This is a genomic window from Nostoc sp. (assembly GCF_036918245.1).
In the GTDB taxonomy this organism is placed as follows: domain Bacteria; phylum Cyanobacteriota; class Cyanobacteriia; order Cyanobacteriales; family Nostocaceae; genus Nostoc.
Window position 1 is genome coordinate 115,343 of sequence record NZ_JBALEF010000070.1, and the last position, 57,671, is coordinate 173,013.

Here is a 57,671-nt window from a genome sequence, read left to right on the forward strand (position 1 = left end):
CTAGGTCAGTATCCTCTGCAAAAAATAGTTTTTCCTGTGGCTCTGAATCTGTGATTTCTCTTAAAGTCTCTTGGGCTGAAAGACCCGTATTTGGTGTTACAACCGCAGAATCCACCGTTGCAGAGACAGGCGGGGACTGTGCGATGTTCAACGGTGATGGAGAGGCTGTGGAAGCAGATAAGTCATTTGTGGGAACATCGAGGCTGGGATTATTAACATCACCAGCATCAAACAAACTGGCGTAAAGTTGGTCTACTTCATCACCAATTGCCGCAGAAACATCTTGCGGTAATTCGGTCGGGGTTTGAGAATATTCAGATGAGTCTACACCAAGCTGCAACAGCACTGCATCTAGATCCTCTGTGAGGGTAGTCTCCTGTTGCTCAATTGTGAGTGGAGATGAAGTTTCTGGCTGTATAAGCTCCAAGGATTGGGGCGCAACTCCAGCAGCAATCTCGGCTGATTCAGTCAATGATGGTAATGTCTCAGATTCTCCTCCTAGCAAAGATGACTGCGAACTAGGGGATTCTTGTTGCAAATGTTGGGTCAAACTGTTGACAAAGCTGGCCATCAGCTGTTCGCCTTGCATCCCCTTGCTATGCATTCTTGCCAGTGCTTGCGACAGGGATTCGTAATAAGTATTAATGTTGCGCTGTAGTGCTTCAAAGACTACATTCACCGTCCCATCTAGTGATAATAGACGTTGATCCAACTCCCTAGCTAGCTGGGTTAAGCGCTCTACACTGTCAGGGGATTCTAACAAAGATTGAGTTGCAGAGGTTGCGTAATTAATTCCTCCTGAAGAACTGGCGGAATTTTCCCCAGTCTGTCCAATCAGTGGCGTTAAAGTTGGCACAAGGCGACTCATGAGTACCTGTAAAAACTCGGTAATCATTTGCTCCTGGTTTGTCAACTGCTGCGCTAAGGAGTAGTTTTGCAAACGCTTTTGTTCTAGTTGCCGAATTTCTTGTATGAGAGTAGCTCGCTCTTGCAAGAGCAATTCTAATTCCGATCGCAACGGCTGAATCAATCTCGAAAATTCATTTTTTAACTGTCCTGCGCCAACAGCACTCTCTTGCTGACTGGGTTCGATCTGTGGTAGTGGATACTGGTTATAATCGCGATCAATAAATTTTGTTAACAAAGGCGTTGGCGGAGCCATCGCCAAGGGCGAACGCGGTTCTTCAGAAGACTGATTTGGGATGCCGCTCTCTAATGCTTCTTTTTCTTGTAACCTTACCAAGAAGTCGCGAATTCGCTCTAAAACTTCTTTAGGCTCTTGCGCCTGACCAGACAGAAATCTAGACAGGCGCTTGCCACCGCTGGCAAGTAAGTTGTCAATGTCTGCGATCAGCTTTTGAATTTCATCTGTACTAAAAGTCACTTTTATCACCTTGCCTAGTAATGGATGTCAACTAATGTGACAATTGATTTACAATCACCGTATCCCTATGGGGATCTTGCTACGCGCAGCGTCGACCATAGGAGAAGTTTTGAGTGGCAAAAGCCGCTACTTGGAATTGTGACTGTCATTATGTTATGGATTACTGGGAGTCGTGGCAATCTTCAATCATCGAAGAGAACAAGGAGACAAGTTTCTCCTTGTCCCCCCATCCCCTTGTCTTGTCCTCTTCAACAGCCTTTGTTCAAAAAGCTTAATTTTGCGGGTTATTGGTTGCCTATATTTGAAAATCGCTAAAATACCTGAGCAATAATTTACTCCCTTTAGTATCATTAATGTTGTTTGCCTATATTCATAACTAATCAAGTTTGCAGTGCAGCTAGCCCCTAAGCAATACAACCGCAGGCTATAAACTACTTTTTGCAAAACTTTTACCCCGTTTAAACTTATAGGTAAAGATTATTTAGAAAAACTTATTGTCGCTTTCTTGTGTAGCATAGTTTAGTTTTTTCTTTGAAAGGCAGCTGTGCAATGATAGCTTAGGCTACAAATGGCGCTCCTGTTTTTTGTGTGTACATAGCAGCTTGAATTAAAGATGTCGTAATGGAAGATCGATATAGCTTGCAAGCACAGGCTAATTCCTGGATGATCACCTCCGCTCCCTTTTTTCAAGGGTTGCCAGAAACTGCTGTGGAATCAGCGCTCACCCATCTTGTTACCCGCACTCACCCAGCCAATCAAGTGATTTTACTGGAAAATGACTGGGGTGGTTCTGTGTATTTTATTATGGACGGATGGGTAAAAATTCGCACCTACAATCTAGAAGGAAAAGAGGTAACGCTGAATATTATTGGCAAAGGTGAATTGTTTGGTGAAATGGCGGCGCTAGATGAAGCACCTCGATCCACGGATGTGATTACCTTGGCCCCAACGGTAATCGGTAGTATGCCTGCTCAGGATTTCGTCAAATTACTTCAGATAGAACCCTTGGCGGGAGTTCGATTGGCGCAACTAATGGCACGACGTTTGCGGCAAGTAAATCGCCGATTGCGGTTGCGGGAATCTGATAGCCAGTCAAGGGTAGCAGATACGTTGTTATTTTTGGCAGAAGGACAGGGAAAAAAAGGGCAAACCGGAACCGAAATCCCCAATTTACCTCATCGTGAATTGAGTAGTTTGAGCGGACTGGCGCGGGAAACGGTGACACGAGTGTTGACAAGGCTAGAAAAAAAAGGCTTGATTAAACGGGATCAAGACACTATTTGTATTCCCGATTTGTCAGCCTTAGAAAGAATGATCGTTTAAAAACTTGTCAGATATGAGTATTTTAGATTCTCTCCCAGATGAACCGGAGGAAGATCCATCCCCTGAATCTCCAACTCCTCAAAATCATTGGTTAGATAAAGAACAGCAGTTAATGCCTCCTCAAATCAAGGCTGATGCGCCCTTGAGGATGGTGGAAACGGCATTTTTAGCCAGTACCGCTAGCTTAATTTGGTTTATTAATTTTTACTTTCCCCTGGGGCCAGTTTTGCGGATATTTTTTCCAGTACCGATCGCTCTAGTTTATCTGCGTTGGGGCAAACGTGCGGCATGGATGGCAGCACTCACCTCTGGGTTACTGCTGACGGTATTGATGGGGCCAGCCCGCAGTTTGCTGTTTGTCATGCCCTACGGGTTCATGGGCGTCCTTTTGGGCGCTACGTGGTGTCGTCGTCGTCTTCCCTGGATTGTTTCTATCACCTTGGGTACGCTGTTGGGTACTTTGGGAGTTTTTTTTCGGCTGTGGTTGTTGTCTGTTTTGTCGGGTGAAGACCTATGGATTTATGTGATTACCCAGGTGACTGAGTTCATTGAGTGGGTATTTTTTAACTTGAGTTTGTTGGCGAGTCCCAGTGTATTTTTGATTCAAGTGGGAGCGATCGTATTAATTATACTCAACAACTTTATCTACCTTTTTGTGGTACACCTGGCAGCATGGTTGCTTTTTGACCGTCTGGGCAACCCGATCCCCCGCCCACCACACTGGGTACAAGTTCTCATGGATTATGAAGGATAGTTATTTGTCATTTGTCATTTGTCATTTGTCATTGGTTAAATGATCAGTCCTAACTAATAACCAATGTTCCATGCCCAATTCCCAAATTAGTATTTATACTCAAAAAGAACAGGGTGAACAATGGCTGCGAAGGTATCGTGGTTGTCTACCCGTATTTGCTTGTGTTTTAGGATTTACTGAAACTGGCTTAATTCCAGGGATTTCAGCAGCTGGCCGCACTTCAGAGGATCGGAAATATACTGCTTGTGCTGATGCTGAGTTTTTGTATTACGGCCCAGAACATAAAGCCCAATATCCCTTACCAACATTGGCGGCTGGGGCTTCACCTGTGCTGATTTCTCGCGCTGTATTTGAGTCACTAAAGATACCAGTTCATTTATTTAATGCTGGTTTACCCCAGACTCCTGCTGTACCATTAATTGATTTGGGTGGCGCTCCTGCTAAGTGTTTAAGTGGAGGTGCTGCGATGGAAATTACAACAGTACACCACTTGTTTGAACAAGGGCTACTTTGGGGAGAACGCCTAGCCGCCAATATTCAACAGGGGTATCTGATTGTCGGTGAGTGCGTCGTCGGAGGTACTACAACTGCCCTGGCAATCTTAACTGGTTTAGGTATAGATGCTGCCGGAAAAGTTAACAGTAGCCACCCTGTTTGTAACCATGCGCAAAAGTGGGCACTAGTGCAAGCTGGACTGGAAAAGATGAGGGAGAGCAGGGGGCAGGGAGCAGGGAGCAAGGAGCAGGATGAGATATTCCAATCTCAAATCCAAAATTCTCTAGATCCCCTACAACTCGTCGCCGCCGTGGGCGATCCCATGCAGATGGTGGTAGCTGGGATGGCGATCGCTGCTAGCCGTAGTTGTGGTGTAATGCTGGCTGGAGGCACGCAAATGCTGGCGGTTTATGCGCTCATCAGTGCGATCGCTCAAGCTTATGCCTTATCATGGCAACCAGAAGCAGTAGTTGTAGGCACAACCCGCTGGGTGGCTGAAGATCCTACTGGCGCTACAGTTGACTTAGCCCTCAACTTAGGAAAAAACAGCTTAACTCCGACTGGAGGAACCCCTCCTCTATTAGCAACTCATCTGAGCTTTGCTGATTCTCGTTATCCCCAACTAAGAGCTTATGAGCAGGGCTTTGTCAAAGAAGGTATGGGTGCTGGAGCCGCTTGCATAGCCGCCCATCTTAGCCAAGATTGGCAGCAACACCAACTTTTGGCAGCCATTGAAGCCCAACTTGAACGGCTAAGTACTGCCTGGAACTAAAAATTAAAGTCTTTCCCTCTCCGAGTCGGAGAGGGACGATTTTACGTAGTAAAACCAGGGAGAGGTCTTTTCTGCGTGTCTGTACGTAAGATAAGATCGTCTTTCTAGCAATTTGAACTATAGCAATCCGTACAAGAGTTATGAACTGAAGAAAAAGATCCCCGACTTCTTCAATAAGTCGGGGATCTGAGCCTCTTGGTGGAGCAAATCAAATAGGATTGCTATATGCAATTTTGTTTACCTTCTAGTTTTTCAGGAGAATTATCTGATGAAATTAGTCAAAAATCTTGGTATTGCTACCGCCAGTGCTGTTAGGTGTGATTCCCAGCCCAATCGGAAAAGTCCCTCCCTTTTCCATTTTTAAGCCTGTATTGACGACAGTTCCTTTGGGAAAAGTTCGACTACCTAGCGCTATATCCTTCTCAAGAATAATTTGTAAATTCGTTGTCGGTTAACCTTGCAACTTAACTATTGCTGTCTTTAATTCTGGCAAAATCGTAGCAATGCCAAGTCCAAAACCAAATGCCCCTTGTAAACCAAATGTGTCTCCAATCTTACGGTTGAAGAATATATCTTCACCTTTTGCAATTAATTCCTTAGTAATTTTAACTGCCCCTACCCGTTGATAGGAAATGGGATTATTGGGATTGAGTCCCTTATTTACAACTAGTTGTGATGCTTCTTGAGGACTTAGAAATTTGCCGAAATAGTCATAATAACCTAGCGGTTGAGTCGGTGCAGGTTGCAAAAGGTCGATCTTAGCGAAAGCTGTCTGGCTGGTCATCAACCAATTTGATAACAAGATGCCAAAAACGCTAATGAGAAAAACGCAGATTAATAAAAAAATCTTGGTTTTTGAACCATAGAATACCCTAATGACATCAGTCTTAGGGTTGTTTTTTTTTGTTTCATAGTGAGGTAGAGACTAAAAATCTATGGGTAGATATATCACACTATTACGTAAAGATATGTAATAGTATATTTAACTTTTGTATCAATTTGATGGCTGGATTACTTACTTGTATCTAAGTATATGCTCATAAAACCATCACTTGATATTGAACCTAAAGGCTTGTCTTACCTACCTCAATCTATTTTTTTAGTTCGTTGAACTTCAGGTTAAATTTAATGAATTCTCTCTCTAAGTAATTGTTCTTCTAAAGCAGCAATGCGATTGTACGCTGCTGTTAATTGCGCTGTGAGTCGTTGTATTTGAATTTCTGGTGTTATATTATCTCCAGCTTGACGATGCATGTCTAGATAAATGCCATCTGTCAACACATCCTTGTGTTCCATTTCTGGATTTAAATTGTTACGTCCTTTAAACTGGTAGCCCCCAGCCGCGCCATTTTGTTGGCAATTATCCTTTGCTTGTATATTCGCTAAAGAACACTCTGAGAAAGTTTGAGTGACTTTACCATCAAGCTGCTCAATTACTTGGCACAGGTCATCCAGCTTTTGGCTTAAAGTCAGGATCTGCTGCTGTAATAGCTCCATTTAATACCTTTATTCGTACATTTTCTATATGTTATTCAATTTACTCCCAACCTTAACGATACTTATGGATTTTTTAAGTATTGATAATTTTTGCTGGAAATGTGACATTTAAATCATTACTTCTAAATACAAATAAGGTTTCACCATCAGTACCACCAAGTAAATTTATGGATAAAAATTAATCTTTAGGTAGAAATTTGCCAAAAAATCGCTAATTTGAGTCCAATATTCAAAATTACCCGTATTATCAAGAAAAAATACCGATAATTCTCCAGATCCACTTTTTCAGCTAGTCAGCCACTGCTAAATCTCTGCTTAATATTAGGTATAATCAAAAATCTCAAAATCCAAAATCAATGGATCGACGGTCTTTTTTGCTAGGTACAAGCACACTGGCACTTTCACAACTGCTTTTTGGCTGTGGTGGAAACAAGCAGACGCAACTAAAAGTACAGTTATTAAAAGGTTCTATACCTGGTCAGGTGGTGAATCAGTTCCACAAAGGTTTACAGCAACGGGTGCAGTTAAAGTTTGCTCCAGTTGAGCATATACAGGATTTATTTCACCAATTACAAAATTGGCAGCAGAAGCCAAAGACCAGCGATGAGCAGGGATGGAGTCGCTTTATACCTTTTAGGCAAGGTCAAAAAGCAGCTGACACAGACCTAGTGACATTGGGAGATTACTGGCTACAAGCAGCTATTGAACAGAAATTGATTCAACCACTCCAAGAAGTGCAGGGAAACCAATTACAGCAGTGGTCTACTTTAGATGAAAGGTGGAAACAACTGGTAATGCGCAACGACCAAGGTAATTTGGATACTCAAGGGAAGGTGTGGGGTGCGCCTTACAGGTGGGGTAGTACAGTAATTGTTTATAACCGTGACAAGTTGCGAAAATTGGGATGGACGCCCAAAGATTGGAGTGATTTGTGGCGAGATGGAATGCAGCAGCGTATTTCCCTACTCAATCAACCACGAGAAGTTATTGGTTTGGTCTTAAAAAAGCTAGGAAAATCTTATAATACAGACAATCTTGACCAAGTACCAGACTTGGAAAAGGAATTACAGATATTAAACCAACAGGTGAAATTTTACAGTTCCAATAACTATTTGGAACCTCTAATTATGGAAGACACTTGGCTAGCGGTTGGTTGGTCAAGCGATGTATTGCCTGTTCTGGGACGTTATCCGCAGCTTGCCGCAGTTATCCCCCAGTCAGGAACAGCTATGTGGGCGGACTTATGGGTACGTCCTGCAGGGATTACTAAGGATACTTTATCAGATCAATGGATTGATTTTTGTTGGCAACCAAGCACAGCTAAACAAATTTCGGTGCTGACTAAAAGTAATTCGCCAATTTCTACAAATATTGCCGCTTCCGATATCCAAGAACCATTATGGAGTTTATTAGAGAGCGATCGCAATGTTTTCGATAAAAGTGAATTTTTACTTCCCTTACCCCCATCAGCAATAAAACAATACGAGTCTTTATTTGCCAAAATTAAGGTTTAATTGGGAATTGGGCATGGGGCATTGGGGAGCCACTGCGTTGGGCGGGCAATGCCCAACTTGTTCGCGTAGCGTCTCCCCTGGGGAGAAGCAAGTGGCGTCATTGGGCATGGGTTATTTATTCTCCTTGTCCCCTCAGTCTCCAGTCCCCACTCCCTTTTTTCTATAAAGAACGCTGTAACCCTATCTTGTTGTTAATAGTGGTTTGGATACTGCATAAAGCTGGACTTGTACTAAAGTTGCAAGTGTAGGTTGCCAAGGGTTCTTTTTGATAATTAAATACTCGGACGTTGTAACCAAAGTTCCGTGCAGCACTACCCAAGCGATTTACGAAGTCGTAGCGCTCTACATACTCTAGTAAACTCCAAATTTGCTGATTCACGATCAAGTCTACTCGTGCAGGTTCTTTGTCAGAAGCTGGATATGCTATCCAATTATCCAATAGCTTTTTTTCGGAGTTTTGTTGTGCCCACCATAAGCTGGGAACGGTTAATCGTTCTGGATGAATGGTGTTAGCTGTGATTACATAGTTTTTTGGCTTGGTCAATAAGTCTAGTTCTAAAGGCGCACTAGAAGGTGACGGTATTGAACGGGTTTGCGCTAGTGAGGGCGGGAGTAGTAAAACTGTGAGGGTAATGGTTAGTAGTAATGAAAATGATGTCTGGCGATGGCTGCGCCAACGCCTGCCGTAGGATGCCCGTTCGCGTAGCGTCTCCTTTAGGAGAAGGGCTGTAGGGCAAACGCACAATTTAGGTATATACATAACTGATCTAATTCATAATTTTTCATGAAGGCACAAGTTAAAATTCGCACACATTAAAGTTTAACGGCAACGATGCGAATTCTTCGATAATCTGCTTTCCAACTTCCTTGTTGATATAGTGTTGGTTTCAGATATTCTTCGACGACGGGAATTATTTGTATTTGTTGCTCAGGTGAAAGTCCTGCTAAAAAAGGGCTGGCAAACATTTTAATCCAGTTTGCTATGCCAGCTTCTCCTTCTGCTAGGGGAGTTGGGCGAGGAAACAGGATAGCATAAATGACATCAAAGCCTTGATGTTCTAAGAGGCTGGCGTATTCACCAATGCTGGGGTAATACCAAGGATTCTCTACTTGTGCTTGAGGGATACCAATGGACTCTAAAGCTCTGTATAAAGCTGTGGCGATCGCCTGCACATTTCCCTTACCACCAAATTCTGCGACAAAACGCCCTCCGGGTTTGAGGGATTGGTGTATGGAAGCGATCGCGCTATCTGCTTCTTTCACCCAATGTAGTACAGCGTTGGAAAATACAGCATCTAATGGCTTGTCTACTTGAAAGTTCCTAGCATCAGCAACATCAAAGCGGATATGGGGATAGTTTTGTCTGGCCTTTTCGATCATCGCGGATGCATGATCAACTCCCATTACTTCAGCACCAGCTTGGGCAATTTTTTCTGTGAGTTGTCCAGTACCACAGCCGAGATCCAAAATCGATTCTCCTGGCTTGGGGTTAAGTAATTGCAATAAGTCTTCGCCATACTGCCAGACAAAGGCGTGTTTATCTTCGTAAAGGGAAGTATCCCAATTATTAGTTGTCGAAATATTATTCATAAATAACTATAGTGGTTTTTAATTGAATGTAATAAAACCTTTTTATTATCGTGGTTAGATTCCGGAGTTCTTTAACAACTCCGGAATCTAGCAAATGAGAGTTTAGTTTCTAGCAGTCAACTTATCCAAAAAATCCATTTTCACTGCAAAGTTGATGATATCCTTGTGTGTGACAGTGTTTGTAATCTCACCATTATTCAGGGCAACAATATACGGCAGACCATCAATTACATCAATAATTGGCCCACCTGAAGCACCGGCTGCGGTGGCGCAATCATGATAAAAATGGTTTGACTCCTCACCAACAATGCTACAACCAGCTTCATAACTCGCTGTCCAGCCTTGGCCAGCAGTCAAGAATTCATAGCCTTCTTTGCTGGGGTCTGGGTAATCACTAGAGTAACCAACAAAGAACAGTTTTCCTTGCTTCTGCTTAATCAAAGTGGAAGCAGGCACAGATTGCCATCCTAAATAACCATATTTGCGGCCCAATGGCTGATTAATTCTCATTAATGCCCAATCATTGCTTTGATTCTCGACGTTATCAAAGCCCCCATTCTTGAAGTCTGTACCATAACGTACGTTTTTCGCAATATTCTGTACTGTAGCAATATCTTTTGGACTCTGGGGTTTGCCATTAATGGCATTGGGTATAAACCGAAGTTCTTTACTGAGTTGATGAGTCTCACGGTCAATTACACAGTGGGCGTTAGTCAAAACTATATCACTAGCAACCAGTGTGCCTGTACAATAATAGCTTTTAGCATCGGCTGCTGTGCCTTGCACTCGCCCGATAGTTGACCAAGGATAATTTCTACTCAACATGGGAATACGGTTATCTTGACCTGTGGGGATACCGCGATCGCCATCATAAGGTTTTTCCGACTGTTCGAGATCATCAGGTTTAAAGGGTTTACCATCCCCTACTAAATTCAGCTGTTCTGTATTTGGCGATATCGGTGATTCTGTTTGTGCTTGGACTGATATCCAACCACCTAAAGCGGTAAAACCGACAATTCCGGCGAGAAAGAAAGCAAGCAGTTGTTTGTAAATAGATGGTTTACGCATTGATTTTACTCCTGAGTTAAAAGTGAAAATTTGAGATTAGGGATTTCCAAGAAATAATTGGATATTTTTTTATTTGGAAGTCCCCTAGACCCATAGGTGTCAACTTAAGGAAAAATTTGCTTTGATAAGAGGTTTTGCCCTCATCCCCTAACCCCTTCTCCCAACTTGGGAGAAGGGGAACTGGAGAATTTGCTCCCCTCTCCCAATTTTGGGAGAGGGGTTGGGGGTGAGGGCAACCAGCGCTTGCCAAACCTAGCTTCTACGTTAAGTTGACACCAATGCCCTAGACCTATCTCCTGGAAGGAGATAGGCTTTAAATTGTGTTTTCTTCCAGTTCTCTCTCCTTTTAGGCTACGGTGTACACACAAGTACTTTCGTTCACAACATAAGGACTTTCGTTCACAACACAAGTCTTTTCGTTCACAACACAAGTACTTTCGTTCACAACATAAGGACTTTCGTTCACAACATAAGGACTTTCGTTCACAACACAAGTACTTTCGTTCACAACACAAGTACTTTCGTTCACAACACAAGTACTTTCGTTCACAACACAAGTCTTTTTTGAGCCTTTGAGGGAATGAAACAGCTTTGTTTTTCAAGAGGGGTTGGGGGAATTAAAAGTCTGTGGAGCCACTTTAAAAGACTTGTGTGTACACGGTAGCCTTTTAGGAGAAGGTCAATTAAGTATTCATCGCCACTCACCTTGGAGAGTGAAAGCCGCCCAATAACGGGGATGTTTCCATTCTGGATTTTTCAAATCCTTTCCTTGAAAATCTTTCCCTTGCCACATTTGGCGTTGAGCGACATTAAGGGCGGCGGCGGGAGATTTGTTTTGTGCCAATATCTGTTTGTAAAATGCAATCATTAACTCCTTGGTAGATTGATCGTTCACGTTCCACAGAGACACGGTGACTCTAGCTGCACCTGCATACATAAAGCCTCTTGTCAAGCCCACCAGCCCTTCACCTTGGACATCATCGCCTAGTCCACTTTCACAGGCACTTAGCACTATCAACTCTGCTGGTAAGTCGAGGTTAAAAATATCATTGAGCCGCAAGAAGCCTCTGGTTTGGGGTTTACCTTGTTTATCCACCAGAGACAGCACTATACCTGATAAGGCTGGGTTCACAGGGTCGAAAATACCGTGAGTGGCGAACAGCAGCAGGCGATATTGGCTCAACTGTTTGCTAGTTGCAAAGTTGTAGTTGGCATCAAAGTCAAAGGCGGAAAGCTTTTCACCAGGAGAATTCACCAACCTAAGAATCGCCTCTCCCTCGTCTTTTGTACCTGGGAGTGGGTCTAATTTGTCTCGATTAATGTTTCTCAAAGACGTTTCTAAAGCTGAACGGTCGAGGTTGTTTTCTACAGTTGAGGGTTTATCATTCTTCAACCGTGCATCATCAACACCAAACACAGGATTAGCGAGAACAGCTAGGGTTTTGGGTGCAATTTTGCGTCCTTTGAGTTTCTTTCTGTGAGTTGCGAGGCTAGATATTGAAGGGAGGTTGACAATTTCATGATTCACAACTAGGGGTTGATATCCTGCGCTGGCTGGCGATTTTCTCGGTTCGTTTAAAGCTGCGAATGGCACTTGATGCAAAATCCCATCAGCAACGATAACTAAACGTTTATTTCCTAACTTCCCAGCTACAGGTGCGAGGATAATTTGACTAAGTGCGTCTGCGGCTTTATCTGTATTTGCAAAAGTTGGAGCGTTGTCTTCTGGGGTTCCTCTATCAATCAGTTTTTGCTTTAAGAGGCTGTTAAATTTATTTGCTGCTTTCGCTATCTTTTCTTGTCCGGGGAGTTCGTAGCTTTGTAGAGAATTAGGAGTGACTACCCACAGATAACTGCGTTCTTCACCCAAGGAATATTGCAACATTACGGTATCTTGATCTAGTTGTTGTTGAATTCCTGACAATTCCAGTACGTCTTTTGGGTCAATTAATTCTGCACGTTCTGGATTAGTCGCCCTGATTTTTTCAGAAATTGATTGCGATTCTTGGATAATATTTGTAATTTCTTGTTTGGTTTTTGTGATTAGTTCGGTGGGTGGTTCCTTTCGACTGAATAAGTCTGATAAAAACTTATCTTTGGCATTCAATTTAAAATTTAAACGGCGTTCTTCTGCTAATAGTTGCGGATCAACGTTTTTACGGAGATTGACATTACTTTCTTTTAACAGTTCGACTAATACCCTGGCGCGAGAACGTTCGCTAATGTGCAATGCTAATGCGTTGTATCCTTTTGATGGGTCTTTTTTGTGCAACTGCATCAACAAGTCAATGTAGAACTTGTAATAATCTTGCACTGTGGCGAAGTAGGAAGAACGTAAATCATCACTGTTGACTTTGTTGCGCGTATTCTCAACGATGTTTATGGCTGCTTCTATGTGCGTCTTGGCTTGGTTGAGATTTCCTCTGTCGCGCTCAATAATGGCTATTTTATAAAGTGGATGAGTTTGGTGAGATATTTGACCAATTTGCTGCCCTAGCTTCAGTTCTTGGTTGTAAGCCTCTATCGCCTGCTGCGGCTGCTTCATAGAGATGTAAATCTTACCTCGGATTTTGTAGACGGTGGCTTGTGATGATACATCTCCTAGTTGCTGTGATAGCGACAAACTTTGTTTGCTAGCATCAAGGGCATTTTGATAATCTCCTGCACCTTCATAGGCGGTGCTTAAAAAAGCAAGGGCATTATTTTCACCTTCTTTAAGGCTATATTTGCGAGATAATTCTAAAGCTTGTTTGGCATTGGTAATTGCTTGCGGATAATCTTTCAATAACTCATAAGCTTTGGCAGCAGTTCTAAGGATGAGAGCTTCCTGGGAAACAGAACCTTGTTTATGTGCAGATATTAATGGCTGTTTGAAATAGTCCAATGCTTGATGACAATCTTCTGGCTTTTTTTGAGAAAAGCAACTTTGTATATAAGCAACACCTATAGAATAGAGAGCAGTTGTTACTAAACTCGGATTGCTTTTCTGTAATATTGCCAAAACTTCTTTGCTTTTTTGGATACCTAATTCATAAGCCCCTAAATCTGTGTAAACATAGCTCATCTCAAAGATAATCTCTCCTTCTAGAAGAGAGTTTTGTTTTTGCTTAGAAATCTCCAGTGCTTGGTTGAGTTGATCTAGGGCTTGCTGAAATTCTCCTGATTTTTTATAGATAGAAGCAATATTTACTAGCGTTTTAGCTTCTCCTTGAAAATCTTTAATTTCGCGTTGTAGCTTTAAAGCTTGAGTAAAATTATCATTAGCTTTTTGTATCTCTCCTAAGAAATAATACGTCTCACCAATACCGGAAATCAACTGTGCTTCATCCTGGGTTCTACCTAGCTCATGGGCTATAGTTTGTGCTTGTTTTAAGTAGACTATTTGTTGCTTTGCATCACCTAATACATAGTAACTAGTGGCAATTTGCCTGAGAATAATGATTTGATATCTTTGAAATTCTGGGTTTTGTTGCAATTGGCTTTGGATTGTTTTTTGTAACTCTAAAGCCTGCTGGATACATTTTTCTGCTGAAGGGCGATCGCCCCTTGAACTGTAGACTAAGCCTATGCTACCAAGTGTCTTTACTTGTCCAAATAAATCTTTCGTTTTACTGTAAATTTTCAGTACTTGCTGATAGTAATAAAGGACTTTATTTGTTTCACCTAAATCTTGGTAGTTTCCAGCAATAGTCCCAAGCGTATTTGCTTGCCCTGGTAAATCATCATTTGCCTTTTGAATTTTCAAAGCTCTTTCTAAAAACTCATGCTCTTTTTTCGGTTCGCCAAATTCTTTATAAACAGAAGCAATATGCCACAGTACGTTAGCCTCTTTTTTGGGTTTTTCGTCAGCATGATATAGTGACTGTGCTTGGTTATAAGCATCAATCGCTTTTTGCTTTTCCCCTAATTGTTGATAAACAAAACCAAGTGATGTTAATATTGAAGCTTTACTTTCACGAGCCTTTGATTCCTGCGATTCCTGCACAATAGCTAATGCTTGCTCAAAATATCCCACAGCTTTTGTGTCTTCTCTTAGGGTGATGTAGATAGTACCAATGCTATAAAGTGTAACAGCCTCTTGAAAAGGTGCTTCTTGAGGTTTTGCTGCACGCACTTCTGGTAATCTCCAGATTTTCAACGCTTCTTCGTATTTAGTAATTGCCTGTCGTAGTGCTGCTGTTGATGGTTGCTTGTAGTATAGTTGATCTCCTTCTTCTAACAGTTGGAGTGCTTTATCCCAAAGTGGCTTAATTTTAGCCTCGGCTTCACTTGGCGCAGGCTTTGTATTTTGTGGTTTTGCATCTGGCGACTGCGCTATTTTGACGTTAGCAGAGACTTTTTTCCCTATTTTTTCTGAAAACGAATCTGTATACCCTTGTTTTCCCGCAGCATCAATTGACTTTTGCAAGTCAGCTTGCATCTGTTGTGTTATCTGCAACCATCTACTTATCGATGTTGCACCTACCGCATCAGACAGAAAAATCACACTCAGTAATACAGTTAAACTATAACGAGAAACCTGAGAAAATGAGCAGCAAAAATTACACTCAAATTTAGCGTTCTTCTTCATGCTGAAGCCTCAATAACCTTTCAGTTAGTTGGGTTTAGATATTTATGCTTGAATTCTTTAAGGAATCTTTCTGTGATTCCAATGTTGAGTTTATAACGTTCATCAATCTGAACTAATATTGTTACTAAAATAGATACAAAATTTTGTCAAATCTTCTGGATTCCTCGTTTTGACGTTATCTAGGAAGGTTTTATGTCGATATGCTTGGGTTAAGGATAATTGTAGGTTGGGTTGAGCGACAGCGAAACCCAACAAAGTCTTGAGGATGTTGGGTTTCGTTCCTCAACCCAACCTACGCAGGTTAAGGTTTTTGGCTGAGGGTAAAGTGAGTAATACCAAGTAATTTGCTAAACTCTGAATCATCATCAGGAGTAAGTGTGATGTTTCAAGCCTTACCAAAAACGATCGCTTTTGAAGAATTTCTCAATTGGAAGCCAGATGGTGAATGTTATGAACTACACGACGGAGCAATTGTTGAAATCCAGTCAGTAGGAGATCATGAAGAGATTAATGGTTTTTTAGCTGGTGAAATAACTTTAGAGTTCAAACGATTAAAACTCCCATACCTGATACCCAAGCAAGCACTAGTTAAGATTCCTGACAAAGAATCAGGTTATTCGCCTGATGTGATAGTGATAAATCAAAAGAATCTTTCAGCAGAACCAATGTGGAAGAAGTCTTCAACGGTTACTCAAGCTGCGTCGGTTCCCTTAGTTATTGAAGTCGTCAGCACTAATTGGAGAGACGATTATGCATCCAAGCTGGTTGACTATGAAACTTTTGGCGTTCCTGAATACTGGATTGTTGACTATTTAGCTTTGGGCGGTAGAAAGTACATAGGTAATCCCAAACAACCGACTATTTTGGTTTATTATTTGGTGGATGGTGAGTATCAAGTTAACCTGTTTCGAGGTAGCGATCGCATCATATCTCCTACATTCCCGGAATTAAACTTGACCGCCGAACAGATTTTTCAAGCTGGGCGTTCAGAAAATCAATTATGACCGCAGTGCTGACACTCCCATAGGGCCACGAGTCACACCCAGTTGATTTTGCAACTTCAACTCTCGCCAAAGTTGGGAACCTGTAATCTCACCTTGCAATAATTGATTATAAAAATGTATTGTTTTACTCACTTGCTCTGGTGTTTCATTCACAAACTCAATGCGGAAGTGACGTAATCCCAGTTCTATCAGACGCTGTACGTACTCGGCTCCCGTTTGAGCAGTGCCGTTAAATACAGTATTGCGGCAACCTACATCTGCTTTAATAACGTGTTCGCTGCCTACACGGTCTTTTAATTTCACTTCCTGCTTTTCACAAGGTCGTCCACAGTTGGTGTAATCTGTACCCGTCGAGAGAAAGGCACAAAAAACACAATGCTCCATGTGAAACATCGGTATATGCTGATGGATTGTCACCTCAAACCACTGAGGTGGACAACTGGTGAGCAGGTCTTGTAGTTGGGTAATATTCAGGTCATAGGATGCCGTCAGCCGTTCTAAACCAAAGTGTTGCTGAAAGTAGTCTGCTGTTAAGGGATTAGCAACGTTGAGCGAAAAATCTCCGATACAAGGGTCTGCTGCAAAGAATTGCAATTGGTCATAGTTCCGTATCAGATAGCCGTCTGCTTCACAGGCACGTACTTGCTGCAAAATCCAATTTTCTCCCGGTTTGGTAATTCGGGGTGGTGCAACCCAGATTGTGGGGAGTTGGGAGTTAGGAGTTAAAAGTGAGGAATTATCTGCTTTGTTTTTTTGCTGTTGCTGGCGTACCATTTGCACCGCTTCTCGGTAGGCACGGGGGTCTTCAAATTCACAATACAGTGTTTCAATACCAGCTTTGAGGGCGGCTTGGAGTTGCTTGAGATTTCGTACTAGGACGATGAGTGAAGGAGACGTAGCTTTAGCTTCCCGCAGGGTGGGAGATGAGGAGGGGAGTAAGTTTTGGAAAGAGACATCAGAATGTAATTGCCAGCGTTTGGGTTGACTTCGCAATTCTTCCAACTGCGCCACAATTTCCCGCCGCATCCGGTTCAACTCACTTACGGGTAGCATAATAGCACCGCTGAGGTGGTTGGTTAGTGTTCCTAAACAGAAAGGTGTGTTACCGAGACGACCGAATTGTTCTTGTAAACGGTCTGTATCTAGGGGTTTAGTGTGTGCTTCAACCAGAGAAATTGCAGATTCTACCTGTACAATATTACCGAGTCGATCGCGGGCGATCGCAATCAATGGCTGACCAACTTCTCCATAAATTTCTACATTGATGGGACGCTGAAATTGGGGATTCTCGCCAGCAAAACTCTGACGCACTTGCTTATCGAGTTCTGGATCGCTGGTTTTCCAAATGCGATCGCCTATATGCACTCGGCGCAAGTTCAAGTCATTTCTACCAAAGGTCAGCACACTTTCCTTTCCTTTGGAAACCACCCCATAAACTCGCCCGCCTTCTTCCTTCGCCTCTGGATGACCGCAGTCAAATACAATTCCATCGCCTGGTTTTACAGGCGCTTCCAATTTGACTGTTACCTCTTCGTTTTGAATGCGGCTGACTTCACCTAAATAAACCCCACGTTTTTTACCAAAGCGGGCGTGAACTAGTTCCTGATTATTAATCCCGCCAAACCAGCCCGTGTAAAGTCCGCGAGAAAATGCCATTTCTAAGTTGTAGTGTTCTTGGTCTGATTGACCTCTCCCCCCTTCCCTTGTAGGCAAAGGGGTTAAGGGGTTAGGTCTTTCCAATTCCGTCATTACACTATCCAAAGCTTGCCGATAAACACGGGTAACATTAGCAACATACTCTGGAGCTTTCAGACGACCTTCAATCTTGAGACAGGTTACTCCTGATTTCACCAAATCTGGCAGAACATCTAATCCTGCTAGGTCTTGAGGACTGAGTAAATATTTGCGTTCTTTTAAATTCACAACTTCCCCATCGGCGATTAAATCGTAGGGCATCCGGCAAGCTTGGGCACATTCACCTCGGTTAGCAGAACGTCCACCTAAAGCCTCACTAGTCAAACACTGACCGGAATACGCTACGCACAAAGCACCGTGAACAAAAACTTCCAAGGGCAGCGAGGTTTCCTGTTGGGCAATCTGCTGCTGAATTTTATTGATTTCCTGAAGAGAACATTCACGCGCCAACACCACCAATTGACAGCCAAGAGATTTGGCAAATTCCACCCCAGCTGCACTGGTAATAGTCATTTGCGTGGAAGCATGGATAGAAAAATCGGGGGAAAGTTGACGGATGAGACGGCATATACCAATATCTTGAACGATCGCTGCATCCACACCAGCTGCAATAATTGTGCGGAGATATTGCTGTGCTTCTGCTAGTTCTTTGGGAAATATTAGGGTGTTGACAGTGACATAACCCTTTACACCCCGACGGTGCAGGAATGTCATCAATTGGGGTAAGTCCGCCTCAGTAAAATTTTGTGCCCGCATTCTAGCGTTAAACCGATCCAAACCGAAGTAAATCGCATCTGCCCCATTTTCCACAGCAGCTTTAGCACAGTCCCAATTACCTGCTGGTGCGAGTAGTTCAGGACGTTGAAGAGAGAGTTGGGAAAGGGAGCGATCGCTTTTCATTAGATTTAGGGAGGATTAATTAGCACCATAGTGATTTTATCGAAGTTATTGGGGGATGGGGCGATCGCTCTTTCATCTGCGGTTCATTCAATCCTCTTCTCCTCTGCATCTGGAGTAAGTAGACAGGCGAGAAGAAACAGAACTATATTAAATTTAGTTAAAAAAAGTTTCGCTTGGTTGTCAATGTATTAACAAAATGGAAATTCTTAAATCAAGCACCGCCATAAATTGGAATTAAACCTGTGTCTGCTAAAGATGCTTTTCATACAGTTGTCAAAACAGCACTTGAGAAAGATGGCTGGTTAATCACTCACGATCCTTATGCTCTCCAGGCAGGAACCCTTGAATTATATGTTGATTTAGGAGCAGAAAAAGTTATTGCAGCCGAAAAACAAGGACAAAAAATAGCTGTTGAAATTAAAAGTTTTCTAAGTCCCTCAAAAATCACAGAACTTTATGCTGCATTAGGACAATTTATTATTTACCGAATTGCTTTACAAAAACAAGAAGTTAATCGTACTTTATATTTAGCGGTTCCTAGTACTGTTTACAATGATTTTTTTATGCTTCCATTTATCCAATCTGTCATTCAAAGTAATTAGCTCTGTTTACTAATTTATAATATTGAACAGGAGGCGATCGCCCAATGGCAAAGCTAGAGGAATATCGACAATATATTAAGAATTTGCTTGAACAACACGCTAGTACTGTTTGGGATAATCGTATTCAAGCACAGACAATTTTTGATATAGAACATGATCGTTATCAATTAGTTTATGTAGGTTGGCGCGCTCAAAATCGCATATATGGGCCTGTTCTCCATTTAGATATTATTAACGAGAAAATTTGGATTCAGCAAGATGGAACAGAGGTAGGAATTGCTAATGAGTTGGTTGAATTAGGTGTCCCAAAAGAAGATATTGTTTTAGGTTTTCAGTTGCCATCTGTGCGTAAATATACAGACTTTGCTGTTAGTTAATTTAATTTATTAAAAATAGCGATCGCTCTCTCATCTGCGATTCATTGATTGAGAGTGGGTTTCAAGCCGCGTTCAACAAATGTAGTTCAGTAATAGCGCCGTTAATTTCAGCCATTTTCTACCAGTTTGCCTTTTACTTATGATTGTATCTGCGAGCGCTCTGCATCTTCTAGTTAAAAAGAGCGATCGCTTTTCTTTGTTGGCGTGGGCGGTTCGTTAAAAATAGCGATCGCTCGCTATTAGACAGAATAAAACTCAAATTGGGAATACTGAGTAAAGCGTAGGTATTAGCTTGCTAAGGTTTAGTAATTAGGAGGAAACGGTGAATTCAATGAAATACATCAATTTTAAACAAGTTTGTTTTTATTTTAATATAACTATTTGTAGGTATTTTTTATAATGTAAAGTGTGTAATTACTGATATTAAAAAACATGATTAGTTTTTATCAAGCTAAATTAAGGGTTTTCTCTCAGGTAAATATTTTTAAAATATAAGACTATAAATAAGTTTTATACAGTAGAGCAATGTCTTCTCCTCAAAAGAAAATAAGAGTAATAGCAGTACGGGATTCAATGCTTGACGGTCTTCCAAAAGAGCTTAAGAATAATTTTATATTAATTACAATATTATATATTATTATTTTTATGCTTGTATGGGCAGTTTCAGAACAATTATTAAAGTTCATCATTTTTCCATTGTCAATTATTTTTGGAAGCAATTCTTTTTATGATTGCCCTAGTTTGTCTGAAATAGCCAATGGTTCTCGTTTATGTATGCTTCAAAATTGGGTAAGCGAAAGTATAAAATTTATATCGTGTATAATAAGTTTTATTTTTTTACTTACACCTATAGAAATTTTATAAAACTAGAGAAGTTTTAGCTTTTAAAGTGTTCAAACCCAGATGATTATTACAAGTAAAAAGCCAAATAAATCCATCCATACTTAGAGGTTAATTAAGTTAATATGAAGAAAGAAATGGGCATTATTTTAGGCATTTTAGCCTTTGTTTTATTATCAAACATTATAAATAAACTATTTTTTGAAAAATCATCTGAACAAATAGCTAAAGAAAAGTGTAAAAATCTAGTAAACACAGCAGAAGCACTTGTTCCTGGGGGGTTTCCAATAACTGTTACAATTGACAGTAAAACTTATAATTGTAATTAATATGAAGGAAACTATAAAAACATTTAAGATTACTTTTGGAATTATGACTATAGTTAGCGTAGTTGTTTTTGGATGGAATTTTTATCAAAAACAACAAGCAGAAGCAGAGTTAAATCAGGCTTGTGAGAAAATGAATGCATTACGTTCTGAAGTTATAAGAAGAATAGACAAAGGAGAAAAGGTTTCTAATACAGAAGTATCAGCAATCAATCAAATAGGGGTAATAATGACAATTAAGTGTCCTCAGTAATTTTAATAGTGAAGATAAATTTTATGAAACCAATCGCCGTTTTGAAGCATATCAAACAGAAGTACAAGCAATATCTCAATTAGGAATCAGCTTTCATGACTGGCTTAAATTAACTCCATCTACAGAAATTAAACCAGACGGCGCAGAATTGATGTATATCATTCCATCCAAACCTTTAGATTTCCAGCCTTGCATCTGAATTAAGTTCTCTCTTTTTCTTGGCGTACTTGGCGTCTTGGCGGTTTGTTAAAAAGAGCGATCGCTATTTATTGAACAAACCACAACTCAAATTGGCAATACTGAGTAAAGTAAGCCAGGGCAAAGATAATGAATTAAGTCTTTAAATATGAAAAGATAGTCAGATAAGGAAAGCGCCGAGCCAGCAGCGCAGTTAGGAAATTGGTAAGTTTATACAATAGTGCTAGTATGGTGCAACTAACTGTATACATTGATCAAAACGCGGCAGTTAATTAACAGCAATAGAAGCGATCGCTGTTAACTCCTTTTTTAATAATAGAAGTAAAAAAAGATACTTATTAAATATTTAGTGCGACGTTAGTGGCGTCCTTTTGTCAAGCCCCTCTCCCTCTATTCATGGATAATGGCAAGCCGCTGCGCGTCTACGTAAAAAAAGGACGAACCTAAAAGTTCGCCCCTAACATGGTGTTATGCTGTTGCTCAATCCGAACCCAAATCTAAATCTTCGCTTCTTCTCTCACCAATTTATCCCAACCCAAATCTTTCAAATTATTATTCCGACGCAACGGACGAGTCACCAACTCTAACATGTCACGCGCATTCGTAAAGCCGTGAATTTGAGCAAAAGTGAACTCCACAGACCACTTAGTATTAATACCGCGTGCTTCCAACGGATTAGCGTGAGCCATACCAGTAATTACCAAGTCTGGTTTCAACGCATAAATCCGCTGAAGTTGATTGTAATTATCTGGCTTCTCCACAATCCTTGGCAGGGGTGAATTCATTTCCTGACATGTTTTCTCTAACAATGCCAACTCAGCAGCTTGATAGCGCTTATCCATGTAGGGAATGCCGATTTCATGAACCGTCATCCCACACCGGATTAAAAATCTTGCTTGGGAGATTTCCAGCAAGTTATCACCCATGAAGAATACAGACTTACCGCGAATCAGTTTCACGTAATCTTCCAAGCCTGCCCAAATTTGGGCTTCCCGTTCATCTAAACCCTTGGGAGTAATACCAAACACCGAGCAGATTTTCTCAATCCAAGCGCGAGTGCCATCGGGGCCAATGGGGAAGGGTGCGCCAATAAGTTTACATTTGCGGCGGCGCATTAAGGTGGTAGCTGTGCGGCTGAGGAAGGGGTTGACACCAGCGACATAATACCCTTCTTCCAGTACTGGCAATTCAGTGAAGCGCTTCGCGGGTAGCCAGCCGGAAACTTTGATGCCTTGTTTCTTCAGTTCCAAGGTTAACTGAGTAACCACGGGGTCGGGAAGGGAGCCAAAGAGAACCAGTGGTGGATGATCTACGTACTCAGATTCATCTTGGGCGACATCTTCTTTCTTCTTGCCGAAGTTTAGCAATTTAGCGATCGCATTACGTTCATTTTTCTCTGTTTCCGCCACCGGAGCCTTATCAGGACAACGGTTAGCCATTGCTGCCAATACGGTGTCTTCTCCTTGGGTGAAGGCGTAATCTAGACCATTTGCACGCGCTACAACGATGGGAATCCCGATTTCGGATTCTAGTTTCGGTGCTAAACCTTCCAAATCTGTTTTGATAATTTCGGTGGTACAAGTGCCAATCCAGACAATTACACTAGGATTGCGATCGCGTTTAATCTGCAAGCACAACCGCTTTAACTCTTCATAATCACTCAGTTGTGCCGAAATATCGCCCTCTTCCAACTCTGCCATTGCATAGCGGGGTTCAGCAAAAATCATCACCCCCATCGCATTTTGCAGGAAGTAGCCACAAGTTTTTGTCCCAATCACCAAAAAGAAGCTATCTTCAATTTTTTGGTATAACCACGCCACGCAGCTAATTGGGCAAAAGGTATGGTAATTCCCGGTTTCACATTCAAAGTTTAAAGCTTCTGGTTGTTGAGCGACAGTCATTTTGGTTTTTTCTCCCCTTGATATTTAATGGCAGATCAACCAATTTCAGATTTTAGACTTCGGCTTCGCTCAGTCGAACGATTGATAATTTTGGATTGAAGGCTGGGACAACAAAAGTATCCTCTGTCTAACGACAATTTCCCTAATTCCTCATCCAAAACCCCAAATCTAAAACTTAAAATTGCGAAGAACGGCAATAATTAAGCGTTGGGGAAGAGACGGGCAATTTCTGATTCATCAAAAACGCCTGCTGGCAGTTCTTCCCCTAAAAAATCGTTATTTTCTTCAGCCTTTTGCAAAGCTGTTTCATCACCCCAGACATCTGATAACACGTCTTTAAACGCATTCTCATCTAGTGGACTATCTTCAAGCGCCTCGTCTTCGTCTTCATCCAGCTTTACTTCTGTTGCAGCTGTTATATCGAAGGCAATTTCCCCAAATTCATCTGCTTCTAAACCAGAGGTTTGGAGAGACTCATCTTTTGAATCGTGTCCGTTGGTTAAGGAAATATCGCCAAAGCCATTTTCCGTTTCCTCCAACTCGCTGATTCCCAGGCTTTCATCCTCAGAATCCACGATTGCGAACTCTTGAACTACCGCCACCGATACAAAGCCATTTGCATGAGCATGTGTCAATGTTTCATCTTCAGGCTTTTCATCAATGACAGCTGCTGCTTGTTCTACGTATTTCTCTACATCTGGGCTGACGACAAAGCGATTACCGAGAGCGAAATCTGGGTCAAAATGCAAATCCAGCACCTCAATTAGGGTATCGGCGTCAGGATTGAGTTTGGCAAAGGGCAACATTAACTGCGCTAGCTTTGGCTCTAGGGCGTTAAGAACTCCCAGGATGAGGTAAGAAGGTGGTCGCTTCCCGCCATCAGGGGTGTACACTGATTCCACTTGCATGTGCAGGGTAATCCAGTCTCGATTATTCTGGAAAAATTGCAACCACTTTTGCTTTATTGAATCTGTAAAGCTGTGAAAGAATGCCATGTTATTGTCCCCCATCCTGAGAACTTAGTGATTTATACAATCATCAAGTCTAGTTCCTCTTCTGAATTAGGAACCTGGGGTTTACCCGGATTTAGATAAAAATCAGACAACAAAGAGAACAACTCCCGATCTGGTGTGTCGTTAGGTACAACACCTTCGGGACGCGCCAAAATTTGGTCGGCGATGTTGAGATAGTAGTCGCAAACGTAGTCTAGGGAAGGATCTTGCTCTGCCATCTCAAACAAAGTCTTACCTTTCACACGGGAAACACGGATATCTTCAATCAAAGGTAAAACTTCCAAAACTGGCATGGGCACTGCTTCTATATATTTTTCAATCAAGTCGCGCTTGGAGGTGCGATTGCCAATTAACCCAGCTAGACGCAGTGGGTGAGTTCTTGCTTTTTCGCGGACTGAAGCAGCAATGCGATTGGCAGCAAATAAAGCATCAAAGCCGTTGTCTGTAACAATCAGGCAGTAATCTGCATAGTTGAGTGGTGCTGCAAAACCACCGCAAACTACGTCACCCAGAACGTCAAAAAGAATTACATCGTACTCATCAAAGGCGTTGAGTTCTTTAAGTAATTTTACGGTTTCACCGACTACGTACCCGCCACACCCAGCACCCGCAGGTGGGCCACCAGCTTCTACGCAATCCACACCGCCGTAGCCTTTGTAAATTACATCTTCCGGCCAGACATCTTCGTAGTGATAGTCTTTTTCTTGGAGGGTGTCGATAATTGTCGGAATCAAAAACCCAGTCAGGGTAAAGGTACTGTCATGTTTGGGGTCGCAACCAATTTGCAGCACTTTTTTGCCACGTTTAGCTAGGGCGACGGATATATTACAGCTAGTTGTGGATTTACCGATACCACCTTTTCCGTAGACTGCTAGTTTCACTGTTGTTTCCCTCTTATAGCTTTTTGTCAAACTTGTGGCTCAAACATTTGCCTTCACCTTTCCTGAGATGGCGATGCGTGAGGTCTGTTGATGTCATTATTGGGCAAATTACCTAGAAAAGATAGTAGCTCTGAATCTGTAAAACGGTCTTATCCGATGAATTAAATCTTAATTATGTCTATTTGGGTTTTTATGAACCTTAAAGACTTTAAAAGCTCTCAAAAGAGTCAATAAAAAGTTTTTATTACTCATTTTTGTAAAAATAGTTACAAAATACAAAAAGCTAAAATCGGCTTTTTTGAATGCTTTTCATAGAATTAGCTGATGTTTTTACAACGTGTTTTCAAGGCATTGGGGCGCAGGGTCAAGGGGAAACAGAGGTATATGCAGCCTGATACTGGAAATACTACTGGAATTTGCGTTAGCGTAGCTCACCGAAGGTATCGCAGATAAATCACCAGTTTTCAGCCGATAGCTAAGACTGTTTAATTGCTGCTTGAGAGTAAGTTAGTGTGATTTTGTAAAAAATTATTAATTTGCCAAATAATCAGGCGGCAGCCCACTAATGGGCATTCCCAGTCAGAGGCTGGGAACGAGGCAACAAAGCTAATTAGGACACTTCAGTTTCAAGTCCGTGGATTTCCTGTAATGTTTGCCAGCCAGCTTGCCACTGGGAGTTATCTTGTAATAATTTGGCATTTATCCAAAAACGGACTTTCGGATCGCAAGCAGCAACCATTTCGGCATAAACCCACTTAGCCTGATTTTTACGATTGACAACTTGGAAGTGCCGCCAGCCATCGACTTTTTGCTGTGCTGTCCACTTAGAACCAACTAGGTAAGGAAATTTTTGTTTTTTTGTCATTTGTTATTAGTCATTAGTCATTAGTCATTAGTCATTTGTCATGGGGCATTGGGCACTTGTACTGAGCGTTCGCGTAGCGTCTCGTAGAGAAGTCGTTGGCGCAGCCTCTCGTAGAGAAGATTGGGCATTGGGAAGAGACAAGGAAGAAACTTGTTCAATAATTCTCCCTCATCCCCCTTATCCTCCCCCAGTCCCCAATTAAGATGTCACCAAATCACCATTACGGGTAAACTTCTGGCAATGCAACTCACTATCTTGCCGGACACATAGCGAAAACCATCTGATATGACTCCAGCAGGTGTTGATGTTGTTGGTAATTTTGCGCTTTTTCTTGGAAAGTCGTTGCCTTACGACTTCGTTAGGGCAAAGTATTTCTAACGTACCCGTACCATCTTCGTAATCGACGATGCGAAATAGACAGTCTTGCAACATAGCACGGCTGCTGCTGTCGAAGAACCGCTTAAACCTGTGTAGCTAGCTTTTCCCCTTCAGTCATTTGGCTGATGGGTTTTATTTTCAAGAAATCCTCATCCTCAAAATCAAAGTCATCATCTTCAAAGTCGTAGGGGTCAATCATTTTTAGCATCCACTAGGCGACCTGGAATTATGGTAACTCCGTGTGGGGGCAGGGGAATAAGGAGATACGGAGATGGTTTTGTACCATTGACTTGAAAGTTGATGGAGTTTAACAACACCTTGCACTGCTGAGAATTAAAAATGATATTTGCGATCGCGTACCCACATATTTATAGGTATCGCTTTACCTTGTGCATTCACTTTCACTTCCACTACTATCGGTTGCGGCTGTCCTGGTTTGATTGATCGGGCTTTAGAGATATCATTGTTAATATCGTTCCGTTGATCCTCTGGGATGTAGTAAGTTTCTAAGCCATAAGTAATCGAATTATAGCCACTATATTGACCTTTTAAGGCTATCTGATTTGCAGCTAAGGAAGTTGGGAGTTGTCCACTTACGCGCACAGGTTTCCAAGCTTGAGGAATTCCACCAGAGGATTTTTGCTCTTCCAAAATTATATACAAGTTGGTTCCCTGCGCCAAAGGCTCGCCTCGTTTATCGGTAGCAGGATTTTGCTTCACCAAATCTCCCCAACCAGGAAGTTTTTTTAAATTATCTATGCGAGAAATTTGATAATTTAGCGTCACAGAGTAACCGCGCAGCAAATCGGAAGGATCTACAGGTAGAGTTTGCAAAATAACTGTTTTACCTGTAACAAGTGTGTAAACTGATTGGGCTGGTACTGCTAAGATGATCGCTGTTTGAATTAGCAGAGGAACTACAAACCGCCAAAAAGCTATAGGTTTTTTTGAAGGTTCATTTTGCAAAGGTAATGCTTGATTAGTTTCCATAGGGAATAATCCGAAAAATGAGTTTTAAGTATTGAACAATCGGCTTTTTTGAAATTCATAAATTTATTACATAAATTCTGCATAAAAATGCACTTGATATTTATTAAACGAACCACGAAAGATGCAAAAAAAGATATGGTTCAAGTAATTAGTGCTTTGTTACAGAGATTTTGTATTATGACCGATTCTCATCAGAAGTTGATAAAACTGGTAAAGACGACAAATAACGTTCAAACCACAATCCAGCAAAAATTACAGCGACACCGCACAAAACAAAAACTAAAGATTTGAAGAGTAAAGCAGTGTCGTACTCTAGCGTTCGGCTGATAATTTGTAGTGTTAATAATATTAGTCCACCCCAAAAATCGCGTCGTTGTCCTGACTCCAGCGCTTCCCGAATTAGTTCAAACCCTAACACTGCTAAAAGGACATTAAAAGCAAATATGGGAATGGCTGGAATCAAAGTGATAGCTTGATGAACGAAGATTAATAAAGCAGTTATGACAATCAAGCTGCCAATAAAGATTGTTTTGATATCTATTCCTTGGCGTTCCCTGTTGCCTGTTGCTCGTAGCAAATGCCACCATTGCCACAGAGCTAAAACTGTGAAAATTGCCACATCAATAAAGGGTAGCGAAGTTGCTAAGTGATTATTTTGAAATTCAGTGTAATAACCAACAGATGGATCTGACCATAACCAACGGAAAGACAGGTAGTAAAACGTGATGCTGAAAAATACCCTAGCTAAAGTCCTAGCAAAGGGCTGAAATAGCCTGGAAGAAACTCGCCAAAATAGTAAGTCATCATAACTCCACAATAATGCTGGGGGGAGGGCAAAGGCGGCTATAGCAATCCAAGGTGGAGCATCTCTGTATGTCAGAACTTGCAGCGACTGGAGATGAAATTGCCAGGATGTAACAAATGCGATCGCCGCAATTCTGAAAATCCAACGGGAACGACACCAGTAAGCTAAAGGTACAAATACTACACCTAAGAGTAGGGGCAGATGTTGTATTACCAGCCGCGCCCATGTCAGCTCATTTTGTGCAAAGTACCCATCGAAGCATCCGATCGAATACCCGATTAGTACTAGAATCAGGGCAAGCATCCCCAAGGAAGTCAAGCGCAAACCGTAAGCCATTAGCAAAACAGCCAACCCCCAAATTAAGAACAGTTCGTAACTTGAACCGCTAATATGGAACATTTGCGCCAACAGCGCTATATTTGCGCCTATCGTCAACGCACCTAAAAGTAGCAAGCCTTCTCCAAAGACCTGTTGGCGGCGTTTTCGGCTTCTTGGGGAAATATTATTGCTTGCAGGTTGTCTCCACAAAATAAAACCAGCAATATTAGTTATCAGGAATAAACTTAACAGTAGTGTTAACTTGGCTTCTCTATTCAAAGCTTGCCAGTTGGCAGCTACAAAAGTAATTACACCTAAGCCTAACAATGTTGCACCCACAGCGATCAAGATAAAAACGAAGCGATCGCGAGCGGCAGTTTCTAGATTATTAAATTGATACCTTTGTGCAAGTATTTGGTAAAAATCGGCATCAATAAGTCCTTCATCCTGCCATAGTTGCGCTTCTTGACGCAACTGGCGGCGAAAATTATCAAGTAACATGATTTTCTCCGAGGCTGTAAGCAAATAGAATGTAGGACGAGAACTATGCTCGTCAGATCAATGAAGCTAATTATACTTACAGTGTCGATCGACTGTTTTACGCAATACAGGCGTGAAAGTAAAGATGGGCTTGACATTATTTAAGGCGATCGCCTAGTTCATTGCCTCAAACATCTCACAACTGCCTAGAAAGTACAAATAATGAATTTTTATTTCCATGAGCGGTAATACTACTACTCTATAAAGATGTAAAGACCGATCCCGCTAGTCGCCTCCATGTTTTTACAATGACGATATCAGAACAAAACTGATTCTTGTTCTGTATGCGACGAACACTTCGCCCAAAAAGTGTTCCCCCAAAGTTCTGATATCTGAAGACAAGCTGCCGTCCGAGCGATTATGTCGGAAGTCGGCACTCAGACAACTCTGGGCAGCATTGTCTCATGGTTGGGCGTCTACGTTCCTCAAAAAAGCCTATGCAACCAACTAATCCAAATCAATTTACAGAAAAAGCCTGGGAAGCGATCGCCCATACCCCGGATATTGTGAAACAATATCAACAGCAGCAAATAGAAAGCGAACACCTGATGAAAGCGCTGTTAGAACAAGATGGTCTAGCAACTGGCATTCTCACCAAGGCAGGTGTTAATCTTCAAAAACTGCGTGATCGCACTGAACAATTTTTCCAACGTCAACCCAAAGTATCCGGTAGCAGCAGTTCTGTCTACTTGGGACGTAGCTTAGATACACTTCTAGATCGGGCAGACGGATATCGCAAAGAGTTTGAAGACGAATATATTTCAATTGAACACTTATTGCTGGCTTACGCTAAAGATGACCGCTTTGGCAAAGCTTTATTTCAAGAGTTTGGTTTAGACGAAGGCAAGCTCAAAAATATTATTAAACAAGTTCGTGGGAGCCAAAAAGTGACCGATCAAAATCCAGAAGGCAAATACGAAGCACTGGAAAAATACGGGCGTGACCTCACCGAAGCCGCGCGTAAAGGTCAACTCGATCCAGTGATTGGGCGGGATGATGAGATTCGTCGGACTGTGCAAATTCTCTCTCGCCGCACCAAGAATAATCCTGTGCTAATTGGTGAACCGGGTGTTGGTAAAACTGCGATTGCTGAAGGATTAGCACAGCGGATTATTGCCGGTGATGTCCCTCAATCCCTCAAAGACCGCAAGCTAATTGCTTTAGATATGGGTGCTTTGATTGCAGGGGCAAAATTCCGGGGTGAATTTGAAGAACGCCTGAAAGCAGTATTAAAAGAAGTTACCGAATCTGGCGGCAATATTGTTTTATTTATTGATGAAATTCACACCGTTGTCGGCGCTGGTGCAACCCAAGGCGCGATGGATGCTGGTAACTTATTAAAACCGATGTTGGCGCGGGGCGAATTGCGCTGTATTGGGGCAACAACCCTGGATGAATACCGCAAATATATCGAAAAAGATGCCGCATTGGAAAGACGGTTCCAACAGGTTTATGTCGATCAGCCTAGTGTAGAAGATAGTATTTCGATTTTGCGCGGGTTGAGAGAACGTTATGAAAACCACCACGGGGTGAAAATTTCTGATAGTGCTTTAGTTGCAGCCGCCGTATTGTCGAGTCGTTATATTAGCGATCGCTTCTTACCAGATAAAGCAATTGACTTGGTAGACGAAGCCGCTGCTAGATTAAAAATGGAGATTACCTCCAAACCAGAAGAACTCGACGAAATCGACCGCAAAATTCTGCAATTGGAAATGGAAAAGCTTTCGCTGCAAAAAGAAAGCGATGCCGCTTCTCGTGAACGTCTAGGAAGACTGGAAAAAGAAATTGCCGATCTCAAAGAAGAACAAAAAACTCTAAATACTCAATGGCAATCTGAAAAAGATATCATTGACAAAATTCAGTCTGTTAAAAAAGAGATTGAACGGGTCAACTTAGAGATTCAGCAAGCAGAACGTGACTACGACCTTAACCGCGCTGCGGAGTTGAAATACGGCAATTTAACCAGTTTGCACCGTCAATTGGAAGCAGTAGAAGCTGAATTGGCAAGCACTCAAAGAAGTGGTAAATCACTATTACGGGAAGAAGTCACCGAAGGTGATATTGCCGAAATTATTTCTAAATGGACGGGAATTCCCATCAGCAAGTTGGTGGAATCGGAGAAAGAAAAACTGCTGCATTTAGAAGATGAACTGCACCGCCGGGTGGTTGGACAAGAAGAAGCAGTCACAGCAGTAGCCGATGCAATTCAGCGATCGCGGGCTGGATTAGCCGATCCCAATCGTCCCATCGCTAGCTTTATTTTCCTTGGGCCTACGGGTGTGGGTAAAACCGAGTTGGCGAAAGCGCTGGCGGCGTATATGTTCGATAGCGAAGATGCGTTGGTGCGAATCGATATGTCGGAGTACATGGAGAAACACGCCGTCTCTCGCTTAATCGGTGCGCCTCCAGGATACGTAGGTTATGAAGAAGGCGGACAACTTACAGAAGCGATTCGCCGCCGTCCTTACTCAGTGATTCTCTTCGACGAAATCGAGAAAGCACACCCCGATGTCTTTAATATCTTCTTGCAAATTCTTGATGATGGTCGCGTTACTGATGCCCAAGGTCATAAGGTGGACTTCAAGAACGCTATTATCATCATGACCAGCAATATCGGTTCGCAGTACATTCTTGATATCGCTGGGGATAACGCCCACTACGACGAAATGCGCCGTCGAGTCATGGAAGCGATGCGAAATAGCTTCCGTCCAGAGTTCCTGAACCGGATTGATGAAATTATCATCTTCCACGGTTTGGATAAGAAGGAATTGCGGCATATTGTGCTGTTGCAAGTGGAAAGATTGCGCCAAAGATTGAGCGATCGCAAAATATCTCTCAAACTATCGGATGCTGCACTTGACTTTTTAGCAGAAGTAGGCTATGACCCAGTGTATGGGGCGCGTCCACTGAAGCGGGCGATTCAGCGAGAGTTAGAAACTCAAATTGCTAAATCCATCTTGCGCGGCGAATTCAACGACGGCAACACCATCTTTGTAGATGTGCAAAATGAAAGGTTGTCGTTTAGCCGTTTACCAGTTGAAGTCTTTACCGGATAATTACACCTCAGAAATCACACACAAAAACCCGTTTTCTCACAGAGAGCGGGTTTTTGAATTATCTATAGGTAAAGTGAAAATCCAATCAGCAACGTCTGAATTTTTTATTGAGTCTTACACATAACTTGTCGCATTTTACGCATATTTGCAGGCAACTCAAAATTCATCGCTTGTTGAATAAAAATAGATGGAATCGGAATTAGAGGTGTCGCTTGCACAGTATAAGCAAGTATTGTGCCATTACCACAATCTTTTAGTTCTAAATTGGCGTCAAAGTCCTCAAAAGTTCCATTTACCATGCGAAATTGGATTTGCTGCCCCAGCACTTCTACAACATTGAGGTAAATTTCCACTTGAGCCGTGAAAAAGAAAAAGGCTTTTTGTGCTGCTTGATACAGACGTTTGACTTCACCTTTATCTACTACCTCACTCTTGGTGATATCGGGAAAATATTGTACCCAGCGGGGATAATCAGTTAATTGCTGCCAAACGTGCGATCGCACCATCGGCAAATACATCCAAGCTGTCACTGAACCACCCGATTTCTTGTGCGATCGCGTTTCTACGAAAATTTCACCCTGTTCCAGCAACTTTTGCTTGTCTTGACTCCAAGCCATATCTGAACCCGCAATAATTGAATCTGATATATAAGACGCAGACATAATGATTAAGTTACTCCTCAACTCATCCACCTAAATAGAGTTGAAACTACAAGTTATAAAACTTGATTTAGATCCAACCCATTATTAAATTAGTTCCAGTTTAATACTTATCTTTTCCGGAAAGGGTGATTTTTTGCTAATCATTTCAGTTACTTTACTGTAAAAACTGTGTTTCTTATCACAATTAACATAATTAATACTCCAGTGAGTTTTGTCAAAGTAATACTTGTAAATGAAAAACTGCGTTGTTAACAGCTAGAATGGCACAAACACGATTTAACATCAAGTACCTTACCCCAATGTTTGGATAGTATCTCTCGATTTTTACGTGTTATTTATGATGAAACTGCAACTTCATCGTAACTTCATATCTTAATTATCAATATCAAGTGTAATGTCTGTAGAATTGAGAGGAAAATTAGGTGAGTCAATCTTCTTTAAATCGTAGATTAATCCAGATTTTTGGTATACTTCTCGGCATTAGCGTTGCCATCTGGGTACTCAGAGGTATTGGTATTCTCACTTTTATCCCAGGTGGAATTATTTGGTTACTGCTACTTGGGGCGATCGCGATCGGAATTATCAGTTACGCCCAAAGGACATGGTGGCGTTTTTAATCTGATTTGTTTTGAGAATAGCTGGTATAGTCTCGGAAATTTCCCCTCAAGTACAACCTTTATTTGATAATTTTCATGCCGTAGTATCGTTTAAGAATTGTAGCTTGCCTATTTTGACTCACTGTCAAAAGTATTTAATAGGGAAGCAATGCCAAAAATTTACGAGGGGAAACGAACATGGCAAAGTATAAATGTACTGTTTGTGGCTATATATATGACCCAGAACAAGGTGATCCAGATAGTGATATAGCACCGGGAACAGCCTTTGAAGATATACCAGAAGATTGGTCATGTCCAACTTGTGGTGTGACAAAAGACGACTTTGAACCTGATGAAGAGTGAAAATAACAGCTAGCCTAGAAAGTAGGTGCTGTAAAAGAGACATTTTTGAACTTGTTACCGTTACAAATTGTAGTTATTGGGGGTGGGGCAGCGGGATTTTTTGGCGCGATCGCTTGTGCTAAAGCCAATCCTGATGCCCAAGTTACTTTACTCGAAGCTAGTCGCCAACCCCTAGCGAAAGTGCTAATTTCTGGTGGCGGACGCTGCAACGTAACTCACGCTTGCTTTGAACCGGAGGAGTTAGTGCAAAATTACCCCAGAGGTGCAAAAGCTTTGCGGGGTGCTTTGACTCGGTTTGGACCTCAAGACACAGTAGCTTGGTTTGCTGCTGGTGGAGTCTATCTCAAAACGGAAGCCGATGGCCGGATGTTTCCTGTCACCAATACTTCAGAAACCATTGTGGAATCTCTGATTAAAGCAGTGGCGACATCTGGGGTAAAACTTCGTATCGGTACGCATGTAACTTCGGTGAAACGAACCGCAGCAGAGGGTGGGTTTAATATTCTTCTGAAGTCGGGAGAGACGATTAAATGCGATCGCCTACTTCTGGCGACCGGTAGCAGCCTTGCGGGTTATAAAATTGTCCGAGAGTTAGGTCATCAAATTGAACCGCCAGTACCCTCGTTATTTACCTTCAACATTGTCGATCAAAAATTGCGGGAATTGGCTGGAGTTAGCGTTAACCCTGCTCAATTGCGGTTATCTGCGGGCGGAAAATCTCAATTGCAACAAACTGGGCCATTACTAATTACCCACTGGGGTTTGAGTGGCCCGGCTGTTTTGAAGCTTTCTGCTTGGGGTGCGAGAGTTCTGCACGAAAGCCGCTATCAAGCCACATTATTGATTAATTGGCTGCCTAATTTGCCCCAAGAACAAGTGCGAGAAAAAGTTTTAGCAGTTAAAGAAGAATGGGGAAAGAAAGCGATCGCATTGCATCGCGGAGTTGATCTCCCCCATCGTCTCTGGCAATATATCATTGCTCGTGTAGGCATTACCACAGAAGACCGTTGGGCAGAAATATCTAGTAAAACCTTAAATCAACTGCTGCAAGAACTTACTCAAGGACAATATTTAATTAACGGCAAAGGAGCCTTCAAAGAAGAATTTGTTACCTGTGGCGGTGTCAAGCTCAAAGAAGTCAACTTCAAGACAATGGAAAGTCGGTTAGTTTCTGGTCTTTATTTTGCCGGAGAAATCTTAGATATTGATGGCGTCACCGGTGGGTTTAACTTCCAAAGTGCTTGGACAACCGGGTATTTAGCAGGGATAGCAATGGCGACTAACGATTAGTACCACCATCGGGATTATGACAGCTTAAGAGAGTTCGTAGTAAGCAGTTTAGTGCTTAGAAAATAAGGACTAAAGTCCTTACTACGGTTCTGGGCACTGCTGATTGGGGGCTTTTTTAGCTGTTACTTTTAACTACGACAAGATTATTGGTTCTGATTTTGATCAACCAAGTAGCAGTATCAAGGCAACAATAGAAAAACCTCAGTTAGATTCACTCAGTCAATCTCTACCCCCATTTCCTTGCCAATTGCGAGTCCGGTTGAAGATGAAAAAGCATCTGATTACTAATTACGAGTTAGTATCAGGCTCATCTAAAATCTCACTATAAGGTTGAGGTTCTCTTAGGCGCTGTTCAGCATACTGATGGCGAAACTTCACAGCTTCTAAGTAGATTTTTTTCCGAGCTAAATTAATAATACCTAAAGGCTCATGTTCAGGTAAGGTGTGCCAAGGAGAGAAAGATAACCCCTCATTTAATCGGTTGCGTTCTTCAAAGTCGAATTTCTGAGCCGGAATTTTGACAGTAGCCAGTTTAATAAATGGTGCATCTTCTTCTTTCCACTCTTTAGTGGGATCTTCAATGGGTGTCTTTTCGTCGTCTACAAAAAGCTGTACTAGAAAGTCAAAATTTGCTTCTTTTGCTTCTTGAGTGAGATATTTGACTACTGCTTCACGCAGATAATTTTCGGAATTAGGTTTCCCATCGGGAATTTCATCCGGTTGATGTGGCTGAAGTGAAAACTTAATCACATGAGAGCCAAGTTTATACGGAGTCGTACTCCACTATGGGATGAGTAAGGGATTCGCTACCTGTTTGCTGCTAGCAGCTTGGATAATTTCAAATACTGGTGCAAGCGATCGCAATAATTCTGGATCAGCCTGACCACTACCAACTTTCCCCAAATCAGCAAACTGTTGCAGGGTTCGCGTTATAAAAACTGGGTGACTAAGAAAAATAAAATCTTGTGTGTACTTCTCGTCATCAAGTACCTTTTCCCCTTCTACCTCCAGAAGTTTGATAGCTAAACCGTGAATATCTGGTTCCAAGTCTGATTTGAATTTGCCACGTTTTTCAGGTGCAGAAGCATTAGATAACCGTACCCAAATTGGATAACTCCGTTTTTTGGCAAACACACCCACCCGCCAGGATTCGGGTATGCTATCTTCGACAATGAATTCTCCCCAAACCAAACCATGACTTTTAGGATGTGTTTGGCGCAAGTCAGGCCCTTTCTGTGCTTGTTCCTGTAAGACATTTGCCAATATGGCATCGGTTTCTGCTGACTGTGTGGCTAAGGATAAGCTCAAATCGCTCATACTTTTTTCCTTGAGTACAAAATTTTCACCAATCAATACAATTTAAGTACTGTGATGAGTATATAGGCTCAAAATATATTTATAAGAGTTTTAAAATTAACTTTATAAATAAGGCTTTAAGTTAACATTCTTCTTCCTCAAGTGAGAACTAGTTAGCTGTATGCAATAGCACCTCTGCTAACACTTTCCTCCTGCCCCCACCCATTTATCGGCTTCGGGTAAATCCGCAATTGTCAGGAGTAATGCGATGTCTACTTTCAGAGGCCAAGAAACTTTTCTGGCTCCTGTAACCAAGGATTCATGTATAAAATAAACAGAACAGTCATCTTATCCATCGGCAATAATAAACCACAGTTCTCCATTTATAGGACTGATACAGAAAATATTTTCAGGTAAGGGTGTACATTCTTCTTCATCAATGAACTCAAGGATAATCTCTTACTGCCACTAATTCATTTTGATAACTTGATTGAAATAAAATTCTTTATTCATATCTGTTAACAAGCTTTCTGGCTCTACGCCCAAGTAAGCCGAAGATTTCCCTGTAAGTCCTTGGCAAAGTTCCATATTTACTTTCAATGGATGCAATTTCCTCTGAGGTACATCCTTATAGCTCTTGCTCATTTTTTACTATTCCACTAATAAACAAGCGCTCTCTTAATTGTTGTATATTATTAGTCATTTCAAAAGCTTTAAGTTTCTGGAGGATGAATAATCTCTATCTTAATTATTAATTATCTAGCTAGTACAAAGCGACAAAAATAAAGCTACCATCCTTTGTAGATCAATTTTGAACACAGCCAACAATGAAATTCAGCGAAATCCTCCGCCAATTTGGTGACGCGGCCACCAATCATAGCCTGACTAGCAACCCAGACCAAGACCCAGAAATTACAGGGGTAGCAGCTATTGATGAAGCTACCAACGGTACGCTCAGTTATGTAGAAAGTGCAAAATTTGGGTCTTTTGTCGGCAATACCAATGCTAATGCTTTAATTTTGCCCCAGGACGAAAAATTACAAGCGCTTGCACAAGAAAGGGGTATTGTCTGGCTAGCGACCTCAGATCCGCGATTATTATTTGCCAAAGCGATCGCACTTTTTTATCAACCATATCGCCCCATCCCAGAAATTCATCCCAGCGCTGTAATTCACTCCACCGCAAAAGTTGGTAGTGATGTTTATATTGGCCCCCATGCTGTGATTCAACAAGGGGTAGAAATTGGCAATGGCGCAATCATTCATCCGAATGTGGTGATTTATCCAGATGTCAAAATAGGCGATCGCACCACCTTACACGCCAACTGTACCATCCACGAACGCACCCGCATCGGTGCAGATTGCGTCATTCACAGTGGTGCTGTCATCGGTGCAGAAGGCTTTGGTTTTGTTCCTACCCGGACTGGTTGGTTCAAAATGGAACAATCCGGCTATACAGTTTTAGAAGATGGCGTGGAAGTTGGTTGCAACACTGGTATTGACCGCCCATCTGTCGGAGAAACACGGGTAGGTCGGAATACAGTAATTGATAGCTTAGTGCAAATAGGTCATGGTTGTAAAATCGGTTCTGGCTGTGCGATCGCAGGTCAGGTTGGCATGGCGGGAGGTGTTCAACTGGGAAATCGCGTTATTTTAGCTGGACAAACAGGAATAGTCAATCAAGTGAAGATGGGAGATGGGTCGATGACATCTGCTCAAACTGGAATTCACAACGATGTTGCACCAGGAGAAGTTGTCTGCGGAACTCCAGCCCTTCCTTACAAACTATATCTCAAGGTATCTGCTGTTTATGGTCGCCTGCCAGATATGTATCAATCATTAAAACAATTGCAACGTAAATTCAAAAATAGCAATGATTAACTTGATTTAAACCTCCATTCTTCCCACTACCAATCTGAGTAAAGATGTGGTGGGGGTCTTTTGGAGGTTTAGATGAATTTGATTTGGGTGTGGCAAATACATTCCCAACCGGGAAAATTAGCGATCGCTAATTACTAAAAGCCTTAGATAGTAAATGTAATTCCAGGAGTGAGCACACTCAAACTGACATCTTCAGCTATAGCAATAACGTCACCGAAAGCGGGCGCTCCGAAGAAGATGACTGTATCTAAGATAGATGAGTCATTTGAAAAAATACCACTACCAATACTATTATTAGTATTGAAGTTTTGCTGTACGAATGTGTAATCGCTAGCAGAACCGCGAAGATTAAGTTTGTCCCCATCTGTTAGAGAGAAATCTGTGATAATAGCATGACCAGCTTGCCGATAGGAGTCATTTAGGCTGAACGTATCAACAGATTGAACCCCTTGAAATTGAACTCCTCCTGTTAAAACATCTATCTCTCCACTATTAAAGCTACCACCACCAGAGAGGGTATCATTACCCGCGCCTCCGGAAAGAATATCATTGCCAAGATCGCCATTTAGGCGATCGTTACCTGCGTTTCCGTTAAGGCGATCGTTGCCAAGTCCACCCGATAGTACATCGTTACCGCTACCACCTAGCAGAATATCACTGCCACCGCGACCATTAAGAAATACACTGATGTTTTGGTTGGCACGACTGGCATCTATGCGATTGCTGCTATCTCCTGCTTGGATTTCGACGTTTTCAATGCCTTCGAGGCTATCTGTACCTGTGGCTGAGTCATCGAGATTGGCCCCAGGGCCAAACTTGCCACCTTTGAGTTGGCTTTTGTTTGGGTCATTGACAAATGAGAACAGCTCAAAGTTATTGTCGCCCTCTATGAATAGGGAGTCCTCACCTCCTTTGCCGATGTATTGGTCATCACCCGCTCCATCAAAGGCACTATCAGAAAAACTATCCCTCCCGGCTCCACCTTGGAGGAAGTCAGACCCTTCTCCACCATTCAAATTATTGTCGTCATTTCCACCGATAAGGGTGTCATTGCCATTATTGCCACGGAGGAAGTTAAATCCTGTTCCTCCTACTATGCTGTCATTGCCATCACCACCGTTGATTTGGTCAAGACCACGGCTACCCATGATGGTGTCATTACCTGCACCGCCAAAGAGAAAGGTTCGTCCTGACAACAGAGCCGTAGACGCATTAATTGTGTCATTACCTGAAGTACCAGTAAGCCTGACATTCTCTATCTCAGAAAACTGGTGGGCTAAATTACCGACAAACAGCTGATTATTGGTCAAGAAATAATTTGAGGCTCCCTCAACACGCACCTCGTCATCACCTGCACCGCCAATCAGGGTATCGCCAACATCACCTAGAGCCGGAAAGTTCCCGTTTTGAGCGATGAGAATATCTTTACCCGCACCGCCATTAACGCGATTGTTTCCAGTTCCACCTATAAGAGTGTCAGTGTCATCGCCGCCGTTGAGAGTGTCGTTACCCGCGCCACCATCGAGAGTATCTCTGTTGAATCCACCATCGAGAAAGTCGTTACCAAGTCCGCCAAATAAAGAATCATTGCCAAAGTTGCCTATTAAAGTGTCGTTACCCGCGCCACCATTAACCGTATCGTTACCCGTTAGAGCATCGATTTTATCGTTGTCCCCATTAGCTATAATTTTGTCATCAGCAGCGGTTATGGTTCCACTAATAATCGCCATAATATTGTATTTCCTTGAATTTCGTTGTAAGTTTGTGTATTATTTCCCTGGTTTAGAGTTTGGACATTTCAACAGCAAAGCTAGATTTGTCCAAAACCCAATAACTGCGGTTGCTGTTATTACCAGATTGCCTTTTGAACTCAGGAACGTAAATATGGATAATTTAAGGAGTTTGATTCCCAAAAATTAAATGACAAAAGAGGTCAATTTAAGCTTAGGTAAGAAAATTTAAGGTGAGTAATTTTTGCTGATCCAGGCAAGCAATGAATTACAGCCATTTGAATATAATTTGGTGAAAAATCTGGAAAGTTGAGAATTCAGGTTGTAGCTGAATAGATCAATAGTTGTTATTCATCCCTGAGCAATGGACTTTGAAACAGCATTCAAAATCTTAGATGCAGCAGTTTTTGCCCAGACAAAAAGGCATCTGAAAGATATTGAAGTAACAATACTTCGTAGCTCTTGGCAAGGAAAGAAGTATGACGAAATTGCCCAAATTCATGGCTACACTACCGAATACCTACAGCATGATGTTGGCCCAAAGCTTTGGCAGATGCTGTCAGCAGCATTTGGTGAAAAGGTTAGTAAAAAGAATTTTCAGGCAGCATTAGAGCGGCAGCGGCTTTCCGGCACTGCCGCCTCATCAAAGCAATTGCAGGCTATTTTACAGCCCCAAAACCTGATGTCATCTGATTCACAACTAAAAAGGGAGAAAATAATATCTCTCAACTCAGGTTTTGAAGTAAATGAAGAACCATTACTAACTAATGAACCACCCCAACTGAATGCAGAAGCAGAATTCCCGGTAGGTCAAGTCCCTCTGACTTCTCGCTTTTATATTGAACGCCCTCCAATTGAAGATCGCTGTTTTCAAGAGATTTTACAGCCAGGTGCCCTAATTCGCATTAAAGCATCTAGACAGATGGGGAAAACCTCGCTAATGGCAAGGATTCTTGATGAAGCTAGAAAGCATGGCTGTCAAACAGTAGCTTTAAGCTTTCATTTAGCAGATAAAGCAGTTTTCGCCAGCTTGGATACATTTTTACGCTGGTTCTGTGAAAGTGTTGGCAGGAAACTGAAGCAGCTTCATCAGTTAGATGATTATTGGAGCATTTATGGCAGTAAGGATAAAACTACCGCTTACTTTGAAGAGTGTTTGTTAGAAGAAATCGACAGCCCATTAGTAATTAGCTTGGATGGGGTCGATCGCATTTTTCCACATCGTGACATTGCTGAAGACTTTTTTAACCTATTACGAGCTTGGTATGAGTATGCTAAGTATGGCGATCGCAGTAGCGAACTCTGGAAAAAACTCCGGCTAGTTTTAGTACATTCCAAAGAAGTTTATATTCCGCTAAATATTAATCAATCTCCCTTTAATGTCGGGTTGAGCATTGAATTACAAGAGTTTAATCAACAACAAGTCCAAATTTTAGTTGAGCGTCATCAAGGACTAAATTGGACTGATACTGAGGTCGAAAAACTGATGAACACGATCGGAGGACATCCTTATTTAGTCCGGCTAGCTCTTTATCACGTTCAACATCAGGACATCACACTTGAGCAGTTGTTGCAAACAGCCCCAACTGAAGCTGGAATTTACAAAGACCATCTTCGAGAGCATTTGTGTAATCTCAACGATCATCCAAATTTAGTGGCAGCTTTTAGCCAGGTTGTGAAGAGTTTAGTACCTATACAATTAGACTCAGAATCAGCATTTAAATTACACAGTATGGGTCTAGTAGTATATTGTAATGACAATAAAGTAATGCCACGCTGCGACTTGTACCGCCAATATTTCCAAAATCGCCTCAATTAGTTAGAAATTTTAACTAACTACAACATTTCATTAATTCTCTGCCTACCTCTGCGCTTACCTCTGCGCCCCTTTGCGTTTAAATAAATTATTTTTCTTAAAAGAGCTAGTGAGGATGCATCCGACAAGCAAAGCAGAAAACTCGCCTTACAAATATCAAGTCGGAGGGAGTCTACAAATTGATGCTCCCAGCTATGTGCAACGACAAGCCGACAAAGATTTTTATGATGCACTAAAGGCTGGAGAATTTTGTTATGTCTTCAACTCGCGGCAAATGGGCAAATCCAGCCTACGAGTGCAAACAATGCGAAAACTGCAAGCAGAAGGTATTGCCTGTGGTGTTATCGATATTACGGCAATTAGTAGCCAAGACATCACTCCATCTGAGTGGTATTTGGGCGTACTGCGGAGGCTGGCGCGTAGCTTCATTCCCAAATTTAAAGTACTGAATTGGTGGAGCGATCGCTCTGCACTATCACCAGTACAATGCTTGAGTGAGTTTATCGAGTCAGTACTGCTGCTAAAAGTGTCTCAAAATATTGTGATTTTTGTAGACGAAATTGATAGTATTCTTCAATTAAACTTCAAAGATGATTTTTTAGCTCTGATTCGAGCTTGCTATAACAAACGAGCCGATAATCCAGCTTACCAGCGCCTTACCTTTGCCCTACTTGGAGTGACTACTCCTTACGATTTGATTCAAGATAAACACCGGACACCTTTTAACATTGGTCGAGCAATTGAATTAAGCGGTTTTCAATGGCATGAAGCTCAACCATTAGCTGAGGGATTAGTAGATATTGGTAATCCTCAGAAAGTGTTGCCAGAGATATTAGCTTGGAGTGGTGGTCAACCTTTTCTGACTCAGAAACTTTGCCAGTTAGTTATTACATCTTCTTCTCCCATTCCACCAGATGGTGAAGCCGAGTATGTTGAGAAACTGGTACGTTCTCAAATAATTGACAACTGGGAATCCCAAGATGAACCGGAGCATCTGAGGACGATTCGCGATCGCATTTTTTATCGGCGCACTCAGCAATTACTGAAGCTTTATCAGCAAATTTTACAAATAGGTCAAATCACAGCAAATAGCAGTCCTGAGCAAATAGAATTGCGCTTATCAGGATTGGTAGTCAAGCAACAGGGTTTCTTAAAAGTTTATAACCGGATTTATGCTGCTGTTTTTAATCAAAATTGGGTTGATAAAGCCTTATCAAGCTCAAAATCAGTAGAGCGATCGCCTCAAACATTGCCCAGTAAGCGCCGTTTTCAAACTGTGCTGATTTTAAGTATGGTTGTAACAGCTTTGGTAATGGGAGTGCGGTATCTAGGATTTTTACAAACTGCGGAACTAAAAGCTTTTGACCAACTGTTGCGGCTGCGCCCTGGCGAACAACCAGATCGCCGCCTTTTGGTAGTAGCGATCGCTGAAGATGATTTTCAGCTTCCAGAACAGCAGCAGCGAAAAGGGTCACTCTCTGATCGGGCACTTGCTCTCTTGGTGCAGAAACTAGAGCAGTATCAACCACGAGCCATCGGTTTAGATATTTATCGTGATTTCCCTGTAGATTCTAAGGAAGCAGCTTTAGCTAATTGGATGCGGCGCAGCGATCGCTTCATTGCGATTTGCAAAGTCAGCGAACCTCAAGTTAATGAACCCGGCGTTTCACCCCCTCCAGAAATTCCGATCGCGCGTCAAGGCTTTAGCGATTTTGTCAAAGACAGCGATGGTATTCTCCGCCGCCATTTGATTGCGATGAAAGCAAGCGACTCATCCCCTTGTACTACGCCTTACGCCTTCAGCGCTCAATTGGCATTTCGTTATTTAGAGGCTGAGGGCATTTCTGTCAAGTACACCAAAAAAAAAGATTTGCAGATTGGCCAAGTTGTGTTTAGGCGATTGCGTTCACATATAGGTGGTTATCAACAACTGGATGACTGGGGCTATCAAGTATTGCTAAATTATCGTTCCTTTAACTCTCCCTTAAAGGCTGTTGAGCAAATCACCTTAAAAGATTTACTCAGAGGTGCGATCGATCCCAAAATTGTCAAGAATCGGATCGTACTTATCGGCATCACTAACCAAAGTGCTGGTGATTATTTTTCTACCCCTTACACTACCGCTCAGAAACAGGAAATGCCAGGAGTTATAGTTCATGCTCAAATGGTGAGTCAAATTCTCAGTGCAGTTTTAGATGGACGAACCATGTTGTGGGTTTGGCCAGTTTGGGGTGAGGCTTTTTGGGTTTTTTACTGGTCAATTTTTGGAGGAATATTAGCATGGCGCATTCGTAATTCCTGGCTTTTCGGACTGGCGGTAGTTGCTGTAATTGGGGTTATATCCGCAATTAGCTTTGTTTTGCTCCTAAAAGGTATTTGGATACCGCTAATTCCGGCGGCACTGGCTTTGGTTGTTACAGGTAGTAGTGTATTAATTTACAGTGTTTCTCAAGGCAAATAGCAGTATCAATCTATTAGTCCGAGAAAAATAAGGCTTTTGGGGACTTTGCAATTCTACATAGCGATCGCGTTTATGATTGCGCGAATTACTCAAATTACTCAAATTAGTAAGTCAAATGACCTTTTGCTTGCGGAAAACACCAAAATGAGTAAGTCAAATGACCTTTTGAGTAAGTTAAATGAACTTTTGCTTGCGGAAAACACCAAAATGAGTAAGTCAAATGACCTTTTGAGTAAGTCGAATGACCTTTTGCTTGCGGAAAACACCAAAATGAGTAAGTTAAATGACCTTTTGAGTAAGTCAAATGAACTTTTGAGAAAGCATTTAAGTATTTTGAGAAAGTAAACAGGCATTTTGAGAAAGCAATTCGGTATTTTGATAAAGTAATCAGCAAATATACCTGACGATTAAAAATAGTGGCTGCACAAACAAAGAAGCTTACCGTAACTTTACCCGTTAGGGATCTGCGGCTTGCAATTCTCACAAATTAAATAGGATTACTATAACTTGTCAGCGTTTTGCTCCGTTTGAACTCAATTAGCTGATAATACTATTAAATTGTCTTTAGTGATAACTGACCATAAACAACCTCTTGCCTTCGATACCAGCACAAATGAATGACTGGTAAGGTTTCTGAAAAACTTTGTGATCTACGGAGCCTGAATTGTGATAGAACAACTAGGATCAGGAGCGGAGCTTTTATCAAAAATGAACGTAGCAAGGATTCTTTGACGACCTGGTATATAAGGGCCACCCAACTCATGCTGATTATTATCTTGGATGCTTGCATCTCCGGTAGTGATTTGTGTAAAAGCCCCCTTGTCATCGTAATAAATATTTGCTTTATTACCGCCGCGATTACGTCCCTTGTCAATTTTATAGTTGATTCTTACTACTGGGCCTATAAATTTTCCGGAGGGAGTGTGATCGATTACAATTGTGCCTGTAAAACCTCCTTTACTACATGAATAGTAACTAATAACGGCATTAGCCGTAGTTGGAGTTAAAGCAATGCCACTGCAAGCAATAGCCATTGCCGCAGTACCCATAACAAAACGGTTTGTAGCCTTTCTAATTTGATAAACAGTTAAAGTATTAATCATTTCTGACTTCCTTTTTGATTAAGTTATACTTTGCATTAATTAAATTAAAATCAATAAATACCAGAAAATTTTAATGCTAATACAAAACTTAAAAAAACATATTTGCAGCAATGATCATCGCCAAAAAAATGTTGAAGATGATTTAAGAACCTCTCTACAAACAGCAAACTCGTAAATTTAATCAGTGGGATACATACTGCTTGCTTCAATTGCTAGCTTTTTATCAGTGTCTAGCTCTACACCATTAATACCCACAGGTGACAACATCGCCAAGCTTGTGTCCTGAGAGTAACATCTTGACTGCAATCGCTCGTTTTACCTCACGTTTGTCTTGGCTCTGTTCGATAAACTCTGTTAGCGATCGCATCCACATTACTACTAGCCCTCCTTAGTCGCAAATATTACTTACATTTCTCTTCTGTATTTTCTCACGAATCATTCAGGATTACTATATGAGCAAGTATAATTTCCGAAAAGACCTTTCATGCTTTTGAATATCTAAATAGCCTTCATGAGTCCGCTGATTATACTCATCTTATATTTGGCTTTTCACGGTATCAGGAAAACCTCTCTCTAAATTTATCTTTTATAAATAGAGAGACTTTTAATTTTTACATTCATGCGTTCAAAATGGGGTTAAGGAGTTACGTTTTTGTGGGCTTTTCCAAATGACGTAAACAGTCATATTTTATATATGTAAAATTGGACACCTGTTAATAATAATAGATAAAACTTTGAGAAATGAAATTAGGTCTTCGACAGCTTAAACTTGTCTTTGCAATCAGTTTGGTATCGCCATGCATCACACTAGTCCAAGCACAATCCGTCAAATCTGAAATTCTGACATCACGGATTTTTAACGCACCTCCTCCGCCAGATGACATTAACGCCCCTGGTAATCGCGTTGGCGGAGGAAAGCGCGGCTGCGAAAGTATGGATAAACAACTTGCTACATCCAAAAAAAAGCAACTGACAGCGTTAGTCCCGGTTTATCAGTTGCCCAATGCGGAATTAGTCTTTGGATTAACGACTACCTCTCATCCAACTTTCTGGTTTTACATTCCTGATGATGTAACCACAGTTTCCGCAGAGTTCGTCCTACAGAATGAAGCGGGGGAAACTATATATCAAAGCCCTGTTTCACTATCTGGGACACCAGGAGTTGTTAGCTTTTCTCTGCCATCGACAGCTTCCTCGTTAGAAATTGGCAAGCGTTATCATTGGTATTTCAATACTTACTGTAATTTACAACAATCACCTGTTTTTGTTAATGGTTGGATTAAAAGGGTCGAACAAAACCCCATTTTCAAAAGTCAGTTAGAGACAGCAACACCAAAGCAGCGCGTTGCCCTTTATGCCACTAATGGTATTTGGTACGATTCCCTGACTGCTTCCGCCGAACTTCGCCGCCTAGACCAGAAACGTACTGATTGGGCTGCCATGTTACAAGCTGTTGGTTTAAATAACATTGCTTCAGAACCGATAGTAAATTGCTGCCAATAGCTATTATTACTGTCCAAAGTTCAATCAATGAACCAGACAAAAGACTTAAGCCCCTTGTACTCCATAAACTTAGGATCTAGCCCTTTCAAGGTGGGTAAAATTTTGCTCAATAAACTCTCTTTAACCTCTTAACTCTGTGTTCTCTGTGCCTCTGTAGTTAAATAAAAGACTTCTAAACCACAGAGACGCGGAGGGCGCAGAGAAAAAAAGAGATTTTACCACTCACATTGAAAAGGCTAGTCCTAAGGAACGTGGATTAAATAAAATGCAAAACTTCATCCTCTATCTTGCTTCCCTCTCCTTTATAAGGAGAGGGATTGAGGGTGAGGTAAGTCAGGGACATAAATTGTATGTTATTTAATTCTTATTCCTAAAACTAAAATCCTAATTTTTCCAACACTGGCTTTGTGGAAACAACGTGGCGGTCTAAACCCAGTTCTTTTGGACTAACCCCAAGTGCCAAAGCAATCAACTGGGGTAAATGCAACACTGGTAAACCTAGCTTTTGTTCAATCACCTTTTCTACCTCTGGCTGGCGCGAATCTAAATTTAAGTGGCACAGAGGACAAGGCGTAACTATACAGTCAGCACCAGATGTCAAAGCGTCCTGAATATGCATCCCCGCCATCTTGAAAGATTGGGTAGTCGCATAACTAGCAAGCGGCCAACCACAACATTGTGTCCGACCTCGATAATAAATTGGTGTTGCACCCACCGCCTGAAACATATTTTCCATCGCTTCTGGTTGGAAGGGGTCGTCATAAGGCATAGATTTTTGAGCGCGGAGGAGATAACAGCCATAAAAAGCCGCACATTTTAATCCAGTTAACTTCCGGGTGACACGTTTGGTAATTTCCTCTAAACCGTAATCTGTTACTAAGGCGTAAAGAAGATGTTTAACGTCAGTACTGCCGCGATAAGGCGAACAGCCTTCTTTATTTAGCAAGCCATTAACCTGTTCAATGTAAACAGGGTTAGAAGTCTTACATTCTTTCAGGTGTTCGTTCACATGACCGATAACACCTTGACAAGTACTGCAATGGGTAAGTAAAGGCAGATTTAATTCTTCTGCTAGGGCAATATTTCTAGCGTTGACTGTATCTTCTAGCAGTTGCGAATCTTCTTTAAATGTGCCTGAACCACAGCAAGCAGCTTTTTTAAGTTCAACTAGTTCAATACCCAGTGCTTGGGTAAGCGCTTGAGTTGATTGGTAAAGTTCCCGACAGGCCCCTTGAGCAACACAACCAGGGAAGTAAGCGTATTTCAGTGTCTGAGGTAGCATAGAAGTATGTTTGGGTTAGAGCGATCGCTCTAAACAATAACTGTTTTATCATTCCTTGTTAGCACCAAAGTTCTGATGTTTGACGTTTAGCTACCCTTTAACCTAGACAGTTAGGGGTCGCAGCATCTACATATTCTTAACTGCTAGCAAGGCTGTAAATACCGATAGAGACATTGTAAAAAATTTTAGCAATAATTGGAAAACCAAAGCATTTACACGGGATCGGCAATGGCGTAGCACGCTCCACTGCTCAAGTATTCTCAGAAAACTTACCCGATTTATTTTAGGAATGGGAGAGGTTTTCTAACAGAAAAACCCTTGGAAGTATGCGGGCGATCACGCTTGACGATAAGATGTATATGCTCAAAACAATGTCTCCTCTAAAGAGCAGATCGTAGCAAGTGGTTAAGGACTTTTATTTATGAGCCAAGTGGAACTTTTTGAAAAGGTCAAGAAAATCGTTATCGAACAACTGAGTGTTGATCCCCCAGATAAAGTCACACCACAAGCCAAGTTTATGGAAGACCTGGGAGCAGATTCCCTTGATACCGTTGAGTTGGTGATGGCTTTGGAAGAAGAATTTGATATCGAAATTCCCGACGAAGCTGCCGAGCAGATTACATCGGTTCAAGACGCAGTAGATTACATCAATAACAAAGTTACCGCCTCAGCTTAACTGGGGATTGGAATTGGGGATTGGGATTGAGGAGATTTTTCTCTAATATCTAGCCACTCTTCACGTGACGCTGCTAATGTCACTAATGCTGACGTTAACGACAGTCACTTAAAGTCAGCAAATCCGATGCCAGTCGCTCATAAAGGAAACCTTTAAGACCGCGCTGGCTCACCAGTACCTAGTCGCTAACCTCAAATTTTTTGCCTGCTGCTTTTTCGCCATTTTTAACTGAATCATGACAGATCATACACGTAAACGCGTTGTTGTAACTGGTGTTGGCGCGATTACACCTATAGGTAACACAGCAACAGAATATTGGAATGGATTATTGAGTGGACGTAATGGCATTGACTACATCACATTATTTGATGCGTCTCGCCATGATTGCCGGATTGCTGGTGAGGTGAAAAACTTCGATCCGCATGATTACTTGGAGCGTAAAGAGGCCAAGCGCATGGATCGATTTTCCCAATTTGGGGTTGCGGCAGCAAAACAGGCTCTAGCTAACGCGGAGTTAGCGATCAATGACCTGAATGCAGAACAGGTAGGTGTGATGATCGGTTCTGGCGTTGGTGGGATTAAGGTATTAGAAGACCAGCAAACTATCTACCTCAACCGTGGCCCCGATCGCTGTAGTCCATTCATGATTCCGATGATGATCGCCAATATGGCCGCAGGATTAACGGCAATTCACACAGGTGCTAAAGGGCCAAACTCTTGTCCTGTAACTGCCTGTGCTGCTGGCTCTAACGCTATTGGAGATGCTTTTCGCTTAATTCAAGGGGGATATGCCCAAGCGATGATTTGCGGGGGAACGGAGTCAGCTGTCACACCATTGTCGATAGCTGGGTTCGCCGCCTGCAAGGCACTCTCTTTTAGCAATGATGACCCAGCTCATGCTTGCCGTCCCTTTGACCGCGATCGCAACGGATTTGTTTTGGGTGAAGGTTCAGGAATTTTAATTCTAGAAGAACTGCAACACGCCCTAAGTCGCGGCGCTCACATTTATGCCGAAATGATCGGCTATGGCATGACCTGTGATGCTTACCATATCACCTCCCCCGTACCTGGTGGACTTGGAGCCGCTAGAGCGATTGAACTGGCTCTCAAAGATGCCAGTATAACTCCCGAACAAATTAGCTATATTAACGCCCACGGCACTAGTACCCCAGCTAATGATTCAACTGAAACCTCAGCAATCAAAAAAGCCTTGGGAGAATATGCCTATAAGGTGGCAATTAGCTCCACCAAATCGATGACAGGTCATTTATTGGGCGGTTCTGGAGGTATTGAAGCAGTCGCAACAGTACTAGCGATCGCTAATGACCAAATTCCACCGACAATCAATCTGGAAAATCCCGATCCAGAGTGTGACTTAGATTACGTGCCTCACTCTAGCCGCGCTCAAAAAGTCGAGGTGGCAATATCCAATTCCTTTGGGTTTGGCGGTCATAATGTCACACTGGCCTTTAAGAAATACGTTTAAAAGAAGTTAGGAGGCAGGAGTCAGAATTCAGTAGTTTGATCCGACTCTGCTCGTTTGCCCCATGACGCCACTTGCTTCTCCCAAGGGGAGACGCTACGCGAACAAGTCGGGAAACCCGCCCAACGCAGTGGCTCCCCAATGCCCCATGTTCCATACCCAAAGTATCAAAAATATCATTCCGATATAAAGTAAGCGTTCAACATGACCCAATTATCAGCTTGATTTATCACCAGAAACTCAGGAGATCCCGCTTGTCCATCGACAAGTGGGAGTGGGATGATGAGGATACTGTGGGGAATCTAAAATAACCCCAGCAAGAGAAGCTACGAAGAGTGCTAACCCGTCGTTAAAAAACAAGAGATTATGACTGTTGCAACCCAATCCGCCAAAGAATTGTCCGTCGAAGAACTGGCTATTAACTCGATCCGCTTCTTGGCTGTTGATGCCGTAGAAAAGGCAAAATCGGGACACCCAGGACTACCAATGGGCGCGGCTCCGATGGCTTTTGTTCTTTGGGATCGCTTCATGAAGTTTAATCCCAAGAATCCCAAATGGTTTAATCGCGATCGCTTTGTCTTATCTGCTGGTCATGGCTCGATGTTGCAGTACGCCCTACTGTACCTGACAGGCTACGATAGCGTCAGCATTGAAGATATCAAGCAATTCCGTCAATGGGAATCTAAAACCCCCGGACACCCGGAAAACTTCATGACCCCAGGCGTGGAAGTCACCACTGGCCCCTTGGGTCAAGGAATTGCCAATGGAGTTGGTTTAGCGATCGCCGAAGCGCACCTTGCCGCTAAATTTAACAAACCCGATACCAAGATTGTTGACCATTACACCTACGTAATTGTGGGTGACGGTTGCAACATGGAAGGAATTTCTGGTGAAGCTTGTTCTTTTGCAGGACACTTGGGATTAGGCAAACTCATCGCTCTGTACGACGACAACCACATTTCCATCGACGGTTCCACAGATGTGGCATTCACCGAAGATGTTTCCAAGCGCTTTGAAGCTTACGGTTGGCACGTGCAACACGTCGAAGATGGTAACACGGATTTAGAAGCGATCGCTAAAGCAATTGAAGCAGCCAAAGCTGTTACCGATAAGCCTTCTTTCATCAAGGTAACAACCATTATTGGTTACGGTTCCCCCAATAAGGCAAACACCGCTGGTGTTCACGGTGCTGCCCTTGGTGGAGACGAAATAGCATTGACTCGGAAAAATTTGGGTTGGGAATACGAGCCTTTCGTAATCCCAGAAGAAGCCCTTAACCACACCCGCAAAGCAGTGGAACGTGGCGCAGGTTACGAGGACGAATGGAACAACACCTTTGCGGATTACAAAGCTAAGTATGCCCAAGAAGCGGCTGACTTTGAACGCTACATAAGCAGCAAACTGCCCGATGGTTGGGATAAAGTACTACCCACCTACACCCCAGAAGACAAAGGACTGCCCACCCGCAAACACTCAGAAAATTGCCTCAACAAACTAGCGGCAGTTTTACCTGAATTGATTGGTGGTTCGGCTGACTTAACCCACTCCAACCTTACCGAAGTCAAAGGCAAAGGCGACTTTCAAAAAGGGCACTACGAAAACCCCAACATCCACTTTGGTGTACGGGAACATGCTATGGGCGCTATCTGTAATGGGATAGCGCTGCACGCTTCGGGATTAATTCCCTACGGTGCTACCTTCTTGATCTTCACAGATTATATGCGTGCTGCCATCCGCTTATCCGCCCTTTCCCAAGCTGGCTCGATTTGGGTAATGACTCACGATTCCATTGGACAAGGTGAAGATGGCCCCACGCACCAACCCATTGAAACTCTGGCTTCCTTGCGAGCTATTCCTAATTTATTAGTGTTTCGTCCCGCAGACGGTAACGAAACCTCTGGTGCTTATAAAATAGCGATCGAAAAGGCGAAGCAAAACGCTCCGTCTCTGTTGGCGTTCACCCGTCAAAACGTCCCCAACTTGGCAGGTACATCGATTGAGGGCGTGGCGAAGGGTGGATACACCGTGGTAGATAGCGAAGGTACACCTGATATCATTTTGATTGGCACTGGTTCAGAACTGAGCCTCGCTGTCGGTGCAGCCGAAAAACTCACGGCTGAAGGCAAGAAAGCCCGTGTTGTCTCCCTACCTTCATGGGAACTGTTTGAAGCACAGGATGCGGCTTATAAAGAGTCCATTCTGCCGAAAGCTGTCACCAAGCGTTTGTCTGTAGAAGCTGCTAGCAGTTTTGGTTGGCACAAATACGTGGGTACTGAAGGCGATTGCGTTAGTATCGATCGCTTTGGTGCTTCCGCTCCAGGCAATGTTTGTCTAGAGAAGTTTGGCTTTAGCGTTGATAATGTATTAGCTAAGGCTAAACAATTGTTGGGTTAATAACAACAGAATATTCTCGAAATTATGTGGGGTAGGCTAAAGAGTCTACCCTTTTTTTATGTAAAGGAAGATTAACTATAATTGGAGTAATAAGTTACTGATTGGGAGAAAGTTATGCAGGAAGTTTCTGAGGAAAAAGACGTACTTCTAGCTCGGATAACAAAAATTGTAGAACATTTGATGCAAAAGGATAGTAGCTATCAGTATTATCTAGATAAAGATAAAGCAATTCAAATGATATTTAAATATTATTCAGAGAAAGTTTCTATGGAGGAACTAAAAGCTATGTCTGATTTCAGATTAACAGGGTTTGTTGAGGGACATATGATGACTTTGTTATTGATTGAAGGGGAAGATGATATAGACCTTAAAGCAATGTCTTATGGTTAGATATGTTAAATTCCTAAGCAGAAAAATGATTTTTCGTTTATATAACTTAATATAATGATTAGGGACAAGTTGATCGCGTTATAATTTTTAATGCACTATACAATATAGTACTATAGTACTATATAAATCATAAATTACTATTTATACTGAGAGGCAGTATGAAAGCAGAGCTTCTCAAGAGATTTTTTAGAGCGATCGCTAGTTCTGATCAAGAGGCGATTGACAAGCTGACATATTTAGTGATTGAGGAAGAACGCACTAAGGGGCATACTCTCTTAGCTGACCAGTTAGAGAATATCACTAAAAAAAGCCAGAAAGAGAAGCCTACTAACATCAGCAAACCTGCTTCTTCAATACCAGAAAACTTACAGACATTAACTGAATTACCAACCAGTAAGCGATTTAATCTTCCTTTAGTAACTATCATACCAAGGGACAATTTGCGGCATCATATGGTGTTGCCAGAAAAAATTGAGAAACGTTTCTGCCGAATTGAACGCGAATATGCGGCAAGAGATAGGCTTGCTCATCATGGATTGCGTTACAGACAAAAAATTCTTCTATATGGGCCTCCTGGCTGTGGAAAGACGCTAGGAGCAGAACGTTTAGCTTGGAATACAGGTTTACCACTCCTGAAAGTTCGCTTTGATGCAATGGTGTCGTCTTTTTTAGGGGAAACTGCAAGCAATTTGAGACTTGTATTTGAGGATGCTTCAAAAAATCCATGCTTATTATTTCTTGATGAATGTGACTCAATTGCTAAGACACGAGAAGACTCTCAAGAAGTAGGAGAAATTAAGCGAGTAGTCAATACATTTCTTCAAATTTTGGACGAGTATCAACCGTCTTCTGGGCTTTTAGTAGCAGCTACGAACCTAAATAAATCTCTAGATACTGCCCTTTGGAGAAGATTTGATGATTTGATTGCAGTACCCAAACCCGGAGAACAAGAGCTAGAATTTATACTAAAGGAAACACTATCTGCAATTGAAGTGGGATCTATCAACTGGCCAAGGATCATTGAGCAGATGAGAGGTTTTTCTGCGGCTCAAGCTGTGAGGGTTGCACAAGATGCAGCTAAACGAGCAATCCTTGAGCGGGAGGAGCTAGTGATTCAAGAACACTTAGAAGAAGCGATCGCAGAAATCAAAGTTTCTTAGTATTAAATTTTGCTGTCTGGAAAAATAAATGGTTGAAAGTTCTCAGGGTTTTCCGCATATCCGGCTTAGGCTAACAACAGAAGGACGTGCTGCATCGCCATCAGGAGGAGGAAAAAATAATCCTATAACAGTCGTTAATCTGGGTAATCGCCAGGGACATGGAGGTAAACTCAAAAGTTCGGTTGACTCCTTGATCTTTGAATGGCAAGAAACTCAAGAAGAACGAGAGCAAGAAGAGAAGCCGCCACTTAAATCTCGACGTATTATCTTAGAAATTGATCCTGATTCTTTTAATCCAGATGGGTTGAAAGCATATGGCATTGAATTGATTGCTGATACAGAAGATGGATATATTATCGGTGCATCAGCAGATTTAGAACTTAGTGAATTACAAAAAAAGATAGAAAAATTTATTAATGAGCAGTATGGTGGTAATAAAGTTGCTGAAATTTGGGAAGTAATAGACGGTAAAAAAAAGCCAGAATTGATTCTTTCTCCAAACTTATTCGCTGAATTATATGAGAAATGGCTTGCTATAAAAGAAGAGCAGATATACACTGTTGATGTAGGTGTTGCTTGTGTAGGAACCAAAACCAAGCTGCCTAATTATCCCAAACCCCAACCTAATGAAACTAATGATAAATTTACAACACGAGTTAATAAATGGATTCAAAAACGTCAGCTAACTGAGCAAGAATGGGAAGAGATATCCTGGGAAAGGCAAGAAGAATTTGAAGAGTTTATTCAATTTTATAAAGGCAAGATTGGCAAAGGTTTTCAAGATGATGGGGGTGAGATTGGTACAGCTACTTTGCCTGATAGTTTTTCATGTCGAATTCAAATTTCAGGTAAAGGTCTAAAAGATTTAGTTGAAAATTTCCCTTACATTTTTGATGTTAGTGAGCCAGATGAGTTTGCTGAAATTATTCAGCGAGAGGATCTATCTGATACTGATTCTCCATCATTTAAACTAGAATCGCCAGAATTAAATGCTCCTAAAGTATGCGTTATAGATAGTGGTATTCAAGAAAGACATTCTCTGCTAAGAGCAGCAATTGATTCAAAAAACTCAAGGTCTTGGGTTCCACGAGAAACTGATAAAACTCCAGACTATGTTAGCAATGGTGGACATGGAACAAGTGTTGCTGGTGCAGTCCTTTATCCAAGAACTATACCTCGTAGTGGTAATGAAAAGGCTGTTTGCTGGATTCAAAATGCCAGAGTTCTTCAGGCTAACTGCAAACTACCTAAACAACTATTTCCAGCGAATCTTCTAAGTGAAATTGTAGAATTTTATCACGAACAAACAGGAACTAGAATTTTTAACCATTCTATTACTGGTTCTGTTCCCTACCTAACCCGATATATGAGTGCTTGGGCATCGTCTATTGATAATTTAACATGGCAAAAAAAGGATATTCTCTTTATTGTTGCAGCAGGAAATTTACCTCTCAACAGTAGAATTGGCTTTACAAGATTATCTGTGAGAGAACATATAGCAGCAAATCGACAATATCCAGACTATCTATTAGAAGATTCATGCAGAATTGCTAACCCTGCACAAAGTTTTCAAGCTTTAACGGTTGGCTCTATTGCTTTGAATTCTTATCATGCACCACCTTATTGTTCGATTGCACAGAAAGATAAACCCTCCGCTTTTTCGTGCTGTGGATTAGGAATTTGGGAGACGATTAAACCGGAAGTAGTTGAGTATGGTGGAGATTTAGTAATAGATGAAGGTTTACCACCAAATATTACTTTTCCTAAAGATGTTTGTCCCGAATTAGTAAGATCAACTTTGAACGGTGGCCCAGCGATTGGGGCTGATAAAGTTGGTACTTCTTTTGCAGTACCCAAAGTAAGCCATATTGCTGCACGTCTTGCTGCTGAGTTACCTAATGAAAGTTGCCTTCTTTACCGTGCATTAATAGTACAATCAGCAAGATGGCCAGAATGGATAGTGGGATATGGTGGCGATAAACTGCACATCCTACGTCAAATTGGTTATGGTCTTCCCGATGTTGATCGTGCTTTGGGTAATGCTCCCAATAGAATCACTTTGATGACAACAGGAGAGCGCCGTATTGTAGCTAAACAAGCTCATATTTACCAAGTAAAACTGCCAGAAAAATTACGTTCTCAAGGAGAGGCATTTAAGATTCTTCTGGAGGTTACTTTATCATACAAAGCCCAACCACGTCGAACCCGTAGAAATCGCCGAAAATATCTTTCAACTTGGCTTGATTGGGAGTGTAGTAAAAAAGGAGAAGACCCAGAACTTTTTAAGGCTAGAGTTTTGGAAGAGTTTGTTGCTCCAGAAGATGCGGAGAAGGGAGAAGGTCTTTTTAAATGGATGCTCGGCAAACAAAATCATCACGGAATAATTAAAGGTGTATCTAGAAGTGCAGGAACCCTTCAGAAGGATTGGGCTGTTGTAAATTCATTTGAACTCACGGAAGCATTTTCTATTGCGGTAGTTGGACATGAAGGTTGGAATAACGATCCAGAAGCTAGCGTTCCATACTCTTTAGTTATGAGCTTTGAAGCTATACAAGTTGATATTCCAATTTATACGTCAATTGTCGAGGCTCAAGTTGAAACAGAGATTCAACCCACGATAGAAGTTCAATCTATTGTAGTTAGCTGAGGCGATCGCACCCCCGCTATTAAACATCTCCAGAAATTAAATATGGATTATCCAGAACCCTTGTAGAGATGTAGCAGTACTACGTCTCTTTTTCAGCAGATGCCTATTAAGATTTGTATTTATCCCGTTAAAAGTGAAGGTTCCTACAGAGGTAACATTATTTACTAACTTTTTAGTTAAACTTAAATTCTCTATGGTATATTTATGTAATCAACGATACCAATAATATAATATTAAAATTTAGCATTATGTCTAGTCAAGAACAAAATTCCAACAGAGCATTAAAGCAAACGCAGCCTAGCGCAATAAATAAGAAGAAACTACAACCTCCCCCAGACCTCAAAAAACCAAAGAAAACCGAATAAAAAGCATTAAAGTTATTTGTAGAGACTTAAATTAAATTAAGTCTCTACAATTTTCATCAAAAATAAATCAGCTTATTTATTTTTTGCTTGAGTCTTTGCCTGTTCTAAAGCTATTTCTTTGATTGCTTGATATGAATTAACATTTGAAGTACCTTCAATAGCTTTCACTGCCAAATCCTGAACTTGTTTGAGAGCGGATTCAAGTTGTTTAGAAAGATTTTGAATCCGCGTCTCTTGATTAGTAATAGTTTGTTCTAGAGATTGCAGTCTTTGTTCATAGAAACGCTTTTGCCCTTCCACTTCCTTAGAATATAAATCTGATTTTACTTTAGCTTGGTAGTGGGCGATGCCTTTGCCTTCTTCTGTAGCTTTTTTGATGGCTGCTTCTTTATCTTTTGGAAAAACCTCTACCTTGGCTTTTAATTCTTCAAATTGTTTCTCTCTCTCAGAAATTGCTTTCTCCCGTTCAGCCCACTGCTTTTCTGTTTCTTGCAGTGATTCTTCCAGTTGCTTATATAGCGCTTTCTGCTCTTGTTCGTATTCGTCATTTTGCAGTTGCCGCTGGAGTTCTAAATTATACTTATACTCTGTTGTATCGCGTTGCCGAGTTTTATTCAAGTTTTCATTCCGTTCTTTTATTGCCCGTTGCTGTTCCTCTTGTTCTT

General features: G+C 41.7%; 49 protein-coding genes (2 of these 49 running past the window's edge). 25 read left to right on the forward strand and 24 right to left on the reverse strand.

The features are described from left to right. Positions 1-1,384: the beginning of a hypothetical protein gene (locus V7L12_RS19275; protein ID WP_335086621.1), read on the reverse strand. Its footprint begins 2,705 nt before the window's first position; only the first 1,384 of its 4,089 coding nucleotides appear in the window; the start codon lies at positions 1,382-1,384; the stop codon falls past the left edge of the window. Positions 1,385-2,005: 621 nt separating this feature from the next. Between V7L12_RS19275 and V7L12_RS19280 the strand changes: the two genes are divergently transcribed. The 3 genes from V7L12_RS19280 to cobT all read left to right on the forward strand — a co-directional run bounded on the left by V7L12_RS19280 (position 2,006) and on the right by cobT (position 4,728). Continuing rightward, complete coding sequence (locus tag V7L12_RS19280) at positions 2,006-2,707, forward strand: Crp/Fnr family transcriptional regulator (RefSeq protein WP_104905149.1); 702 nt, start codon at positions 2,006-2,008, stop codon at positions 2,705-2,707. A gap of 13 nt (positions 2,708-2,720) precedes the next feature. Next, the gene (locus V7L12_RS19285) at positions 2,721-3,461 is read left to right on the forward strand and encodes a DUF2232 domain-containing protein (protein WP_335086623.1); all 741 of its coding nucleotides are present in this window, start codon (positions 2,721-2,723) and stop codon (positions 3,459-3,461) included. Between the two features lie 70 nt (positions 3,462-3,531). After that, positions 3,532-4,728, forward strand: coding sequence for a nicotinate mononucleotide-dependent phosphoribosyltransferase CobT (cobT, locus tag V7L12_RS19290; RefSeq protein WP_335086625.1), 1,197 nt, complete (start codon positions 3,532-3,534; stop codon positions 4,726-4,728). Positions 4,729-5,179: 451 nt separating this feature from the next. Here the strand turns inward: cobT and V7L12_RS19295 are convergent, their stop codons facing one another. Together V7L12_RS19295 and V7L12_RS19300 are read right to left on the reverse strand one after the other, a co-directional pair. After that, positions 5,180-5,512: a hypothetical protein gene (locus V7L12_RS19295; RefSeq protein WP_335086627.1), complete on the reverse strand. Its 333-nt coding sequence runs from the start codon at positions 5,510-5,512 to the stop codon at positions 5,180-5,182. 341 nt (positions 5,513-5,853) lie between these two features. Continuing rightward, positions 5,854-6,225: a hypothetical protein gene (locus V7L12_RS19300; protein WP_335086629.1), complete on the reverse strand. Its 372-nt coding sequence runs from the start codon at positions 6,223-6,225 to the stop codon at positions 5,854-5,856. 356 nt (positions 6,226-6,581) lie between these two features. Here V7L12_RS19300 and V7L12_RS19305 point away from each other — a divergent pair, with 356 nt between their 5' ends. Next, positions 6,582-7,739, forward strand: coding sequence for an extracellular solute-binding protein (locus tag V7L12_RS19305; RefSeq protein ID WP_335086631.1), 1,158 nt, complete (start codon positions 6,582-6,584; stop codon positions 7,737-7,739). A gap of 160 nt (positions 7,740-7,899) precedes the next feature. On the opposite strand, the gene V7L12_RS19310 is transcribed toward V7L12_RS19305, so the two are convergent. The 4 genes from V7L12_RS19310 to V7L12_RS19325 form a co-directional block, all read right to left on the reverse strand. After that, positions 7,900-8,499 carry a hypothetical protein gene (locus tag V7L12_RS19310; protein WP_335086632.1) on the reverse strand — a complete coding sequence of 200 codons (600 nt, stop codon included), beginning with the start codon at positions 8,497-8,499 and terminating at the stop codon, positions 7,900-7,902. Between the two features lie 53 nt (positions 8,500-8,552). After that, positions 8,553-9,329 (reverse strand): class I SAM-dependent methyltransferase, encoded by a 777-nt coding sequence (locus tag V7L12_RS19315; RefSeq protein ID WP_335086634.1) that lies wholly within the window; start codon positions 9,327-9,329, stop codon positions 8,553-8,555. 102 nt (positions 9,330-9,431) lie between these two features. After that, complete coding sequence (locus V7L12_RS19320) at positions 9,432-10,397, reverse strand: trypsin-like serine peptidase (RefSeq protein ID WP_335086636.1); 966 nt, start codon at positions 10,395-10,397, stop codon at positions 9,432-9,434. Between the two features lie 691 nt (positions 10,398-11,088). Next, positions 11,089-14,967 carry a CHAT domain-containing protein gene (locus V7L12_RS19325; protein WP_335086638.1) on the reverse strand — a complete coding sequence of 1,293 codons (3,879 nt, stop codon included), beginning with the start codon at positions 14,965-14,967 and terminating at the stop codon, positions 11,089-11,091. A 380-nt stretch (positions 14,968-15,347) separates the two neighbouring features. Between V7L12_RS19325 and V7L12_RS19330 the strand changes: the two genes are divergently transcribed. Next, positions 15,348-15,971, forward strand: a complete 624-nt coding sequence (locus V7L12_RS19330) for a Uma2 family endonuclease (RefSeq protein WP_335086640.1) — start codon at positions 15,348-15,350, stop codon at positions 15,969-15,971. Here V7L12_RS19330 and V7L12_RS19335 read toward each other — a convergent pair. Continuing rightward, on the reverse strand, positions 15,966-18,566 hold the full coding sequence (locus V7L12_RS19335; RefSeq protein ID WP_335086641.1) for a U32 family peptidase: 2,601 nt from the start codon (positions 18,564-18,566) through the stop codon (positions 15,966-15,968). The genes V7L12_RS19330 and V7L12_RS19335 overlap by 6 nt on opposite strands. A 242-nt stretch (positions 18,567-18,808) precedes the next feature. Here V7L12_RS19335 and V7L12_RS19340 point away from each other — a divergent pair, with 242 nt between their 5' ends. From V7L12_RS19340 to V7L12_RS19360, 5 genes are all read left to right on the forward strand, one after another. Continuing rightward, positions 18,809-19,168: a XisH family protein gene (locus tag V7L12_RS19340; protein WP_335086643.1), complete on the forward strand. Its 360-nt coding sequence runs from the start codon at positions 18,809-18,811 to the stop codon at positions 19,166-19,168. 44 nt (positions 19,169-19,212) lie between these two features. Further along, positions 19,213-19,545: a XisI protein gene (locus V7L12_RS19345; protein ID WP_335086645.1), complete on the forward strand. Its 333-nt coding sequence runs from the start codon at positions 19,213-19,215 to the stop codon at positions 19,543-19,545. A 525-nt stretch (positions 19,546-20,070) separates the two neighbouring features. Further along, positions 20,071-20,409, forward strand: coding sequence for a hypothetical protein (locus V7L12_RS19350; RefSeq protein ID WP_335086647.1), 339 nt, complete (start codon positions 20,071-20,073; stop codon positions 20,407-20,409). A 101-nt stretch (positions 20,410-20,510) separates the two neighbouring features. Continuing rightward, on the forward strand, positions 20,511-20,714 hold the full coding sequence (locus V7L12_RS19355) for a hypothetical protein (protein WP_335086648.1): 204 nt from the start codon (positions 20,511-20,513) through the stop codon (positions 20,712-20,714). 1 nt (position 20,715) lies between these two features. Further along, complete coding sequence (locus V7L12_RS19360; protein ID WP_335086649.1) at positions 20,716-20,964, forward strand: hypothetical protein; 249 nt, start codon at positions 20,716-20,718, stop codon at positions 20,962-20,964. A 695-nt stretch (positions 20,965-21,659) separates the two neighbouring features. On the opposite strand, the gene V7L12_RS19365 is transcribed toward V7L12_RS19360, so the two are convergent. From V7L12_RS19365 to V7L12_RS19395, 7 genes are all read right to left on the reverse strand, one after another. Further along, the gene (locus V7L12_RS19365) at positions 21,660-23,063 is read right to left on the reverse strand and encodes a ferredoxin:protochlorophyllide reductase (ATP-dependent) subunit N (RefSeq protein WP_335086651.1); all 1,404 of its coding nucleotides are present in this window, start codon (positions 23,061-23,063) and stop codon (positions 21,660-21,662) included. A 200-nt stretch (positions 23,064-23,263) separates the two neighbouring features. Beyond that, on the reverse strand, positions 23,264-24,058 hold the full coding sequence (locus V7L12_RS19370) for a DUF5331 domain-containing protein (RefSeq protein WP_335086653.1): 795 nt from the start codon (positions 24,056-24,058) through the stop codon (positions 23,264-23,266). 32 nt (positions 24,059-24,090) lie between these two features. After that, on the reverse strand, positions 24,091-24,957 hold the full coding sequence (bchL, locus tag V7L12_RS19375) for a ferredoxin:protochlorophyllide reductase (ATP-dependent) iron-sulfur ATP-binding protein (RefSeq protein WP_012410753.1): 867 nt from the start codon (positions 24,955-24,957) through the stop codon (positions 24,091-24,093). Between the two features lie 610 nt (positions 24,958-25,567). Then, positions 25,568-25,822 (reverse strand): TIGR02450 family Trp-rich protein, encoded by a 255-nt coding sequence (locus V7L12_RS19380; RefSeq protein ID WP_099103731.1) that lies wholly within the window; start codon positions 25,820-25,822, stop codon positions 25,568-25,570. Between the two features lie 198 nt (positions 25,823-26,020). Continuing rightward, the gene (locus V7L12_RS19385) at positions 26,021-26,254 is read right to left on the reverse strand and encodes a hypothetical protein (protein ID WP_335086655.1); all 234 of its coding nucleotides are present in this window, start codon (positions 26,252-26,254) and stop codon (positions 26,021-26,023) included. 279 nt (positions 26,255-26,533) lie between these two features. After that, positions 26,534-27,190: a GDYXXLXY domain-containing protein gene (locus V7L12_RS19390; protein WP_335086657.1), complete on the reverse strand. Its 657-nt coding sequence runs from the start codon at positions 27,188-27,190 to the stop codon at positions 26,534-26,536. Between the two features lie 175 nt (positions 27,191-27,365). Further along, positions 27,366-28,814, reverse strand: a complete 1,449-nt coding sequence (locus V7L12_RS19395) for a DUF2157 domain-containing protein (protein WP_335086659.1) — start codon at positions 28,812-28,814, stop codon at positions 27,366-27,368. 476 nt (positions 28,815-29,290) lie between these two features. Between V7L12_RS19395 and clpB the strand changes: the two genes are divergently transcribed. After that, the gene (gene clpB / locus V7L12_RS19400; protein WP_335086661.1) at positions 29,291-31,909 is read left to right on the forward strand and encodes an ATP-dependent chaperone ClpB; all 2,619 of its coding nucleotides are present in this window, start codon (positions 29,291-29,293) and stop codon (positions 31,907-31,909) included. Between the two features lie 104 nt (positions 31,910-32,013). Here the strand turns inward: clpB and V7L12_RS19405 are convergent, their stop codons facing one another. Then, positions 32,014-32,571: an SRPBCC family protein gene (locus V7L12_RS19405; RefSeq protein ID WP_335086663.1), complete on the reverse strand. Its 558-nt coding sequence runs from the start codon at positions 32,569-32,571 to the stop codon at positions 32,014-32,016. Between the two features lie 422 nt (positions 32,572-32,993). Between V7L12_RS19405 and V7L12_RS19410 the strand changes: the two genes are divergently transcribed. The 3 genes from V7L12_RS19410 to V7L12_RS19420 all read left to right on the forward strand — a co-directional run bounded on the left by V7L12_RS19410 (position 32,994) and on the right by V7L12_RS19420 (position 34,820). Further along, on the forward strand, positions 32,994-33,188 hold the full coding sequence (locus tag V7L12_RS19410) for a hypothetical protein (protein ID WP_334985881.1): 195 nt from the start codon (positions 32,994-32,996) through the stop codon (positions 33,186-33,188). Between the two features lie 177 nt (positions 33,189-33,365). Continuing rightward, positions 33,366-33,530: a rubredoxin gene (rd, locus tag V7L12_RS19415; protein ID WP_335086664.1), complete on the forward strand. Its 165-nt coding sequence runs from the start codon at positions 33,366-33,368 to the stop codon at positions 33,528-33,530. Between the two features lie 51 nt (positions 33,531-33,581). After that, positions 33,582-34,820, forward strand: coding sequence for an NAD(P)/FAD-dependent oxidoreductase (locus tag V7L12_RS19420; RefSeq protein WP_335086782.1), 1,239 nt, complete (start codon positions 33,582-33,584; stop codon positions 34,818-34,820). A gap of 288 nt (positions 34,821-35,108) precedes the next feature. Here the strand turns inward: V7L12_RS19420 and V7L12_RS19425 are convergent, their stop codons facing one another. From V7L12_RS19425 to V7L12_RS19435, 3 genes are all read right to left on the reverse strand, one after another. Further along, positions 35,109-35,570, reverse strand: coding sequence for a hypothetical protein (locus V7L12_RS19425; RefSeq protein WP_335086666.1), 462 nt, complete (start codon positions 35,568-35,570; stop codon positions 35,109-35,111). A 33-nt stretch (positions 35,571-35,603) separates the two neighbouring features. After that, positions 35,604-36,137, reverse strand: a complete 534-nt coding sequence (locus V7L12_RS19430) for a hypothetical protein (protein ID WP_335086668.1) — start codon at positions 36,135-36,137, stop codon at positions 35,604-35,606. 447 nt (positions 36,138-36,584) lie between these two features. Continuing rightward, on the reverse strand, positions 36,585-36,761 hold the full coding sequence (locus V7L12_RS19435; RefSeq protein WP_335086671.1) for a hypothetical protein: 177 nt from the start codon (positions 36,759-36,761) through the stop codon (positions 36,585-36,587). Positions 36,762-36,943: 182 nt separating this feature from the next. Between V7L12_RS19435 and lpxD the strand changes: the two genes are divergently transcribed. Beyond that, on the forward strand, positions 36,944-37,996 hold the full coding sequence (gene lpxD / locus V7L12_RS19440; protein WP_335086673.1) for a UDP-3-O-(3-hydroxymyristoyl)glucosamine N-acyltransferase: 1,053 nt from the start codon (positions 36,944-36,946) through the stop codon (positions 37,994-37,996). Between the two features lie 143 nt (positions 37,997-38,139). Here lpxD and V7L12_RS19445 read toward each other — a convergent pair whose 3' ends face one another. Next, on the reverse strand, positions 38,140-39,726 hold the full coding sequence (locus V7L12_RS19445) for a calcium-binding protein (protein WP_335086674.1): 1,587 nt from the start codon (positions 39,724-39,726) through the stop codon (positions 38,140-38,142). 364 nt (positions 39,727-40,090) lie between these two features. Here V7L12_RS19445 and V7L12_RS19450 point away from each other — a divergent pair, with 364 nt between their 5' ends. The 3 genes from V7L12_RS19450 to V7L12_RS19460 all read left to right on the forward strand — a co-directional run bounded on the left by V7L12_RS19450 (position 40,091) and on the right by V7L12_RS19460 (position 44,348). Continuing rightward, a complete protein-coding gene (locus V7L12_RS19450; protein WP_335086676.1) occupies positions 40,091-41,545 on the forward strand; it encodes an AAA-like domain-containing protein in 1,455 nt (484 codons plus the stop codon). Positions 41,546-41,657: 112 nt separating this feature from the next. After that, positions 41,658-44,003, forward strand: a complete 2,346-nt coding sequence (locus tag V7L12_RS19455; RefSeq protein ID WP_335086678.1) for a CHASE2 domain-containing protein — start codon at positions 41,658-41,660, stop codon at positions 44,001-44,003. A 72-nt stretch (positions 44,004-44,075) separates the two neighbouring features. Then, positions 44,076-44,348, forward strand: a complete 273-nt coding sequence (locus V7L12_RS19460; protein ID WP_335086680.1) for a hypothetical protein — start codon at positions 44,076-44,078, stop codon at positions 44,346-44,348. A 305-nt stretch (positions 44,349-44,653) separates the two neighbouring features. On the opposite strand, the gene V7L12_RS19465 is transcribed toward V7L12_RS19460, so the two are convergent. Continuing rightward, a complete protein-coding gene (locus tag V7L12_RS19465) occupies positions 44,654-45,106 on the reverse strand; it encodes a hypothetical protein (RefSeq protein WP_335086682.1) in 453 nt (150 codons plus the stop codon). A gap of 244 nt (positions 45,107-45,350) precedes the next feature. Continuing rightward, entirely contained in the window at positions 45,351-45,473 is a 123-nt protein-coding gene (locus V7L12_RS19470; RefSeq protein ID WP_335086789.1) for a hypothetical protein, read from the reverse strand. A 374-nt stretch (positions 45,474-45,847) separates the two neighbouring features. Here V7L12_RS19470 and V7L12_RS19475 point away from each other — a divergent pair, with 374 nt between their 5' ends. Beyond that, positions 45,848-46,609, forward strand: coding sequence for a DUF928 domain-containing protein (locus tag V7L12_RS19475; protein WP_335086684.1), 762 nt, complete (start codon positions 45,848-45,850; stop codon positions 46,607-46,609). A 376-nt stretch (positions 46,610-46,985) separates the two neighbouring features. Here the strand turns inward: V7L12_RS19475 and V7L12_RS19480 are convergent, their stop codons facing one another. Beyond that, positions 46,986-47,891, reverse strand: a complete 906-nt coding sequence (locus V7L12_RS19480) for a CoB--CoM heterodisulfide reductase iron-sulfur subunit B family protein (RefSeq protein ID WP_335086685.1) — start codon at positions 47,889-47,891, stop codon at positions 46,986-46,988. Between the two features lie 421 nt (positions 47,892-48,312). Here V7L12_RS19480 and acpP point away from each other — a divergent pair, with 421 nt between their 5' ends. The 6 genes from acpP to V7L12_RS19510 all read left to right on the forward strand — a co-directional run bounded on the left by acpP (position 48,313) and on the right by V7L12_RS19510 (position 56,641). After that, positions 48,313-48,567: an acyl carrier protein gene (gene acpP / locus V7L12_RS19485; RefSeq protein ID WP_334821449.1), complete on the forward strand. Its 255-nt coding sequence runs from the start codon at positions 48,313-48,315 to the stop codon at positions 48,565-48,567. A 235-nt stretch (positions 48,568-48,802) separates the two neighbouring features. After that, positions 48,803-50,053, forward strand: a complete 1,251-nt coding sequence (gene fabF, locus V7L12_RS19490) for a beta-ketoacyl-ACP synthase II (RefSeq protein WP_335086687.1) — start codon at positions 48,803-48,805, stop codon at positions 50,051-50,053. Positions 50,054-50,416: 363 nt separating this feature from the next. Further along, positions 50,417-52,444: a transketolase gene (tkt, locus tag V7L12_RS19495; protein WP_335086689.1), complete on the forward strand. Its 2,028-nt coding sequence runs from the start codon at positions 50,417-50,419 to the stop codon at positions 52,442-52,444. 114 nt (positions 52,445-52,558) lie between these two features. Next, a complete protein-coding gene (locus V7L12_RS19500; protein ID WP_335086690.1) occupies positions 52,559-52,834 on the forward strand; it encodes a hypothetical protein in 276 nt (91 codons plus the stop codon). A gap of 158 nt (positions 52,835-52,992) precedes the next feature. Beyond that, the gene (locus tag V7L12_RS19505; RefSeq protein ID WP_335086692.1) at positions 52,993-53,994 is read left to right on the forward strand and encodes an ATP-binding protein; all 1,002 of its coding nucleotides are present in this window, start codon (positions 52,993-52,995) and stop codon (positions 53,992-53,994) included. Between the two features lie 28 nt (positions 53,995-54,022). Next, positions 54,023-56,641, forward strand: a complete 2,619-nt coding sequence (locus tag V7L12_RS19510; RefSeq protein WP_335086694.1) for a S8 family peptidase — start codon at positions 54,023-54,025, stop codon at positions 56,639-56,641. A gap of 437 nt (positions 56,642-57,078) precedes the next feature. Here the strand turns inward: V7L12_RS19510 and V7L12_RS19515 are convergent, their stop codons facing one another. Next, positions 57,079-57,671, reverse strand: partial view of a hypothetical protein gene (locus V7L12_RS19515; protein WP_335086696.1) — the 3' portion only. 487 nt of this gene lie beyond the right edge of the window; only the last 593 of its 1,080 coding nucleotides appear in the window; its start codon lies off the right edge, out of view; the stop codon is at positions 57,079-57,081.

Coding starts and splice junctions, on each gene's coding strand:
- V7L12_RS19280 (WP_104905149.1), top strand. CDS start 2,006: ATGGAAGATCGATATAGCTTGCAAGCACAGGCTAATTCCTGGATGATC.
- V7L12_RS19285 (WP_335086623.1), top strand. CDS start 2,721: ATGAGTATTTTAGATTCTCTCCCAGATGAACCGGAGGAAGATCCATCC.
- cobT (WP_335086625.1), top strand. CDS start 3,532: ATGCCCAATTCCCAAATTAGTATTTATACTCAAAAAGAACAGGGTGAA.
- V7L12_RS19295 (WP_335086627.1), bottom strand. CDS start 5,512: ATGACCAGCCAGACAGCTTTCGCTAAGATCGACCTTTTGCAACCTGCA.
- V7L12_RS19300 (WP_335086629.1), bottom strand. CDS start 6,225: ATGGAGCTATTACAGCAGCAGATCCTGACTTTAAGCCAAAAGCTGGAT.
- V7L12_RS19305 (WP_335086631.1), top strand. CDS start 6,582: ATGGATCGACGGTCTTTTTTGCTAGGTACAAGCACACTGGCACTTTCA.
- V7L12_RS19310 (WP_335086632.1), bottom strand. CDS start 8,499: ATGTATATACCTAAATTGTGCGTTTGCCCTACAGCCCTTCTCCTAAAG.
- V7L12_RS19315 (WP_335086634.1), bottom strand. CDS start 9,329: ATGAATAATATTTCGACAACTAATAATTGGGATACTTCCCTTTACGAA.
- V7L12_RS19320 (WP_335086636.1), bottom strand. CDS start 10,397: ATGCGTAAACCATCTATTTACAAACAACTGCTTGCTTTCTTTCTCGCC.
- V7L12_RS19325 (WP_335086638.1), bottom strand. CDS start 14,967: ATGAAGAAGAACGCTAAATTTGAGTGTAATTTTTGCTGCTCATTTTCT.
- V7L12_RS19330 (WP_335086640.1), top strand. CDS start 15,348: ATGTTTCAAGCCTTACCAAAAACGATCGCTTTTGAAGAATTTCTCAAT.
- V7L12_RS19335 (WP_335086641.1), bottom strand. CDS start 18,566: ATGAAAAGCGATCGCTCCCTTTCCCAACTCTCTCTTCAACGTCCTGAA.
- V7L12_RS19345 (WP_335086645.1), top strand. CDS start 19,213: ATGGCAAAGCTAGAGGAATATCGACAATATATTAAGAATTTGCTTGAA.
- V7L12_RS19350 (WP_335086647.1), top strand. CDS start 20,071: ATGTCTTCTCCTCAAAAGAAAATAAGAGTAATAGCAGTACGGGATTCA.
- V7L12_RS19355 (WP_335086648.1), top strand. CDS start 20,511: ATGAAGAAAGAAATGGGCATTATTTTAGGCATTTTAGCCTTTGTTTTA.
- V7L12_RS19360 (WP_335086649.1), top strand. CDS start 20,716: ATGAAGGAAACTATAAAAACATTTAAGATTACTTTTGGAATTATGACT.
- V7L12_RS19365 (WP_335086651.1), bottom strand. CDS start 23,063: ATGACTGTCGCTCAACAACCAGAAGCTTTAAACTTTGAATGTGAAACC.
- V7L12_RS19370 (WP_335086653.1), bottom strand. CDS start 24,058: ATGGCATTCTTTCACAGCTTTACAGATTCAATAAAGCAAAAGTGGTTG.
- V7L12_RS19380 (WP_099103731.1), bottom strand. CDS start 25,822: ATGACAAAAAAACAAAAATTTCCTTACCTAGTTGGTTCTAAGTGGACA.
- V7L12_RS19385 (WP_335086655.1), bottom strand. CDS start 26,254: ATGTTGCAAGACTGTCTATTTCGCATCGTCGATTACGAAGATGGTACG.
- V7L12_RS19390 (WP_335086657.1), bottom strand. CDS start 27,190: ATGGAAACTAATCAAGCATTACCTTTGCAAAATGAACCTTCAAAAAAA.
- V7L12_RS19395 (WP_335086659.1), bottom strand. CDS start 28,814: ATGTTACTTGATAATTTTCGCCGCCAGTTGCGTCAAGAAGCGCAACTA.
- clpB (WP_335086661.1), top strand. CDS start 29,291: ATGCAACCAACTAATCCAAATCAATTTACAGAAAAAGCCTGGGAAGCG.
- V7L12_RS19405 (WP_335086663.1), bottom strand. CDS start 32,571: ATGTCTGCGTCTTATATATCAGATTCAATTATTGCGGGTTCAGATATG.
- rd (WP_335086664.1), top strand. CDS start 33,366: ATGGCAAAGTATAAATGTACTGTTTGTGGCTATATATATGACCCAGAA.
- V7L12_RS19430 (WP_335086668.1), bottom strand. CDS start 36,137: ATGAGCGATTTGAGCTTATCCTTAGCCACACAGTCAGCAGAAACCGAT.
- V7L12_RS19435 (WP_335086671.1), bottom strand. CDS start 36,761: ATGAGCAAGAGCTATAAGGATGTACCTCAGAGGAAATTGCATCCATTG.
- lpxD (WP_335086673.1), top strand. CDS start 36,944: ATGAAATTCAGCGAAATCCTCCGCCAATTTGGTGACGCGGCCACCAAT.
- V7L12_RS19445 (WP_335086674.1), bottom strand. CDS start 39,726: ATGGCGATTATTAGTGGAACCATAACCGCTGCTGATGACAAAATTATA.
- V7L12_RS19450 (WP_335086676.1), top strand. CDS start 40,091: ATGGACTTTGAAACAGCATTCAAAATCTTAGATGCAGCAGTTTTTGCC.
- V7L12_RS19455 (WP_335086678.1), top strand. CDS start 41,658: ATGCATCCGACAAGCAAAGCAGAAAACTCGCCTTACAAATATCAAGTC.
- V7L12_RS19460 (WP_335086680.1), top strand. CDS start 44,076: ATGATTGCGCGAATTACTCAAATTACTCAAATTAGTAAGTCAAATGAC.
- V7L12_RS19465 (WP_335086682.1), bottom strand. CDS start 45,106: ATGATTAATACTTTAACTGTTTATCAAATTAGAAAGGCTACAAACCGT.
- V7L12_RS19470 (WP_335086789.1), bottom strand. CDS start 45,473: ATGCGATCGCTAACAGAGTTTATCGAACAGAGCCAAGACAAACGTGAG.
- V7L12_RS19475 (WP_335086684.1), top strand. CDS start 45,848: ATGAAATTAGGTCTTCGACAGCTTAAACTTGTCTTTGCAATCAGTTTG.
- V7L12_RS19480 (WP_335086685.1), bottom strand. CDS start 47,891: ATGCTACCTCAGACACTGAAATACGCTTACTTCCCTGGTTGTGTTGCT.
- acpP (WP_334821449.1), top strand. CDS start 48,313: ATGAGCCAAGTGGAACTTTTTGAAAAGGTCAAGAAAATCGTTATCGAA.
- fabF (WP_335086687.1), top strand. CDS start 48,803: ATGACAGATCATACACGTAAACGCGTTGTTGTAACTGGTGTTGGCGCG.
- tkt (WP_335086689.1), top strand. CDS start 50,417: ATGACTGTTGCAACCCAATCCGCCAAAGAATTGTCCGTCGAAGAACTG.
- V7L12_RS19500 (WP_335086690.1), top strand. CDS start 52,559: ATGCAGGAAGTTTCTGAGGAAAAAGACGTACTTCTAGCTCGGATAACA.
- V7L12_RS19505 (WP_335086692.1), top strand. CDS start 52,993: ATGAAAGCAGAGCTTCTCAAGAGATTTTTTAGAGCGATCGCTAGTTCT.
- V7L12_RS19510 (WP_335086694.1), top strand. CDS start 54,023: ATGGTTGAAAGTTCTCAGGGTTTTCCGCATATCCGGCTTAGGCTAACA.